Origin of the sequence: Streptomyces sp. NPDC047525 (assembly GCF_040643025.1) — a bacterium.
Taxonomy (GTDB): Bacteria; Actinomycetota; Actinomycetes; order Streptomycetales; family Streptomycetaceae; genus Streptomyces; species Streptomyces durmitorensis.
On the sequence record NZ_JBEYTL010000007.1, the window covers coordinates 381,333 to 439,003 of the forward strand.

The window sequence follows — 57,671 nt, forward strand, 5'->3', positions numbered from 1 at the left end:
GTGAGCCGGACCGCGTGCAGATCGGGTTCGGGTCGGAGGAGTTCGACGGCAGTGGGCGCTACGTCGAGGCCGATCTGCCCGGCGTCACGGTCGCGAGCCTCTACCTGCCCTCCGGTGAGGTCGGCACGGAGCGGCAGGACGAGAAGGTCCGCTTCATGGGGGAGTTCCTCACCTATCTGAAGGGGCTCAAGCAGCGGGCTGCCGCAGAGGGGCGCCAGGTCGTGGTCTGCGGCGACTGGAACATCGCCCACCAGGAGGCCGACCTCAAGAACTGGAAGGGCAACAAGAAGAACTCGGGCTTCCTGCCCGAGGAGCGTGCCTGGCTCAGTGAGGTCTTCGAGGGGGACGCCGGCTACGTCGACGTGGTGCGGGCGCTGCATCCCGACGTCGAGGGGCCCTACTCCTGGTGGTCCTACCGGGGGCGTGCCTTCGACAACGACACGGGATGGCGCATCGACTACCACGTGGCGACGCCGGGGCTCGCGGAGCGCGCGGTCAAGGGGTTCGTGGAGCGGGCGGCCAGTCATGACGAGCGGTGGTCGGACCACGCACCCGTCACGGTGGTCTACGACATGTGACGCCGCGCGGCGCCATGGCATGTTGCGGGCACGTACCTGACAATGACTCAACTGTCAGCCGTGTGGGGGAGACTTCATGTCCGGTATGTCATTGCCGTCCCGTCGGGGTGTGCTGCTCGGGGCTCTGGGCGCCGGGATCGGGGCGGGGCTGCCGCTGACCGCCGCGTCGTCCGCCGCCGCTTCGGACGGGGTGCCCCGCGGAACCCCGCCCGTGCTCCTCACCGAACAAGCGACCCAGCAGATCCTCGTGCTCGATCCGCGGCGCAGGGTCTGGGACACGCACAACGACCCGTCCGTCGTGCGGTGGGCGTTCTCGCCGCTGAGGCAGCCGGGGTACGAAGACCTTCGGCCCGAGGACAGTTGGGTGTATCCGAGCGAGTCGAAGGTGCGCAGACTCAAGGGGCGTACGTACGTCCTGACGACCGCGTCCTTCGGCTTCGTGGCCGTCGTCGACTACCCCTCGGGCAGGCGCTACTGGGGCACGGCGATCGGCCCCGGGGACGACCTCTTCAATCCGCACAGCGCGGAGATCCTGCCGGACGGCAATGTCGCGGTGGCGTGCAGCACGGGTGCGCTGGTCAGGCTGTACGCGGCGTCGCAGGGGCCGCATGCCTCGCGGTACGCCGAGGCGGAGCTCAAGGGCGCGCACGGGCTGCACTGGGACCGCGAGCGCGAGGTGCTGTGGGCCATCGGCGACGACGAGCTGGTCACGTATGACGTGGGCGGGACGCGGGCCAGGCCCGAGCTGACACGCCTCTCGTCGGTGGGCCTCCCGGTCGGGACGCCGGGCAAGACCCCCGGCGGACATGACCTCTTCCCCGTGGCCGGGCGTCGGGGGCGGCTCTGGGTGACGACGAACGCGTCCGTCTTCCAGTACGACATCCGGGGCGGGGTCTTCGTGCAGGACTTCGCGGGGGCCGCGGAGATCGCCCGGAAGTCGGTGAAGGGCGTCGGCGACGATCCGCGGACCGGGCAGGTCATCACCACCGTGCCGGAGACCGGCCTCGAGGAGACCTGGTGGACGACCAAGGTGAGCGTCCATCGGCCGCAGAGTGAGTACAAGCTGATCGACGGCGGGATCTACAAGGCGCGGTGGTTCCTGCCGAGGTAGGGGTGTGCCCGAGTCGCCGCGGGGCTACGTCTCCTCCGGCTTCTCCGAGGCGAGGCGGCGGTCCAGGGCCATCGAAAGCTCCGCCTCCACCACGCTCTTCGCCAGCGGGCGCAGGCGGTCGATGCTGACGTTGCCCTCATCGGCCGGCGTGTGGGCGCGGATGATCGTGATGAACAACTCCGCCAGCGCGTCCGCGTGTTCGCGCACGCGCTGGCCCGCCTCCAGGACCGCCGCCAGCGGTATGCCCTCGCGGACCAGGGCCGACGAGACGTCCAGGAGGCGGCGGCTGACGTGCACGATCTCCTCGCCGTCCGTGCCGAGGTAGCCGAGGTCAAGGGCCGCGGCGAGGTTCTCGGGGGTGACCTCGCCCGCGAAGTGGTCGGCCAGTTCCTCGGGGGTGAGGCGGACCGGGGTCTCCTCGGTGGGTTCGCCGATGCCGAGGAGCTCGCCGACGTCGCGGCCGTTCTCGAAGGCCTCCGCCAGTTCCGCGATGCCGCTCAGGGTGTGGCCACGGTCGAGGAGCGCGGCGATCGTCCGGAGTCTGGCCAGGTGGTGGTCGTCGTACCAGGCGATACGGCCCTCGCGGCGGGGCGGTGGGATCAGGCCGCGCTCACGGTAGAAGCGCACGGTGCGCACCGTGATGCCGGCCGCCTTGGCCAGCTCCTCCATGCGGTACTCGCGTGTCTCTGCCACGGCAGCAGCCTATGTGCTGCCGGATCGTGCGCGTGTTCTACCGGCGGTAACTCACGACGCCAGACCCCTACCCATCAGTACGCAGCTGTTCTACTCTCCCAATTGCGCCAGTGGTCACTGGCAGAGTCGTGAAGCAGTTCGGGAGGCGGCGGCATGGCCGAGGACGAGCGCCAGCAGGAGCGCGGGCAGGGGCCTGAGCGAGAGGGCGAACGCGAGCATGTGCGGGTGGCGGTGATCGGGTCCGGCTTCGGCGGGATCGGTGCCGCGGTCCGGCTGCGCCGGGAGGGCGTCACCGACTTCGTCGTCCTGGAGCGGGCCGGCGCGGTGGGCGGCACCTGGCGGGACAACAGCTACCCGGGCTGCGCGTGCGACGTGCCCTCGCATCTGTACTCGTTCTCCTTCGCGCCCAACCCCGACTGGCCGCGCACCTTCTCGGGCCAGGAGAAGATCCAGGAGTACCTGGAGCAGGTCGCCGACACCTTCCGGCTGCGCTCGCACATCCGCCTCAACACCGAGGTGACGCAGCTGCGTTGGGACGCGGACAAGTTGTGGTGGGAGGTCGAGACCAGCAGCGGCACCCTCACCGCCGACGTCGTCGTCTCCGCCACCGGGCCGCTCTCCGACCCCAAGCTCCCCGACATCCCGGGCCTCGACACCTTCGAGGGCAAGGTCTTCCACTCCGCGCGCTGGGACCACGACTACGACCTGCGCGGCAAGCGCGTCGCGATGATCGGCACCGGCGCGTCCGCCATCCAGATCGTGCCCGCGATCCAGCGCGAGGTCGGCAGGCTCACCCTCTTCCAGCGCACCCCGCCCTGGGTGATGCCGCGCATGGACCGCGCCATCAGCAAGGCCGAGCGCTGGGTGCACCGCCAGCTGCCGTTCACCACGCACGCCCGGCGCGGAATCCTGTGGGGCATAAGGGAGTTGCAGGTCCAGGCGTTCACCAAGCGGCCGAACGAGCTCGGCGCGGTCGAGCAGCTCGCCAAGCGGAACATCGCACGCGCCATCAAGGACCCGGCACTGCGGGCCAAGCTGACGCCCTCGTACCGCATCGGCTGCAAGCGGATCCTGCTCTCCAACACCTATTACCCGGCGCTCGCACAGCCCAATGTCGATGTCGTCGCCAGCGGGCTCAGCGAGGTGCGCGGGAACACCGTCGTCGCCGCGGACGGCACCGAGACCGAGGTCGACGTGATCATCTTCGGTACGGGATTCCATGTGACGGACATGCCGATCGCCAACCGTGTGGTGGGCGCCGACGGCGGGACGCTGATGGAGTCCTGGAAGGACGGGATGAAGTCCCTGCGCGGCGCGACCGCCGCAGGGTTCCCCAACTTCATGACGGTCATCGGCCCGAACACCGGCCTCGGCAACTCCTCGATGATCCTGATGATCGAGTCCCAGCTGAACTATCTCGCCGACTACATGCGGCAGTTGAACCTGCTCGCTCCCCCCGGGGGCGGCGACCGGGCCGCGCTCGCCGTGCGGACGAGCGCCGTGCATGCCTGGAACGACAAGGTCCAGGAGCGGATGAAGCGCACCGTGTGGAACACCGGCGGCTGCAACAGCTGGTACCTCGACGAGAACGGCGTGAACACGACGATCTGGCCGGGCACGACGACCGAGTTCAGGGGCGCCACGCGGCGGGTGGATCTCGCCGAGTACGAGGTGGTGCGGCCGCCGAAGGCGGACGTGGACGCGGGTACGAATGCGGTGGCGAAGTCCCCTACGGGGAAGAAGGCATCGCGTACGACGAAGAAGGTCGAGGCGGGGGCATGAGCAGGCTGACGCATGTGACGAGCGGACCCTTCGCCCCGCCCTCCGCCGCGCGGGAGCTGACCGTCGTGTCGGCGGACGGCGCGCGGCTGCACGCGGAGGTGCACGGTCCCGAGGGCGCGCCCGCGGTGGTGCTCGCGCACGGGTGGACGTGCTCGACCGCCTTCTGGGCGGCGCAGATACGTGACCTGGCCGTCGACCACCGGGTGATCGCGTACGACCAGCGGGGGCACGGGCGCAGTGCCGCGCCGGACGGCGTCGAGGGCTACAGCACGACCGCACTCGCCGACGACCTGGAGGCGGTGCTGGCGGCGACGCTGGAGCCCGGGGAGCGGGCTGTGCTCGCCGGGCACTCGATGGGCGGCATGACGATCATGGCCGCGAGTACGCGGCCCGGGTTCCGGGAGCACGCGGCGGCGGTTCTGCTGTGCAGCACGGGGAGTTCGCGGCTCGTCGCCGAGTCGCTCGTGGTGCCGATGCGGGCCGGTTGGCTGCGGACGCGGATCACGCGGTCGATCCTCGGCGCGAAGGCGCCGCTGGGGCCCGTGACGCCGATGGCGCGCAAGATCCTCAAGTACGCGACGATGGGCGCCGGTTCATCCCCGGAGCGGGTCGATGTGTGCGCGCGGATCGTGCACGGGTGCCCGAGGGTGGTGCGCTACCGCTGGTCGCATGTGCTCGACGAGCTCGAACTCGACGCGGGCGTCCTTGAGTTGACGGTGCCGACCGCGGTCGTCGCGGGCACGGCCGACCGGATGACGCCGGTCACGCTCGCGCGGCGCATCGCCTCGATGCTGCCGGACTCCCTCGGTCTCACCGAGCTGCCGGGGCTCGGTCACATGACGCCGGTCGAGGCGCCGGAGGCGATAACGGCGGGGATCAGGGATCTCGTGGAGTCGTACGTACGGGTGGACGAGTCACAGTCGCAGGTCCAGGGACTTGAGGGGAGCAGCGCATGAGCAAGGTCAGCCTGGAGGGTCAGGTCGCGGTCGTCACCGGGGCGGCGCGGGGCGTGGGTGAGTTGCTCGCGCGCAAGCTGTCGGCGCGGGGCGCGAAGATCGCGCTCGTCGGCCTGGAGCCGGACGAGCTGAAGCAGGTGGCGGGGCGGCTGCACACGGAGGCAGAGGCCTGGCACGCGGACGTGACGGACCATGTCGCGATGGCCCGGGTCGCCCAGGAGGTCAAGGAGCGGTTCGGGAAGGTCGACATCGTCGTCGCCAACGCGGGCGTCGCCAACGGGGGGCCGTTCGTCGAGTCCGACCCCGAGGCGTGGCGCCGGGTGATCGAGGTCAACCTCATCGGCAGCGCGGTGACGGGCCGGGCGTTCCTGCCGGTCCTTATGGAGAGCCGCGGCTATCTCCTCCAGATCGCCTCGCTGGCGGCGATCACGCCGGCGCCGATGATGACGGCGTACTGCGCTTCGAAGTCGGGCGTCGAGGCGTACGCGCACTGTCTGCGGGCCGAGGTCGGCTACAAGGGCGTGAAGGTGGGCGTCGGTTACCTGTCCTGGACGGACACGGACATGGTGCGGGGCGCGGACCAGGACGACGTGATGCGGGAGTTGCGGCAGCGCCTGCCGTGGCCGGCCAGCAAGACGTACCCGCTGGGTCCTGCGGTGGACCGGATCGTCGCCGGGATCGAGCGCCGGTCCAGCCATGTGTACGCGCAGTGGTGGCTGCGGGGGATGCAGGGCATCCGGGGATACCTGCCGGGGGTCATCGGCTCGGTGGGCCAGCGCGAGATGCGGAGGTTCGAGCCCCGGCTCGGGTCGGTCTCCACGGGGCTCGTGGGGGCGGGGGGCTCCGCCGATGAGCAGGGCCGTGCGGGGCGGTAGTTGATTCCTTGGGTCCTGCTGCCGGGCGGGCAGGAGGCGCACCGCGCCCCCACAGCGGTGGGGCCCACCCGGCGTCCCGGGTGGGCCCCACTGGTCAAAGCTCGGCGCAGCGTCAGGCGTCGTAGTCCTGGTTGAACTTGTCCTGCTGCTCCTGAGCCGCTTCCCGGGCCTGGTCCGGGGCGTTCGCGGAACGCTCACGCGCCTGCTCCTGGGCCTGCGAGCCGCGCTCCTGTGCGTCGTCGCGGGCCTGCGAGGCGCGCTCGCTCGCCTCGTCCTTCTCGCCGCCCATGGCGCCCTTCGCCTTGGCGGAGAGGTCGTTGGCCTTGTCCTGGAACTGGTCCTTGATGCCCATGCGGTTCACTCCTAGAGGGTGAGGTTGGAAGGGCCTCGACCAGACTTACATGGGGGAACATTCCTCGCATTTCGATCAATGACCGGCAGTGACGACCCGCGAAAAGCCCTGCCCGGGACGCCCCGCTACCCCCGCGGCGGAAGCTTCGGCCGCCGCCGGTCCGGCACGTCGTCCAGGCCCGGCGGAGTCGCCGCGGGCTGCCGTGCCAGGAGGTCGAGCGCCACCCCCACCGCGTCGTCGAGCTGGGCGTGCCGGCCCTCCGCCCAGTCCAGGGGCGTACGCAGGACCTCCAGGTCCGGGGTCACGCCGTGGTTCTCCACGGACCAGCCGTACGCGTCGAACCACCCCGCGTTCATCGGCACCGTGATGATCGTCCCGTCACCGAGCACGTGCCGCCCGGTCATCCCCACCACGCCGCCCCACGTGCGCTGGCCCACCACGGGGCCGAGGCCGAGCAGCTTGAAGGCCGCCGTGATCATGTCGCCGTCCGATGACGTCGCCTCGTCGGCCAGGGCCACCACAGGGCCTCGAGGCGCGTTCGACGCGTACGACACCGGCTGGGCGTTGCGTGTCAGGTCCCAGCCCAGGATCTTCCGCGTCAGCTTCTCGACCACCAGCTCGCTGATGTGGCCCCCCGCGTTGCCGCGCACGTCCACGATCAGGGCCGGACGCGAGACCTCCAGGCGCAGGTCCCGGTTGAACTGCGCCCAGCCGGAGCCGCCCATGTCGGGGATGTGCAGGTAGCCGCACTTGCCCGCGCTCAACTCCCGTACGACCTCACGGCGTTTGGCCACCCAGTCCTGGTAGCGCAGGGGGCGTTCGTTGATGAGGGGGACGATCGCCACCCGCCTGGCCCTGCCCTCCCGCTCCGCCGGCTGGAACGTCAGCTCCACCGTCGTGCCGCCCGCGGCCGCGAGCAGCGGGAAGGGGCCCGCCACCGGGTCCACCGGGCGGCCGTCGATGTGCGTGAGGACCGCGCCCTCGCGGATGCCCGCGCCCGCGAGCGGCGAGCGCGCCTTGGAGTCGGAGGAGTCGCCCGGCAGGATCCGCTTGATCATCCAACTGCCGTCCCTGCACACCAGGTTGGCGCCGAGCAGACCCATCGCCCGCTGGTAGTGGGGTGGCCCTTCGTTGCGGCGGGCCGCGGTCACGTACGCATGGGACGTGCCCAGCTCGCCCAGGACCTCGCGGAGCAGGTCCGCGAACTCGTCGGGGGACGCGACCCGTTCCACCAGCGGCCGGTACTGGTCCAGGATCGCGGGCCAGTCGATGCCGCACATGTGCGGCTCCCAGAAGTAGGCGCGGATGAGGCGGCCCGCCTCGTCGTAGGCCTGGCGCCACTCGGCCGCCGGGTCGACCTCGTGCAGGATGCGGCGCAGGTCGATCCAGACGGTCGTGTCGGCGTCACCGGCCTCCGTGGAGGGCACCGCGCGCAGATCGCCCTCGTCGACCACCACGAGCCGCGAGCCGTCGCCGCTGAGCGCGAACCAGTCGAGGTGGTCGACAAGCGCGGACTTCTTGCCCTTGGTGATGTTGAAGTACTCCAGGGTGGGGCGGCCCGAGGTGTCCGAGGGGTTGGCGAAGGTCTCGCCGAGCGCGCCCGAGATCGGCCAGCGCAGCCAGACGAGGCCGCCGCCGCTGACGGGGTGGAGCGCCGAGTATTTCGACGCCGAGACCGGGAACGGCGTCACCCTGCTCTCCAGGCCCTCCACCTCCACGATCACCGCGCCGTCCTCCGATCCGCCGTCGGCGGGGTCGAGCCCGCCCGCCGCAGGGCGGCCGTCGGGGGAGAGCGCGAAGGGGGAGGGGGTCGCCGACGAGAGGGGGACCAGGTAGGGGCGGCAGCCGAGCGGGAAGGACAGGTCGCCGGTGTGCACGTCGTAGACCGGGTCGAAGCCGCGCCAGGACAGGAACGCCAGATAGCGGCCGTCGCGGGTGAAGACCGGGTTCTCGTCCTCGAAGCGGCCGTTGGTCACGTCGACGATCGTCCGGGCGCCCGGACCGTGGATGCGGGCCATCTTGATCTGCCGGAGGGAGCGGCCGATGCCCGGGTGCGACCAGGTCAGCCAGGCCCCGTCCGGCGAGAACGCCAGGTCACGGACCGGGCCGTTGATGGAGCGGATCAGCTCCGTCACCTCGCCGTTCGACTCCTCTGTCGCGTCGACCAGGAGGAGCCTGCCGTCGTTCGAGGCGATCGCGAGCCGTTCGCCGTCCGGGTCGGAGAGCAGCTCGAGGACCCGGCCGAGCTCGCCCTGCGCCAGCCTGCGCGGCTCGCGCTCGCCGCTGGCGCGCGGCAGATAGGCGATCTCGACGGCGTCCTCGCCCTCCGCGTCGGTGACGTAGGCGACCTGCCCGCCCTTGCCGAGCATCTCCGGGAGCCGCACGCGCACGCCGGGGGTGTCCGTGATGGTGCGGGCGGGCCCGTCCCGGTGCGTGAGCCAGTACAGGCTGCCGCGTACGACGACGGCGCTGGCCCGGCCCGTCGTGTCCACGGAGAGCGAGTCGACGTGCTGCGCGGCCGGCACCTGATAGATCCGGCGTCCGGCGCGCGGCCCGCCCAGGCGTACGTCGAGGCGGCGCGGCACGGAGCCGGCGGACAGGTCGTCCACCAGCCAGACGTCGCCCGCGCACTGGTAGACGACGCGCGTGCCGTCGCTGGACGCGTGCCGGGCGTAGAACGCGTCGTGGTCGGTGTGCCGCCGCAGGTCGGAGCCGTCCGGCAGGCAGGAGTAGAGGTTGCCGACGCCCTCGTGGTCGGAGAGGAAGGCGATCCTGCCGTCCACGAACATCGGGGCGTCCAGATGACCGTCGAGGTCGGGCAGGAGCTGCTCGCCGTGCAGCCACAGGCGGCCCGTCGCCCCGCCCCGGTAGCGCTTCCAGGCGGCGGGCTCGTGCGGCGGCTTCCCGGTGAGCAGGAGTGTCTTGCGCTCCCCGTCGATGTCGTTGACCGCGATGTCGTACACCGGCCCCCAGGGCAGCGTTCCGCCGGGCGAGCCGTCGGTCGGCACGCTGTAGGCCCAGCAGAAGTAGGAGAAGGGCTGGTTGTGCGAGGAGACGGCGAGGATGTCGCCGTCGGGGGACCAGCCGCAGACCCGGGTGTCCGTGCTCCCCCAGTAGGTGAGCCGCCGGGAGGGGCCGCCGTCCACCGGGGCGAGATGGATCTCCGGGTCGAGGCTGCGCCATGTCGTGTACGCGATGTGGCGGCCGTCCGGCGAGAAGCGCGGGTGGCTCACCTTGGTCCGGTCGACGGTCACCCGCCAGGCCCGGCCCGCGGGCGCGCCGCCGGGGCTCAGCGGGGCCACCCAGAGATCGTCCTCGGCCGCGAAACAGAGACGGTCGCCGCTGAGGTGCGGAAATCGCAGGTAGGCGTGGTCAGCATGGGCTTCATCGCGCGCGTCGGTCACTTCACCATGCTTTTCCGGTGCGCAGGGCCCGGCAACTCGTACACGGGGGCGGAAGGGAGTGCGGAGCCGCGGAGCGCGTGACGCAGCACACGTACGAAACGGTTTCGTTTCGTTAAGGCCGCGGGTACAGTCATGGCGTACGGAACAGCCGACGAGGAGCGGAGGGATCATGGCTGAGGCGGCAACGGTGCGGCGCAGCCGGATCACGCCCGAGCGTGAGGCCGAGCTGTATGCGGCCGTGCTCGATCTGCTCCGCGAGGTCGGCTATGAAGCACTGACGATGGACGCCATCGCGGCCCGCACGAAATCCAGCAAGGCCACCCTCTACCGCCAGTGGGGGAGCAAGCCGGAGCTGATCGTCAGGGCGCTGCGGGCCAACAAGCCGGTGTCCATCGAGGACATCGACACCGGGTCCCTCCGCGGTGACCTCCTGGAGTCCGCGAACCGTTCGGACGACTGTCAGATGGAGCGGGACGCCGCGCTGATGCGGAGCCTGTTCCATGCCATTCACGAGAACCCCGAACTCCACCAGGCGCTCAGGCAGTTGCTCATCGAGCCGGAGATCACCGGCCTGAACGAACTGCTGCGCAGGGCCGTGGAGCGCGGCGAAGTGGCCGCGGACAACCCCGCGTTGGGCTACGTCATCCACATGATGGTCGGCGGCTTCGTCGCCCGTGACCTGATCGAGGACCGCACGGTCGACCGTGAGTTCCTCCGTTCCTACATCGACGCCGTGATCCTCCCCGCTCTCGGCGTCTGAACCGGCCCCCTCACGGGGCCACCCTCCCCACCCTCTCCACCTGACGCGACCGCTCACGTCGTCGGGCTGATCCCCCCTGCCCTGTAGACACCACGACCTGACCGGGAGTACGCCCTCGTGGCCACTTTCCTTTACAAACTGGGCCGACTCGCCTTCAGGCGACGGCACTTCGTCGCCCTGATCTGGGTGGCGCTCCTGACGCTCGCCGGAGTCGGCGCCGCGTCCGCGCCCACCGCAGCCTCCAGCTCCTTCTCCATTCCGGGGACGGAGGCCCAGAAGGCCTTCGACCTGCTCGACGAGCGTGTGCCCGAGGCCAAGGCCGACGGCGCGAGCGCCCGTGTCGTCTTCAAGGCGCCGGACGGCGAGAAGGTCACGGACCCGGCCAACAAGGCCGAGATCCAGAAGACCGTCGCCGCCCTCAAGTCCGGTTCGGACGAGGTGGCCAGGGCGGACAGCCCCTTCCGGACCAAGACGGTCAGCAAGGACGGCTCCACCGCGTACGCCTCGGTCTCGTACAAGGTCACCTCGATGGAGCTGACCGACGAGAGCCGTGACGCGCTGGAGAAGACGACCGACCAGGCGCGGGAGTCCGGGCTCACGGTCGAGGTCGGCGGCGACGCGCTGCAGGCCATGCCCGAGACCGGGGCCACCGAGATCATCGGCATCGCGGTCGCGGCCGTCGTCCTCGTCATCACCTTCGGCTCGCTGATCGCGGCGGGTCTTCCGCTGCTCACCGCGCTGATCGGCGTGGGCATCGGTGTCTCCTCGATCACCGCGCTCGCCAGCGCGCTCGACCTGGGGACGACCACCTCCACGCTCGCCATGATGATCGGCCTCGCGGTCGGCATCGACTACGCGCTCTTCATCGTCTCCCGCTACCGCGGCGAGCTCGCCGACGGCAGGGACCGCGAGGACGCGGCCGGCCGCGCCGTGGGGACGGCCGGTTCGGCCGTGGTCTTCGCCGGGCTCACCGTCGTCATCGCGCTGGTCGGCCTCGCCGTGGTGAACATCCCGATGCTCACCAAGATGGGCTTCGCGGCCGCCGGCACGGTGGTCATCGCCGTACTCATCGCCCTCACCCTGATCCCGGCGCTGCTCGGCTACGCGGGCAAGAAGGTCAAGCCCACGGGCGAGAAGAGCAAGGCGCTCGGCGGTGGCAGGAAGAAGGCCGCGGCAGCGGCGGTCGAGGGCGCCAAGCCGAAGGACAACCTCGGCACCCGCTGGGCGCGCTTCGTCGTCCGCCGTCCGCTCACCGTCCTGCTCGTCGGTGTCATCGGCCTGGGCGCCGCGGCGCTGCCCGTCTCCTCCCTCGAACTGGGCCTGCCGGACGACGGCGCACAGCCGACGTCCACGACCCAGCGCAAGGCGTACGACCTGGTCTCCGACGGATTCGGGCCCGGCTTCAACGGCCCGCTGATGACGGTCGCCGACCTCAAGGGTTCCGACGACCCGAAGGCCGCGGCCGGTGAGATCACCAAGACGATCTCCGGACTCGACGACGTCCTCTCGGTCGCCCCGCCGATGATCAACAAGGCGGGCGACACGGCGATCATCAGCGTCGTCCCGTCCTCCAAGCCCAGCGGCATCGAGACCGAGAACCTCGTCCACTCGATCCGCGACGCGGGCGCCGGCATCAAGTCCGACACCGGCGCGAGCGTCATGGTCACCGGCACGACGGCCATGAACATCGACGTCTCGCAGAAGCTGAACGACGCCCTGCTGCCCTACCTGGCACTGGTCGTCGGCCTCGCCTTCCTCCTCCTGATCGTCGTCTTCCGCTCGATCCTGGTCCCGCTCAAGGCGGCGCTCGGCTTCCTGCTCTCGGTCCTCGCGGCCCTGGGCGCGGTCGTCGCGGTCTTCCAGTGGGGCTGGCTCGGCTCGCTCTTCGGCGTCGAGCAGACCGGCCCGATCATGAGCATGATGCCGATCTTCATGGTGGGCGTCGTCTTCGGCCTCGCGATGGACTACGAGGTCTTCCTCGTGACGCGCATGCGCGAGGCGTACGTCCACGGGGAGCGGCCCGGCCAGGCGATCGTGACCGGCTTCCGGCACGGGGCACGCGTGGTCTCGGCGGCCGCCGTGATCATGATGGCCGTCTTCGCGGGGTTCATCGGGTCCAGCGAGCAGATGGTGAAGATGATCGGCTTCGGTCTCGCGATCGCCGTCTTCTTCGACGCGTTCATCGTGCGCATGGCGCTGGTCCCGGCCGTGCTCGCGCTGCTCGGCAAGAAGGCGTGGTGGCTGCCGAAGTGGCTGGACCGCGCGCTGCCGAACGTCGACGTCGAGGGCGAGGGGCTGCGTGACGCCGACGAGGCCGGCACGCAGGGCCCCTCGGACGAGGACCGGGAGCTCGCGCGCGTCTGACCCGCGCGTGTGACCCGCGCGTCAGTGGGGAACGGGGGCGGCCGCGTACGTGCGGCGCAGGAAGCGGATCAGCGCCGAAGCGTCGAACTGCACGACCGCCACCCCCTGCGCGGAGTGGAACTCCATGACCGTCTGGACCCGCCCACAGGGCCAGATGTGCACATCGCCGCTGGTGGTCGGGGCCCGCAGGCCCTGTTCGAGCAGCTGCCGGGCGAAGGTCCATTCATGGGAACCCTCGGGTGAACCAGGGAGGCCGATCCGCACCGCTTGCGGGTCGGCCTCCGGGTCGTACCGGAGGACGGCGGGGACGGTGAGCTGGTCGTCAGGGGAGTCCGTGACGACGTGGGCACGTGCGAACTGCTCTACTGCGGACATCGCGAACTCCTCACCATCACGTGCCTTCTGCCCTCTAATGTCCCATATATTCCGATTCCTGCTCCAAGTGTGACCGGGATAACTGGGTAAGCACCGCTCTTGCAAACCGTTCGCAACAAGGCACTATCATTGAACGGTTCACGAGCGATCCGCTCTGCCTTCCTCTTCCTGTCCTGCCCAGGAGCGCGCGCATGCATGTCCCCGACGGATTCATCAACGCACCCGTCTCCGCCGTCACCGGGGTCATCGCCGCCGGAGCGATAGCCGTCAGCCTCCGTGGCGCACGGCGCGAACTGGACGAACGGACGGCGCCGCTGGCCGGCCTCGTGGCCGCGTTCATCTTCGCGGTGCAGATGCTGAACTTCCCGGTCGCCGCGGGCACCAGCGGACACCTGCTCGGCGGGGCGCTCGCCGCGATACTCGTCGGCCCCTATACGGGCGTCCTGTGCGTGTCCGTCGTCCTGCTCATGCAGGGCGTCCTCTTCGCGGACGGCGGCCTGACCGCGCTCGGCGTGAACATCACGGACATGGCGATCGTCACGACCGTCGTGGCCTATCTCGTCTTCCGCGGCCTGGTGAAGGTGCTCCCGCGCACCCGCCGCTCGATCACCGCCTCCTCCTTCGTCGCCGCGCTGCTCTCCGTGCCCGCCGCCGCGGTCGCCTTCACGTTCCTCTACGCGCTCGGCGGCACCACCGACGTCTCCATCGGCAAGGTCGCCACGGCCATGATCGGCGTGCACGTCCTCATCGGCATCGGCGAGGCCGCCATCACCGCGCTCACCGTCGGCGCCGTCATCGCGGTCAGGCCCGACCTCGTGTACGGCGCCCGCGGCCTGACCCAGAAGCTCAAGCTCCGCGTCGACGGCGAACTGGTCGACGCCCCCGTGGCCGAGGCCCCCGCCCCCGTCGCCGCCCGGTCGCACCGCAAGGTGTGGATCGCGGGCCTGGTCACCTCCCTCGTCCTCGCGGGCTTCGTCAGCTTCTACGCCTCCGCGAACCCCGACGGCCTGGAGAAGGTCGCCCACGACAAGGGCATCGACAAGAAGGCCGAGGAGCACGCCACCTCGGACTCCCCGCTCGCCGACTACGGCGTCAAGGACATCACCGACAGCCGCCTCTCCGGCGGCCTCGCGGGCATCATCGGCGTCGGCGTCACCGTCGTCGCGGGCTCTGCGGTCTTCTGGGCGCTGCGCCGCCGCCGTACGACGGACACGGACCCGGCGTCGACGACGTCGGTCTCCGAGAACGCCTGACATGGGCGCGGGCCACGCCCACCGGCTCTACCGGCACGGCCACTCCCCGGTGCACGCGCTGCCCCCGCACACCAAGCTGGCGGCGGTCTTCTGCTTCGTGGTCGTGGTGGTCTCCACACCGCGCGAGGCGATGTGGGCGTTCGGTCTCTACGCGGTGCTGCTCGGCGCGGTGGCGTACGCGTCCCGCGTCCCGCCCCCCTTCCTCCTGAAGCGGCTGCTCATCGAGGTCCCGTTCGTGGCGTTCGCGGTGCTCATGCCGTTCGTGGCGGAGGGCGAGCGCGTCGACGTACTCGGCATGTCCCTGAGCGTGAACGGCCTCTGGGGCGCCTGGAACGTCCTCGCCAAGGGCACACTCGGCGTCGCGGCGTCCGTGCTGCTCGCCTCCACCACCGAACTGCGCTCGCTGCTGCTCGGCCTCCAGCGGCTGAAGCTGCCGCCGCTGCTCGTCCAGATCGCCTCGTTCATGATCCGGTACGGCGACGTGATCACGGACGAGATGCGCCGCATGAAGATCGCACGCGAGTCGCGCGGCTTCGAGGCGCGGGGCGTACAGCAGTGGGGCGTCCTCGCGAAGTCCGCGGGCGCGCTCTTCATCCGCTCGTACGAGAGGGGCGAGCGGGTGCATCTGGCCATGGTCAGCCGGGGTTACGCCGGTTCGATGCCGGTGATCGACGAGGTGACCGCCTCGCGTGCACAGTGGACGTACGCCTTCGCCCTGCCGGGTGCCGCCCTTGTCGTCTGCCTGCTGGGATGGATGTTGTGACCGCTCAAGCCCCTGTACCCGCCTCCCTGGAGGTCTCCGGCCTCGCCTTCGCCTACCCCGACGGGCACCAGGCGCTCTTCGGCGTCGACATGACGATCGGCCGGGGCGAGCGGGTCGCGCTGCTCGGCCCGAACGGCGCGGGCAAGACGACGCTCGTCCTGCACCTGAACGGCATCCTGACGGGCGGCGCGGGCACGGTCACCGTCGCGGGCCTCCCGGTGGGCAAGAAGCACATGGCGGAGATCAGGCGGAGGGTCGGCATCGTCTTCCAGGATCCCGACGACCAACTCTTCATGCCGACGGTGCGTGAGGACGTGGCGTTCGGCCCGGCGGCGGCAGGGATGCGCGGCCCCGAACTGGAGGCCAGGGTCCACAAGGCGCTGTCGCAGGTGGGCATGGCGGAGTTCGCCGACCGCCCGCCGCACCACCTCTCCTTCGGCCAGCGCAGGCGGGTCGCGGTGGCGACGGTCCTCGCGATGGAGCCGGAGATCCTGGTCCTGGACGAACCGTCCTCGAACCTGGACCCGGCATCGCGCCGCGAACTCGCCGACATCCTGCGGTCGTTGGACGTGACGGTCCTGATGGTCACGCACGACCTGCCGTACGCACTCGAACTCTGCCCCCGGGCCCTGATCCTGAGCGAGGGCGTGATCGCGGCGGACGGGCCGACGGGAGAGCTGCTCGGCGACGAGGACCTGATGGGGGCGCATCGGCTCGAGCTGCCGTTCGGCTTCGACCCGAAGACGGTCAAGGCCCGGACCCCCGGCTAGTCAGAAGCCCCACGGGTTGGGGTGCGGGGTGAGCGCCGGGTCCTCGGACCACACCAGGCGGGCCTCGACGTCGGAGGCGCGGTCACCGAGCAGTTCGGTCAGGCGGTCCACCGCCCAGCCGTTCCAATGGACGCCGCCCGGGAACTGGGGCAGGCGGAACGCGGGCAGATCGGAGGGCACGGCGTCGGGCAGGAAGACCGCCTGCTTGAACTCGCCCGTCGTCTTCTTCGGCTTCGACGACCTCCGCAGGTCCACACAGTCGACGACGCTCTCGACGAGGTAGAGCACGTACTCACCCGGATCGGATGCCTTGGGGTCCGCGCTCACGATGTCGACCGGCAGCAGACGTCCAGCCCTGAGCAGTTCGTCCCGCCACTGATCCGCGACCCGCCTGCTGAGCGCCGGTGCCCCGGGAGTCCCCGACGGGAATTCGGATGCCCGCTCCCGCGGATCCCCGACCCATTCACCGCTGATGGACGTCGGCGCGTCCGCGGGAACGGATCCGTTGATCTGCCAGCGGATCAGGCCGACCAGCGAGCGGTCGTACTGAAGATTCCGCACGGCGGTCATGCGGGGCATCAATCGGTATACGGAAAGCGGCTTCTGGGCGTTCGAAGAGTTCTCAGACATCACGGCGCCGTCGCCGTCCAGAAAGCCCCGCGACCGGGCTGTCCGGTCGCGAGCTCCGACGAGACCTCACGGCCGATGCTCCGGAGTTCGCGCCGCAGTTCCGTACGAATCGCGCGGTCACCGAATCCGCGGGCGAGGCGGTCCGCCTCCACCGCGTGCAGACGGTCGTTGAGACGGGTGAGGAAAGGCCCGCGGTGCGTGTAATTGTGCGGGCTCGGATGCCCGAGCGGGATGCCGTTGGCTGCGTCATTGATATTCACTCCGTATCTGTCCAGAAGGGCACGGCTGCGGACGCCCGGTGCCCAGTGGCCGTGCGTGCCACCCGATGGCACGAGGTGAGCCGCTGCCTCACCACGCGCCGGGCCGCGCCCTTCCCGCCGCATGTTCCTGCGCAGCCGCCGTGCGTTCTGCCGACAGGTCAGAAGACCCAAATAGTCTATCCAACCCAGCGGATTGAGCACATAAGCACGAGGGTTGGGCCCGGCGTCCATTCCGAGCGGGTCCGGGCTGATGTAAAGCGCGGTCGCGGGGTCGTAATGCCGGAAATAGTTGTAGTGGAGCTGGGTCTCGGGGTCGAAATACTGTCCGGGAAAGCGGAGCGGCGTGTAGGCGGCCGCCTCGTCGTTCCACGCGGTGATGCCCCACAGCGTGGCATCGCCGTGCCAGGCGATGTCACCGGATTCGGAGACGAGTTCCGTGGGCGTGCCGACGAGGTCGGTGACGATCGCGAAGAAGCGTTCGTCGATGACCTCCTGCGGGGCATCGGCCGACACCCGGCGTTCCGTCTGCGCCAGGGGGCGTACTCCGTCGCGGTCCCAGGTGAGCGTGACCGCTTCGGGGCCGCCGGCTCCGGTGGAGGCCGTGGTCTGCTCGACGAGGTGCGGCCCGTCCCAGGTGAAGAGCACCTCCTCGACGACCTCCAGGTCCGCCGCGCCCGGATCCGACCCGGCGGCCTGCCCCGCGGCCAGCCGCTGCTTCGCCGTGCGGCGCCCCACCGCGTCGTAGAGGTAACGCCAGACCGTCCCGTCCGGTGTGACCACGGAGGTGAGGCGGTCCTCGGCGTCCCAGCCGTAGCGCCAGATGTCCGGCTTGCGGGAGAGCCGCGTCTTGCGGCGCAGCACCACACGCCCCGCCGCGTCGTACTCGTAGTGCACGGAACCCGCGCCGGTCACGCGGTTGCCGCTGTAGGAGCGCTCGCCGCGCGCCTCCTCGTCCGGCATCCGGTCGGGCCACGAGGCCCGTGTCTGGTTGCCCGCGGCGTCGTAGGCGTAGGACTCCGTCCAGTCGGCGGCGCGGACCGCCGTGACGTGCCCGCTGGTGGCCAGGTCGAAGGTGCGGCGGCCGGTGTCCTGGTCGTCGAGGGCGGTCAGGTTGCCGTCGGGCCGGTAGGTGAAGGACTGCGCCTTCAGCGGCCGTGCGGCGCCCGGCGCCGTCAGGGTCTGCCCGGTGACCCGGTCGCCCGAGTCCCACGTCCGCCCGATCCTGGGTCCTTCGGCACCGAGCCGCCGCGAGGTCTCGCGGCCGAGGGCGTCGTACGAGGACGAGAAGGTGCGGCCCGACGAGGTGAGCGTGGTGCGGTTGCCGACCGCGTCGTACGTGTACGCCGTGGTGACACCCGACGGCGTGGTGCGCACCGTCGGGCGGCCCGCCGCGTCGTAGGCGATGCGCAGTGCGCGCTCGTCGACGGCCTCGCCCGTGATGCGCCCGCTGCGGTCGTACCGGTAGGTGAGCGTCGCGTCCGGGCCCGCGGCCCGCAGGAGGCGGCCCGCGGCGTCGTTGGAGTAGGTGGTCGTCCTGCCGTCGACGGTCTTCGAGAGCGGTGAGCCCACGCTGTCGTACGTCAGGGAGATGACCTGCCCGAGCGGGTTGGTCCGGCTCGTCAGGCGGCCGACCGCGTCATAGGTGTACGCGAGCGTACGTCCGTCGAAATCGGTCTCCGACGCGAGCCTGCCGGCGGCGTCGAACTCGTAGTCCCAGGTGAGGCCGTGGGGGTTGGTGACCCTGGTGAGCCGCAGCTCGGTGTCGTGCGTGAACTCGTGGCGCACGCCGTCCGCCGTGGTGCGCGACGCGAGCAGGCCGAAGGGGGCGTACGAGAAGCGGGTGACGCGGCCCACGGCGTCGGTGTGACTGAGCCGGTTGTCCTCGTCGTCGTACGTCCACGACTCGGTGGCGCCGTCCGGGTCCGTCCTGCTCGCGAGGTGGCCCTCGACCGTCCACGCCAGCGTCGTGGTGGCGTCCATCGGGTCGGTGGCCTCGACTGCCCGGCCGAACGGGTCGTAGACGACGCGGGTGACCGCGCCCAGCGGGTCCGTCTCCGAAACCGGCAGCCCTGCCGCGTTGTTGACGAATCGCTGGGTGGCGCCGGTCGCGTCGGTCACCGAGGTCACGGCGCCCGTCCCGTCGTGCGTGAACAGGGTGGTGGCCCCATCGGGCACGGTGACCGAGACGCAGTTGCCGCGCTCGTCGTACTCCTGCCGCCAGACCGCGCCGTCCTGGGCCGTCTCCTCCACCGGCAGGTTCAGGGAGTTGTAGCGGGCGGACGTGTGGGTGCCGTCCGGCAGGTGGACGGCCGTCCGGTTGCCGGAGGCGTCCCACTCCATGCGCGTGGTGTGGCCCAACGCGTCGGTGGCAGCCAGGAGTTGGTCGCGCCGGTCCCACTCCATGACCGAGGTGTTGCCCAGCGGGTCCGTCTCGGCGACGAGCTGGCAGGCGTCGTTGAACCGGTAGGCCGTGGCATGGCCAAGGGAGTTGACGGCAGTCGTCGTCCGTGTCCGGTCGGCTCCATCCGCGTAGGAGAAGGCGTAGTTGAGGACTCCTTCCATGCCGTACGTCGCGGTGCACCGACCTGCGGCGTCGAATTCGTAGCGGTACCAGGTGCCGTTCCGGTCCTCCCACCCGGTGACGCGGTGCGCGTCGTCGTAGGACAGCCGCTGCGGTCGCTCCGACGACGTGTAGATCTCCACGAGGTCGCCGTGCTCGTCGTATCCGTAGCGCATCAGCGTGGGCCGGTCCGGATGACTGGCCAGGGTGAGGGCGACGACGCGGCTGTTCTCGCAGGTCACCGCGATGCGGTAGCCGCCGTGGTGGGCGATCTCCTGCGGCAGGCCCGCGGCGTCGTACGTGAAGGCGATCGTGTTGCCGTTGCGGTCGCTGATCTCGGCGAGGGGCAGGGCGGTGGGCGGCTGCCCCGGCAACGGCCGGAAGCGCAGTGTCGTGCCGGTCTCCGGCTGGTGCACCGTGAGCTCGCCGCCCGGGGCTCCATCCCAGCTCAGGGGCCAGACCGGACCTTCGAGGGGCGGCTCGGCACCGGCTCCGGCCACCGGAACGGGGTAGTGCAGGATCATCCCGTCGTCCGTGGCGAACTGCACGCCTGTCTCATCGAGTGACAGCCGCTGATCGAGGGTGGAGGTCCAGCTGGGGCCCATGAAAAGGCCACTGCGCACGCTGCTGCGGTGACTGCGCTGGAAGACCAGCGGAAGTTCGCCGGGCAGCTCGATGTCGGTCGCGGCCATCACCATCTCACCGGTGGCCATGTCGACCGGGTCGCCGCAGGTGAAGAGCTTCTTCATCTGCCGCCCCATGGACTTGAGCCCGCCCTTGAGACCCATCCTCATGCCCTTGAGGCCCTTGGCGAGGCCGCGGAGGGAGGTGAGGCCCTTCATGCCGGGGATGCAGTCGAGGGCGGCGAAGGCGACGTCCCATAGGGAGGCTTCGCCGTTGGCGTATTTGTTGAGGGTGTCGGCGAGGACGACGAGGGCGGCGATGAGGACGATGGCGCCGAGGATGGGCCCGCCGATGATCATGGCGATGATGCCGAGTACGGCGACGACGACTTTGCAGACGGCGACGATGGTGTCCCAGTTGTCGGTGACCCAGTCCCCGACTTCCTCCCACCACTTGCGGTTCTGGATACCCGCGTCGGAGGCGTCTTCGAGTTTCTTCTTCGCGGTCCCGGCGGCGTCCTCGCGCATCTTGCGCGCGTCCTCGGCCATCTTCTTCGCGGCATCGAGGTTGCTCTTCGCCGCCGAGACGTCGGACTTGGCCGCCGTCTGGGCTTTTTCGGCGGAGTTGGCGTTGCGGGTGGCGGCCTTGACCTTGTCCGGGTCCGGCTTGGGGACGTCCTTGCCGGAGTCCTTGTCGTCCTTGTACTTGTCGGCTTCCTTGCCCGCCTTGTCCATCCACGAGTCCGCGGAGGTCAGCCGGGTCTGCGCGGAGGACAAGTCACCTTGTGCTTCGCGGCCCTTGACCAGGGCCTTGTCGGCGAGGGCCTGGGCGCGCTCCAGCTCGGGCCAGTAGGTGGAGAGGGCGTCGCCGGCCATCTCGTAGCTCTTCTTGAGCTTCTTCAGCTTGCCCGGCGCGTCCTCGAACTCCGCCGTGAAGGACTCCGCCGTCTTGCCCGCCCAGGTGAGGATCGCGTCCTCGCCCGCCATCCCCTTGATGTCGCGGAGGACTTTCGACACATCGTCGGCGAAGTCATGCAGATTCTTCGCCAGGTTCCGAACCCGGTCCGGATCACCGGGAGTCGGGTCCTTGTCCAAGTCAAGGACATGCCAATCCGCCGGACGATTGCCCCCCATGTATTGCCCCCCGACACCTTCGTGCGCCCCTGACTACGAGGGTGAGAGGTTACTGGCTGCGGTCAGAGCGAGGGAAGGGGCGTGTGGTTGCCCGGGGTGCGGAGGGGCTCCGTTTCGGTTTCGATCTGAAGGGCCGTTGGGGCGCTCGGTGGGGAATCGATGGGTGGGCGCGACTGTTCGCCTTGCTATGAGTGACGGTGTGGAGGCGGGTATGGGCGCGGACGTGGACGCGGAGTCGGGTGGTGCCGTGCAGGGCACGGTGGCTGCCGGATTCGAGCCGGTTCGTGATGCTTTCGTTCGCAACTTTGGTGAGCTGGGGGAGCGGGGAGCCGCTGTCACCGTCTATCGCGACGGGCGCAAGGTCGTGGATCTGTGGGGCGGCACCGAGTCGTTCGACGGGGGCGGGGCCTGGGAGCGCGGGACCGCGCAGGTCGTGCGCTCGGCCACCAAGGGTGTGGCCGCCGCTGTCCTGCTCCTCCTCCACCAGCGCGGAGAGCTGGACCTGGACGCGCCCGTCGGGTCCTACTGGCCGGAGTTCAAGGCGGCGGGCAAGGAGGGGGCGCTGGTCCGCGATGTGCTCGCGCACCGGGCGGGGGTGCCCGCCCTCGACCGTCCGCTGACGCCCGCGGAAGCGGCCGACGCCGACTTCGCCGCCGCGGCGGTCGCGGCCCAGGCCCCGTTCTGGGAGCCGGGCACGGACCACGGCTACCACGCGCAGACGTACAGCTGGCTGACCGGGGAGTTGGTGCGGCGCGTGACGGGGCGGTCCATCGGGGAGTGGGTGGCCTCGGAGATCGCCGGGCCGCTCGGCCTCGACCTGTGGATCGGGCTTCCGGAAGGGGAGGCGGGGCGGGTCGGGCGGATCGGGCGCATTTCGGCGCCGGTGGCTCCGGGCGGCCTCAAGATCCGTCCCCGGCGGAATGTCGCCGAGGCCTACGCGGACCCCGACTCCCTGACCCAGCGGGCCTTCGGGGCGATCACCCCGTCACCGGATGAGAACGACCCGGCGTACCGGGCCGCGGTTCTGCCCGCGTCCAACGGCATCGCGACGGCCTCGTCACTGGCGCGGTTCTACGCCTCGCTGATCGGTGAAGTCGACGGTGGGGTGCGGTTGTTCACTCCGGAGACGGTGGCGTTGGCGCGGGGTGAGGTGTCCGTGGGGGCGGATCGGGTTCTGGTGGTGAAGACGCGCTTCGGGCCCGGCTACATGTTGCACGGGGGTGCGTCGCCCCTGCTGGGCAGCGGGTCGTTCGGTCACCCCGGGCGCGGGGGTGCGCTGGGCTTCGCCGATCCGGAGTCGGGGGTGGGGTTCGGTTACGTGACCAACGGGATGAACAAGGGGGTTACGGCGGATCCGCGGGCTCAGGGGTTGGTGCGGGCCCTGCGGGGGCTGTTGTAGGGGCTTTGTCCCCAACCCCGCCCCTTCCCGGCGGAGCCGCCAACAGATGCAGCCGGGAAGGGGCGGGGTTGGGGAAAAGGGAAAATGCCCCTACCCCGCATGCAACATCAACCCGATCCCCGCCACCATCAACCCCGCAGCCACAAGCCTCGGCGCCCCGAACTTCTCCTTGAAGAAGATCGCCCCTATCGCCGCGCCCACGATGATCGAGGACTCCCGCAGCGCCGAGATCGGCGCCAGGTCCGCCTTCGTCTGGGCCCACAGGACCAGGCCGTACGCCGCCACGGAAAGCGCCGCCCCCAGCAGCCCCACCGCCGCGAACGGCCGCAACCGGCCCACCAGTTCGCCGCGCCAGCGGTACGCCGCGTACAGCGGGATGGCGAGGCCCTCCAGGATCATCAGCCACGCGATGTAGCCCATGGAGGAGCCGGAGGCTCGGACGCCGAGACCGTCCACCACCGTGTACGCCGCGATCGAGACACCCGTGGCCAGCGCCGCGCCGATCGCCGCCCAGTCGGGGCGGCGGCCCGATCCTCGTATGCCCCAGAGCGCCAGCCCCGTCAGGCCCGCGCAGGAGACCGCGACTCCCGCCGCCTGCCAGCCGTCCGGCACCTCGCCCGCGAAGACCGCGGCCAGGACGGTGACCACCAGGGGCGCCGTGCCGCGCGCGATCGGGTACGCCTGGCCGAAGTCGCCCAGCTTGAACGACTTCATGAGCAGGGCGTAGTAGCCGATGTGTATGAGTGCCGACACCACCAGGTACGGCCATGCCCCGGCCGCCGGTATCGCCGCGAACGGGGCGATCAGCAGGCCGATCAGCAGGCCGCCGCCGGAGATGAGGGTGAAGCCGACCAGCTTGTCGGTGATGTGGTGCGCGATCGCGTTCCAGCTCGCGTGCGTGACGGCGGCCAGCAGGACCGCCGCCGTGACCAGGGGCGTCACTTGGCGAGCTCGCGCACGTCCACCAGGGTGCCGTTCGCGTGGTGGATCAGGTCCTTGGGCGCCATGGGGAAGACCGCGTAGGGAGTGCCCGCCGCCGCCCACACCACGTCGTGGTCGAGCAGGGAGCGGTCCGCGAGGACCCGCGTCTTCGTCACGTGCCCGAAGGGAGGTACGCCGCCGATCGCGTAACCGGTGGTCTCCCGGACGACGTCCGCCTTCGCGCGCGTCACCTTTGCCGCGCACAGCTCCCACCGCACGAGCTCCAGATCGACCCGCGAGGCCCCGTCCATCAGGACCAGGACCGGCACCCCGTCCGCGGCGAAGATCAGCGACTTGCAGATCTGGCTCAGCTCGCAGCCGATGGCCGTCGCGGCCTCCTGGGCGGTGCGCGTCGCCTCCGGGAAGCGGCGGACCTCGCCGACGAGTCCGGCGAGGCCGAGCTCGCTCAGGGCGGCGGCGAAGCGGGGGTGGGCGGGGGACTCTGTAGCGCTCATGCCCGGCACGCTAGCGGTCCGTGTACCGGGCACGCGACCACGTATCCGCATACCGGACAGCAAGCCCCGGCGGGAGCGACTACTGCCCCGCCTGGAACATCGCCCGCACCAGCGGCCCCGCCGAGTCGCCGCCGTGTCCGCCCTCCTGCACCACCGCTCCCGCCGCCAGATCACCGCGGTACGCCGTGAACCAGCCGTTGGGCTTCTTCTGGCCGTCGACCTCCGCCGACCCCGTCTTCGCGCCCATGTCGGAGCCGAGCCCGGACATGGGCTTCACCGCGGTGCCCGCGACAGCGGTGTAGTGCATCAGGTCCCGCAGCGCCGAAGCCGTCGCGCCCGACATCTTCCGGGGCGCCGTCGCGAGCGTGCGCTTGTCGACGTCCGGGGAGACCAGGTACGGCTGCTTGAACGTGCCCGACTTCACCGTGGCCGCCACCGACGCCATGTTCAGCGGGTTCATGCGGACCCCGCCCTGACCGATCAGCGACGCCCCCATCTGCGCGTCGCTCTGCACGGGGATCGCGCCGTCGAAGGACGGGGCGCCGATCGACCAGTTGTCGCGGCCGAGACCGAAGACCTCCTGCGCCTGCTTGGTCAGGGAGTCGTTCTGAAGCTTCTTGGCCTGGCTGATGAAAGCCGTGTTGCAGGACCGGGCGAAACTCGCGCGGAACGTGCCGTCCTTGATCTGGAACTTGTCGTCGTTCTGGAACTTCCAGCCGCCGTACGTCACGTACTTCGGGCACGGGTGCTTCTTGTCGACGCCCGCGAGCTTCTTCTCCAGGAGGAGGGACGACGTGATGACCTTCATCGTCGAGCCGGGGGCCAGCGAGCCCTGGAACGCCGTGTTGAAGCCGCTGGGATTGGAGTTGGCGGCCGCCAGGATCTCGCCCGTGCTCGGCTTCACCAGGACCACCGACGCCTGCTTGCGCTTGCCCGTCTCCTTCTCCGCCGCCGCCTGGAGCGAGGCGTCGAAGGTCGTCTTCAGGGTGCCGGGAGTGCCGGGGGAGAGCGTGAGCAGCGTCTTGTCGGGCGTCGCCTTGGCGTCGTCCTTCGTCGTCGCCGACTTCTCGGCGTCCTTCGCGCTGTTCTTGCGTACGACGCGCAGCTCGACGCCCGCGGTGCCGCCGGCCTTCTCGCCGAACTTCTCGCGCATGCTGTCAAGGACCGTGCCGAGGGAGGGGTACTTCGCCTTGGTCAGCTCGCCGCCGTCCCGGTCGACCGCCTTGATCGGCGGGTCCCCGGCCTCGCCGGTGACCAGGCGGTCACCGTCCTTCAGGTCCGGGTGGACGACGGAGGGCTGCCAGCCGATCAGCGTCTTGCCGTCGTGCTTCCTGCGCACCACCGTGAGCTCGGACTCGTAGGCGAAGGGCTTGGTCTTTCCCTCGTACGAGACCGTCGACGAGACCGAGAACGGCACCTTGGCGCCCGCCCGCTTGCCCGGCGCCATCTTCACCCGCGTGAGGTGGGAGTCCTTGGCGTACGCGGTGAGCGCGGTCTTCGCCGCCGTCCGGTCGTCCGTGAACGCCGCGGCCTTCGCCACGTCGCCCTTCTCCCACGCGGCGAGGAAGTCGTTCGTGGTGGCACGGACCTCGGCGGCCGTCGGCGGGCCCGCGGCCACCGGCTTCTCGTCGACCGTCGGGTCTCCGTCGTCGCCGGACGAGCCGCCGATCAGGCTGTACGCGGCGATGCCCACGCCGCACACGACCACGGCGGCGGCGCCGCCGAGCACACCGGGGTGCACCTTGGCGCTCTTCGCACCAGGTGTGCCAGGTGTGCCCGGCGTACCGGGATTACCCGGTCTGCCCGTGATGTTCTTGATGCCCTTGCGCTCGCTGGCGCGCCCTCGCTTGCCCACTGACCCTCCGCAGATCCCAGAGCCCCCAAGCTCTGCACCGGAAGGCCCCACACTAGGGGGCTTTCATGAAGCCCCCGACCAATCACCTCAACTGCCTGCGGCAAGCACCGCCGCCACGATAGGACCCGCCGTATCCCCTCCGTGGCCGCCCTCCTGGGCCACCGCGGCGGCCGCCACGTCCCCTCGGTAGCCCGTGAACCAGCTGTTGGGCGTCTCCTGGCCGTCGACCTCCGCCGAGCCGGTCTTCGCGCCGATGCTGCCGCTGAGCCCGGCCATGGCGCGGGCGCCGGTGCCGCTGACCGCCGTGCGGTTCATCATCTGGCGCAGCTGCTGGACCGTGGACGCGGGCAGGCCGTCCGCCTGGGCCAGTTCACGGTCGTCCAGGCCCTGGGCGACGATGACCGGCTGCCGGAAGGCTCCCGTCATCGCGGTCGCCGTGACCGACGCCATGTTGAGGGGGTTCATCTGCACCTCGCCCTGGCCGATCATGTTCATCGCGCGGTCGCCGCCACCGGACGCGGGGACCGAGCCGTCCACCGTCCGGATGCCCACCTTCCAGTCGAGGCCGAGGCCGAACCGGTTCTGCGCCTCCTCGGTGAGGGTCCCGTCCGTGATGCCGTCCTCGTCGACCAGCTTCACGAACGCGGTGTTGCAGGAGCGCGCGAAGCTGTCCGCCAGGCTCGCGTTCTCGTCCGGGGCCAGCCCCGGCAGGTTGCTGACGGTGCGGCTCTGCCAGGTCGCGCTGTCCGGGCAGGGCGCGGGACCGCTCGCCTTCGTCACGCCCTTGTCGATGAGCGTCGCCGCCGAGACGATCTTCATCGTCGAGCCGGGGGCCATCTTGCCCTCGAAGGCCGCGTTGAACTCGTCCTCCCGGTGGTTGGCCACCGCCAGGACCTCGCCGGAGCTCGGCCGCACGGCGACCACCGAGGAGTTCGCGTGCTGCGCCACCGCCTTCTCCGCGGCTCGCTGCGCGGGCGCGCTCAGCGTCGTCTTCAACTGGCCTGCCTTGCCCTTGGCGAGCGTGAGGAGCGTCTCGGTTCCCGCGTCCTCGTCGGCGTGCTGGACGTAGAGCTCGACGCCGGGGGTGCCGCCCGCCTTGTCGCCGTACTTCGCGCGCAGTTGGTCAAGGACCGGGCCGAGCGACGGGTAGTCCTTCTTGTCCAGGACCGTGCCGTGCCGGTCGACGGCCTGGATGGGAGGCGCCGCGGCCTCGCCGGTCTGCAGGGTGTCGTCCCTCTTCAGGTCCGGGTGGACGACCGAGGGGTCCCAGTCGACGAGCGCGCGGCCGGTGGTCTCGCCGCGGACGACGGTCAGTTCGGAGTCGTAGGCGAGCGGCTTGGTCTTCCCCTTGTACGACACCGTGGCCCGGACGGAGAACGGCACGATCGTGCCGGTCGCCCTGCCCGGTGTGAGCTTCACCTTCGTCAGGTGGGCGTCCTCGCGGTAGCCGGTCAGGATCTTCGAGGCCACTTCGGCGTTGTTCGTGTACGAAGCGGCTTCCTCCGCGTCGCCCTTGGCCCACGCGGTGAAGAACTTCTCCGTCGCCTCGCCGATCTCGCCGCTCGTCGGCGGCCCCGTCTTCACGGCCGCCGGGCCCGCGGCCGGCGAACCGCCGCCCCCGGTCACGCCGTTCACCAGGTTGTACGCGCCGTACCCGGCGCCCCCCACCATGACGGCGAACACCCCGCCGACCAGAGTGACCTTTACCCCTTTGCGCATCGCGCGCCCCCTCCCCAGGAGCCCTCCCGAATGCGTCCGGGAGGGTGGTTCGCCCCGAACCCTAAGCGGAGGAGGTGACGTACGAGGGAGCTGTTATCCGAAGGTGTCCAAGGTGCCCACTACATGGACATCGCTGGACCCGCATGCTCCTAGACCCACGTGTCCAGGAGCATGCGGGCCCGCCAGGAGTCGATGGGAATGGCCTGGCCGGTGTAAATGGGCCAGAACCAGATGAAGTTCCAGAGGATCAGGAGCACCAGGACGCCCGATGCCGCGGCGCCCACGACCCGCCGCCGTTCGCCGGAACCGGGCGGGCCCAGGATCGCGCCGATCATCATCGACACCGCGAGGCAGAGGAACGGCACGAAGACGACGGCGTAGAAGAAGAAGATCGTCCGCTCCTGGTACATGAACCACGGCAGATAACCCGCCGCGATCCCGCACACGATCGCCCCCGCGCGCCAGTCACGGCGGAACACCCACCGCCACAGCACGTAGAGCAGCGCGAACGCCCCCGCCCACCACAGCATCGGAGTGCCGAGCGCGAGGACCTCGCGGGCGCACTTCTCGGCGGTGCCGGAGGGGCAGCCGTCCTTGCCGGGCAGCGGCGACTCGTAGAAGTACGAGACGGGGCGGCCGTCGACGATCCAGCTCCACGGGTTGGACTGGTAGGTGTGCGGCGAGGAGAGCCCCACGTGGAAGTCGTACACCGCGTGTTCGTAGTGCCACAGGCTGCGCAGCCAGTCCGGCAGGATCGTCCAGGAGCCGCCCTTGCCGTCCGTGGCCGCCCAGTTGCGGTAGTAGCCGCCCGTGCCGTCGGTCGGGGAGAGGATCCAGCCGAGCCAGGACAGGACGTACGTGCCGATGGCGACCGGCACCGTCGAGACGAACGCCGGGAACACGTCCCGCTTCAAGGCCGCGCGGTAGGGGCGCACGGCGCCGGCGACGCGGCGGCCGCCCACGTCCCACAGGACGGTCATCAAGCAGAAGAAGACCATGATGTACAGGCCGTTCCACTTGGTCCCGAAGGCGAGCCCCAGGCAGAGACCGGCAGCCCAGCGCCAGGGCCGCCACCCCAGGCGCAGGTTCTCGGCGACGTACGCGTCCGGGCGCACGATCCCGTCCTCGTCCTTGGGCAGCGCGGCCGCGAGTTTCTCGCGCGCCTTGTCCCGGTCGATCAGGAAGCAGCCGAACGCGGCGAGCACGAAGAACATCAGGACCTGGTCGAGCAGCGCGGTGCGGCTCATCACGAAGTGCAGACCGTCCACCGCGAGCAGCGCGCCCGCCAGACAGCCCAGGAACGTCGAGCGGAAGAGCCGCCGCCCGATCCTGCACAGCATCAGGACCGACAGGGTGCCGAGCACCGCCGTCATGAAGCGCCAGCCGAAGGGATCGAAGCCGAAGATCCACTCACCGATGCCGATGACGTACTTGCCGACCGGCGGATGCACCACGTACGCGGCGTCCGTGGGGATCGTGACGTTCGAACCCTGCTCCAGGACGGTGTCGTTGACCTTCTCGGGCCAGTTGACCTCGAAGCCCCGGTGGATCAGCGCCCAGGCGTCCTTCGCGTAATACGTCTCGTCGAATATCACGGCCTTCGGGTTGCCGAGATTCCAGAACCGGGTGATCCCCGCGACGAGCGTGATCAGCAGCGGGCCGATCCAGCCGGACCACCGGACCAGTTGATCGGCGTAACTCCTGGGCATGCCGATCGACGCCCACAGCCGGGGGCTCGGTTCGGTGTACGCGGGCACGAGCCGGGCCCGGACATCGGCGGTGGGCCCCGTGGTGCGCGCCACGTAGCCGAAGCGGCGCAGCCTGTGCTGCCACGACGGCTGCTGCTCCTCGGCTGCCTGGCTTTGGCGGGTGTCCGGGGAAGACGCGGTACTGGTCACCGCGCCATCGTAGGGAACCCGACTGTGTGAGTCCCGTCCCCTGGCCCCTGCGAGGATGGAACCGTGACAGGAAGCGCTGATTCCCCCGGAAACCCGTCCCCCGGAACCCTCGTCCTCGCGGGCACGCCCATCGGCGACGTCGCGGACGCCCCGCCGCGGCTCGCCGCCGAGCTGGAGTCGGCCGACGTGGTGGCCGCCGAGGACACCCGGCGGCTCCGCAGGCTCACCCAGGCGCTCGGCGTGCAGGTGGGCGGGCGGGTCGTCTCGTACTTCGAGGGCAACGAGACCGCGCGCACGCCCGAGCTGGTCGAGGCCCTGGTCGGCGGTGCGCGGGTGCTGCTCGTGACCGACGCGGGGATGCCCTCGGTGTCCGACCCCGGGTACCGGCTCGTCGCCGCAGCCGTGGAGAAGGACATCCGGGTCACCGCCGTGCCCGGCCCGTCCGCCGTGCTCACCGCGCTCGCGCTCTCGGGGCTTCCGGTGGACCGCTTCTGCTTCGAGGGCTTCCTGCCGCGCAAGGCGGGCGAGCGGCTCTCGCGGCTGCGCGAGGTGGCCGAGGACCGTCGCACTCTCGTCTACTTCGAGGCACCGCACCGTATCGACGACACCCTCGTCGCGATGGCCGAGGCGTTCGGCGACGAGCGCAGGGCCGCGGTCTGCCGCGAGCTGACCAAGACCTACGAAGAGGTCAAGCGCGGTTCGCTGAAGGATCTCGCTCAGTGGGCGGCCGACGGCGTACGCGGTGAGATCACCGTCGTCGTCGAGGGCGCACCCGAGAAAAGCCCAGGTGACCTGGGTCCGGAGGAGCTGGTGCGCAGGGTGCGGGTGCGCGAGGAGGCGGGGGAGCGACGCAAGGAGGCGATCGCCGCCGTCGCGGCCGATGCGGGGGTACCCAAGCGCGACGTGTTCGATGCGGTCGTGGCGGCAAAGAATGCGGCTCAGGCCGCCCCATCGGACGGCAAAGGACTATCGTAAAAAGCAAAGTGAGGGCCGCGCACCGGGCCTGAAGGCTATGGAAAGGCCAAATCGCCTTCAACTGTCGACAGGTCTGATGCGCTCGCTCCGGGAAAGGCGTCCACTGGTCAAAGGGGACGCACCCGTCCCCACGCTTCCGGCCGGGAGGAATCCCCGGCCCGGCAGCGCTTGTCCAGCGGACAAGAGGAGCTGGCATGAGTGAGATCGCCGACACCGGTCACGACACCACGGCGTCCAACGCGATATCCAGGACAAACACCGTTCACGAGTCGTACGCCTTCGCCTGTATGCGGTGCGGGCACGGCTGGGAACAGTCGTACGAGATCGAGCATCACGTGGACGGCCAGGGCAAGGAATTCGTGGTGTACGTGGCGAACGGCCAGCGTGTGCCGTCGCCCCTGACCCGGCCGACGTGCCTGAACTGCGACGGGCATGTCGTACGGATCATGAGGGCCGGGCAGGTGTCGTCGGTGCTCGATCTGATGCAGCGGCATCACGCGCCGCGCGCGGCGGCGGGGGACAAGTCCGGGGCCGGGGCCGATGCGGCCGAGACCCACGAGTCCAAGCATCACCACTGGCATCTGTCGGCGCTGCTGCATCCCTTCCACCACCGCAAGGCGGGATGACGGCTCTTTGGGCGGGCTGACGTCCCCTTCGTAGGATCGGGGGCATGCCTTCCGACGCCAAGAACGCCGCGCCGCCGCTGCCCGAACCCCTGCGGGTTCCGGTCGCCGACTCCCACACCCACCTCGACATGCAGTCGGGGACGGTGGACGAGGGGCTCGCCAAGGCCGCGGCGGTGGGCGTGACGACGGTCGTCCAGGTGGGCTGCGACGTGCGGGGCTCGCGCTGGGCCGCCCAGACGGCCGCCGCGTACGAGAGCGTGCACGCCACCGTCGCCCTGCATCCCAATGAAGCGCCGCGCATCGTGCTCGGCGACCCCGACGGCTGGTCCCGGCAGGGGGCGCGCGAGGCGGGCGGCGAGGGCGCGCTCGACGCCGCGCTCGCCGAGATCGACAGGCTCGCCGCGCTGCCGCAGGTCAAGGGCGTGGGCGAGACCGGGCTCGACTACTTCCGCACAGGACCCGAGGGCAAGGCGGCCCAGGAGCGGTCCTTCCGCGCCCACATCGAGATCGCCAAGCGGCACGGCAAGGCCCTGGTCATCCACGATCGCGAGGCGCACGAGGATGTGCTGCGGGTCCTGAAGGAGGAGGGGGCTCCGGAGCGCACCGTCTTCCACTGCTACTCGGGCGACGCGGCGATGGCCCAAGTGTGCGCGGAGAACGGCTACTTCATGTCCTTCGCGGGCAACATGACGTTCAAGAACGCGCAGGGGCTGCGGGACGCGCTGGCTGTCGCCCCGCTGGAACTCGTGCTCGTGGAGACGGACGCGCCCTTCCTCACGCCCGCTCCCTACCGCGGACGGCCTAACGCGCCGTATCTCATTCCGGTCACATTGCGGGCCATGGCCGAGGTGCGCGGTATCGGCGAGGACGCCATGGCCGAGGCGATCTCGGTCAATACGGCGCGCGCATTTGATTACTGACCGATAACGCCCGCGGCCCCCTGGTTCAGGGCAATGCCGCGACACTGCGTAGTCGTGCTGCTTTGGAGAGTGACGATTGCTCCGCTAGGTTCTGGTCCGCCTCGCCCGATCCGGACCAGAACGAGAACGCTGGAGCGTCGTCGTGAGTCATGCGCCGCAGTACGAGACGTCTTATGGGGGCGGCACGACCTATGAGCCGGAGCCGGAGCCTGGGCTGTGGCCTGAGCCGGAGCTTGGGCCGGAGCTCGGGCCGGAGCCTGAGCTTGATGCCGGGGACTACTTCCCCCGGCAGGCCAACGGGGCCGTGCCCGACGGAGGGCGGGCCGGGGCGCGGCGGGCCGCCCGGCGGAAGAAGACGAAGCCGCGGTCGTCGAGCCCGCGGTCGAGCGGGCGGTCGAAGGGTTCGTCTCCTGCCGCCGGGCGGCCCGATTCGTTCCGGCGGCTGCTGCCGCAGGCGCTGGTCGTCGCCTTCCTGGCAGGCGGCACCTCCGCCTTCGTCGCCAACGACAAGGCCGTGCAGCTGAGTGTCGACGGCGAGTCGCGGACCCTGCACACCTTCGCGGACGACGTGGGGGAGCTGCTCGAGGACGAAGGCGTGGACTTCGGTACGCACGACATCGTGGCGCCGACCGCGAGCACGGCCCTGGCCAGCGGCGACGAGATCGCCGTCCGCTACGGCCGGCCGGTCAAGCTCACCCTCGACGGGCAGCGGCGCGAGGTGTGGACGACGGCGCGCACGGTGGACGGCGCGCTGCGGCAGCTCGGGGTGCGGGCCGAGGGCGCCTACCTGTCGGCCTCGCGGAGCAAGCGGATCGAGCGCGGTGGCCTTGATCTCGACGTACGGACCGAGCGCACCGTGACGATCATGGCGGACGGGCGTGAGCGGACCATCCGTACGAACGCGGCGACGGTGCGGGAGGCGGTCGCGGAGTCCGGGATCACCCTGAACGGCCAGGACACGACGTCCGTCGCGCCCGGCAGCTTCCCGCGCGACGGACAGACGGTCACCGTCATGCGGATCTCCGGGCGTAAGGAGGTGCGGGAGGAGCCGATCCCGTTCGACGTGCGGCGGACGGACGATGCGTCGCTGTTCGCCGGTACGGAGGTCGTGGAGCGGCAGGGGCACCAGGGGACCCGGCGGGTCACGTACGCGCTGCGGACGGTCAACGGCGTCAAGCAGAAGCCGCGGCGGGTGCGGTCGGAGGTGGTGCGGGAGCCGCAGACGCAGATCGTGAAGGTGGGGACGAAGCAGCTGCCGAATTCGGTGTCGGGGGCGGACGGCCTGAACTGGGGCTCGCTGGCGCACTGCGAGTCGGGCGGCCGCCCGAACGCGGTGGACGCGTCGGGGACGTACGGGGGCCTGTACCAGTTCGATACGCGGACGTGGCAGGGGCTGGGCGGGTCGGGTCGCCCGCAGGACGCTCCGGCGGAGGAACAGACGTTCCGCGCGAAGAAGCTGTACGTGCAGCGGGGGGCCAGTCCGTGGCCGCACTGTGGGGGGCGGTTGTAGGGGCGCGGTTGTACGGGGCTGCTTCGGCTGCGGGTTCGTGGGGGCTGCTGCGGTGGGGCTGCTTCAGTGGGGGAGTCCTGCGTGCCGTGCGTGGCGGGCTGCTGGTTCGTGGGGGCTGCTGCGGGGCTGGTCCGTCTTGGGGGCGGGGCCGCGCCGGTATGTCCGTCCTCGCTATCGTCCGGTGGCCGCGGGGCTGCTGCGGCGGGGGAGCGCCGCGAACCGTGCTCCGGGCGGACATACCGGCACGTCCCCTCACGTGCGCTGCCGACTACGGGCGCGTGAGGGCCGATCGCCCACCCAACGCTCGTCACCGCGGGGCAATCGGGCGGGTGGGTGGGAAAGGCTTGTTCGGCGAGGGTCGGATGCGGGGTCGCGGGCGGGTGGGTGGGAGAGGTCTGGTCGGGGCCCAGGGGCCAGGGCCCGTAACCTGGGGTGGTGAGTAACAGTGAGCCCGGGGCCCTTTTCGGCGCCGCCGACATCCGCGAGCTGGCCGCTGCCCTGGGCGTACGCCCGACCAAGCAGCGCGGCCAGAATTTCGTCATCGACGCCAACACCGTCCGCCGCATCGTCCGCACCGCGGAAGTCGGCCCGCAGGACGTGGTCGTCGAGGTCGGGCCGGGGCTCGGCTCGCTGACCCTCGCGCTGCTCGACACCGCGGACAGCGTCATCGCGGTCGAGATCGACGACGTGCTCGCCGGGGCCCTTCCGGCGACCGTCGAGGCCCGGCTCCCGGCGAAGGCCGCATCCTTCGCGCTCGTGCACAGCGACGCGATGCTCGTGCGCGAGCTGCCGGGCCCCGCCCCGACCGCGCTGGTCGCCAACCTTCCGTACAACGTGGCCGTGCCCGTGCTGCTGCACATGCTCGACACCTTCCCCAGCATCGAGCGCACGCTCGTGATGGTGCAGGCCGAGGTCGCCGACCGCCTCGCCGCCGACCCGGGCTCGAAGGTGTACGGCGTGCCCTCGGTGAAGGCGAACTGGTACGCCGACGTGAAGCGCGCCGGTTCCATCGGGCGGAACGTCTTCTGGCCCGCCCCGAACGTCGACTCCGGTCTGGTGTCGCTGGTGCGGCGCGCCGAGCCGGTCAAGACCACCGCGTCGAAGCGCGAGGTCTTCGCCGTCGTCGACGCCGCTTTCGCCCAGCGCCGCAAGACCCTGCGGGCCGCGCTCGCCGGATGGGCGGGCTCGGCCGCCGCGGCGGAGGCGGCGCTCGTCGCCGCCGGAGTCTCGCCGCAGGCGCGCGGCGAAGCCCTGACGGTGGAGGAGTTCGCGCGGATCGCCGAGCACAAGGGGGCGGGCGCGTGAGCGTGACCGTACGCGTTCCCGCGAAGGTCAACGTCCAGCTCGCGGTGGGGGCCGCGCGCGCGGACGGTTTCCATGACCTCGCCAATGTCTTTCTCGCCGTAGGGCTGTACGACGAGGTCACCGTGACCCCCGCCGAGCAGCTGCGCGTGACCTGCTCCGGTCCCGATGCCGCCCAAGTGCCCCTGGACCGTACGAACTTGGCGGCCAGGGCTGCTGAGATGCTCGCCGCACGTCATGGACGCAGCGCCGATGTGCACATCCACATGGCCAAGGACATCCCCGTCGCGGGCGGCATGGCCGGTGGCAGCGCGGACGGCGCGGGCGCGCTCGTGGCGTGCGACGCGCTGTGGGGGACCGGCGCGTCGCGGGGCGAACTGCTCGACATCTGCGCCGAGTTGGGCAGCGATGTGCCGTTCAGCCTGGTGGGCGGGGCCGCGCTGGGCACAGGGCGTGGCGAGCAGCTGGAGGTGCTCGAGGTCGGCGGGGCCTTTCACTGGGTGTTCGCCGTGGCCGACGGCGGGCTGTCCACGCCCGCGGTCTACCGCGAGTTCGACCGGCTGACCCCGCAAGCCCCCGCACCAAAGGCATCGGCTGCCCTGCTCGACGCCCTGCGCAAGGGGGATGTCGAGGCTCTCGCCGGTGCCGTCGCCAATGACCTGCAGCCCGCGGCTCTTTCGCTCTTCCCCTCGCTCGCCGACACCCTCGCCGCCGGTACCGACGCGGGCGCCCTGGCCGCGCTGGTCTCCGGATCCGGGCCCACGACGGCGTTCCTCGCCGCGGACGCCGCGTCCGCGCGGCGGATCGCCGCGGCGCTTTCGGCCTCCGGCACCTGCCGCACGGCCCGCGTCGCGGACTCACCGGCGCCGGGCGCGACGCTGCTCTAGCTGCTTCAGCTGCTCCAGGCGTGCAGGTACTCAGGCGCGGATCTGAGTACCTGCACGCTGACGCGCGGTCCGCGGTGCGCGCGACCGTACGTACATGGGATCAAGCGTTCGCGAACTGGCCGAGAAGACGCCCACCGGGCGCGACCGGTACATCGACCTGCTGCGGGTCGCCTCGCTCGGCACGGTCGTCGTCGGGCACTGGCTGATGGCGGCGGTGACCGTCGGGGACGACGGCCGCACCGAGGTCGGCAACCTCCTCGCCGTCGTGCCCGAGCTGCAACTCCTCACCTGGGTCCTGCAGATCATGCCGGTGTTCTTCTTCGTCGGCGGCTTCTCGCACGCGCTGTCGTACCGCTCCCTGAGCCGGAAGGCCGAGGCGGGCGCGTCCGTCTACTCGGTGTTCCTGCGGGCCCGCCTCCAGCGGCTGCTGCGGCCGACGATGGTCTTCATAGGGGTGTGGGGTCTCGCCGCCCTGGTGGTCCAACTCCTCGGCCAGGGCGGTGCGTTGCTCGACGTGACACTTCGGCTGGTCGCCCAGCCGCTGTGGTTCATCGGCATCTATCTGGCGATGGTCGCCTTCACGCCGCTGCTGCTCGGTCTGCACGAGCGGTACGGGTGGGGCGCGTTCGGCGGTCTCGTCCTCGCGGCGGGCGCGGTGGACGTGGCGCGCTTCGCCTTCGGCGTGCCGTACGTGGAGTTCCTGAACTTCGCCTTCGTGTGGCTCGCCGTGCATCAGCTCGGCTTCCTGCGGGCGGACGGCAGGCTGCGGATGCCCGCCGCCCTGGCCGTGACGGGGCTCGCGGGCGCGGCGGCCCTGGTGGCCTTCGGGCCCTATCCGCTCTCCATGGTCGGGATGCCCGGCGAGCGCGTGTCGAACATGGCACCGCCGACCTTCGCGCTGCTCTGCCACGGGATGTGGCTGGTGGGCGCGGTGGAGCTGCTGCGGGGGCCCGCGGTGCGGTGGCTGGCGCGCCCTCGGGTGTGGCGGGGCGTGGTGGCGGCGAACGGGGTCTCGATGACGGCGTTCCTGTGGCACCTGACGGCGATGCTCGGGGTGTACGGGGCGCTGATCGCGGCGGACGTGCGGCTGCCCGAGCCCGCCACCGCCCAGTGGTGGACGCAGGTGCCCTTGCGCATGGCGGCCGCGGTGGTGGTCACCGGGCTGCTGGTCGCGGCGTTCCGTCGCTTCGAGAAGCCGGGTGCGGTGCGGGAGCCGGGCGGCACATCGGGCGCGGCCTCGGGGCCCGCGGCCGCGGTGGGGGTCGTGCTCTGCCTCTTCGGGGTGCTCGGGCTCTCCATGGTCGGCTTCGGAGGCCTGCTCGAAGGGCGTACGGCGATGGTGGTGGCCGTGCGGATGACGGCGCCCGTGGCGGTGGGGATGGCGTTGGCGGGTTGGCTCCTCGTGGAGCGGGCCGGGAGTCCGTCGCTCCCTGGCTCCGCCCGCCGGACCGGCTGATCGTCTCCGGAACGGCCGCCGGGCCCGTGGTCGCCGCCTCCGACTACGCTGGAGGTCGATCGATCCCCTTCCCTGGAGCGTTAATGGCCGTCAACCTGGTCAATGTCGAGGCAGTCAGCAAGGTGTACGGCACGCGTGCCCTGCTCGACGGTGTCTCCCTCGGCGTGTCCGAGGGGGACCGGATCGGCGTCGTGGGGCGCAACGGCGACGGCAAGACGACCCTCATCCGGATGCTCGCCAAGCTGGAGGAGACGGACTCCGGGCGCGTCACGCACAACGGCGGTCTGCAGCTCGGCGTGCTGACCCAGCACGACTCGCTCGACCCCGGGGCCACCGTGCGGCACGAGGTCATCGGGGACCTCGCCGACCACGAGTGGGCGGGCAGCGCCAAGATCCGTGACGTCCTCACCGGGCTCTTCGGCGGCCTGGACATGCCGGGCTTCCCGCAGGGCCTCGACACCGTCATCGGGCCGCTCTCCGGCGGCGAGCGGCGGCGTATCGCGCTCGCGAAGCTGCTCATCGGCGAGCCCGACCTGATCGTGCTCGACGAGCCGACCAACCACCTCGACGTCGAGGGCATCGCCTGGCTCGCCGAGCACCTGCGGACGCGGCGCTCGGCGCTCGTCTGCGTCACGCACGACCGCTGGTTCCTCGACCAGGTGTGCACGCGCATGTGGGACGTACAGAGCGGGGACGTCTTCGAGTACGAGGGCGGGTACTCCGACTACGTCTTCGCGCGTGCCGAGCGCGAGCGCATCGCGGCCACCGAGGAGACCAAGCGCAAGAACCTGATGCGCAAGGAGCTGGCCTGGCTGCGGCGCGGCGCCCCCGCCCGCACCAGCAAGCCGCGGTACCGCATCGAGGCCGCGAACGAACTCATCGCCGATGTGCCGCCGCCGCGTGACAGCAGCGAGCTGATGAAGTTCGCGACGACGCGGCTCGGCAAGACCGTCTTCGATCTTGAGGACGTGACCGTCCAGGCCGGGCCGAAGCTGCTCCTGAAGCACCTGACCTGGCAGCTCGGCCCCGGCGACCGCATCGGCCTCGTGGGTGTCAACGGCGCGGGCAAGACCTCGCTCCTGCGGGCGATGGCCGAGGCCCAGCGCTCCGACGGCGACGTACAGCCCGAGGCGGGGCGTGTGGTGGTCGGCAAGACCGTGAAGCTCGCCTATCTCTCGCAGGAAGTGGCCGAACTCTCGCCGACGCTGCGGGTGTTGCAGGCCGTGCAGCAGGTGCGCGAGCGGGTCGACCTCGGCAAGGGCCGGGAGATGACCGCGGGGCAGCTCTGCGAGACGTTCGGCTTCAACAAGGAGAAGCAGTGGACGCCCGTCGGTGATCTGTCCGGTGGTGAGCGGCGGCGGCTCCAGCTCCTTCGGCTCCTCATGGACGAGCCGAACGTCCTCTTCCTCGACGAGCCGACGAACGACCTCGACATCGAGACGCTGACGCAGCTCGAAGACGTTCTTGATGGCTGGCCGGGGTCCATGGTCGTGATCTCCCACGACCGGTTCTTCCTGGAGCGCACCACCGACAAGGTCTTCGCGCTGCTCGGCGACGCCACGATGCGGATGCTGCCGCGCGGCATCGACGAGTACCTGGAGCGGCGCAAGCGGATGGCGGACGCGGGCACCCCCGCGGCCCCCCTCGCCGCGTCATCGTCCGCCGAGTCCGCCGCACCCGCCGCCCCGCAGAAGACCGTCTCCTCCGCCGACGCCCGCGCCGCGAAGAAGGAACTCCAGAAGATCGAGCGGCAGCTGGACAAGATGTCGACAAAGGAAACATGGCTGCACGCCCAAATCGCCGATAACGCCACCGACTTCGGAAAGGTGGCCAAATTGGACGCGGAGCTGCGTGAACTCGTCAGCGAGCGCGACGAGTTGGAGATGCGCTGGCTGGAGCTCGCGGAGAGCGCGTAGAGGTCTCGTAACGGACGCATCACGGGCCGGTCCTCCCTTGGGAACAGGGGACGGACCGGTCAGTTGTGCTAGGCGGTCAGGGTGATAGAAAGGTCGGCCTGAGCACCACTTGGCGTGCCGAAAAATCAGTGAAGGGGGAAGCGCTGATGACTCAGCCGCCCAACCAACCGCCCTCCGGCGGTTTCGGAGCTCCGCAGGATCCGCAGCAGGGAGCCGCGCCGCAGCCACCGGGCCAGCCACCGCAGATGCCCGGCCAGCCACCGCAGGCCCCGCCGTCGGGGGCCCCGCAGACTCCGCCCGCGCCCCAGCCCGGCTACGGCTACCCGCAGACCCCGCCGCCGGCCCAGCCGGGTTACGGCTACCCGCAGCAGCCCGGCCAGCCCGGACCGTACAACCAGCCCGGACCTTACGGCCAGCCCACGCAGCCCGGTCAGCCGGGTCCCTACGGCCAGCCCACGCAGCCGGGCCCCTACGCCCAGCCCCAGTACGGCTACCCGCAGCAGCAGGCGCAGTTCCCCGGCGGCCCCGGCATGCCCGGAACCCCGCCCGGCGGCGGGAGCAAGAACCCCTTCAAGGGCAAGCCCGGTCTGATCGTGGCCGCCGTCGCGGCCGGTGCGCTCGTCATCGGCGGCGTCGCCTGGGCGGTCGTCGGCGGTGACGACGGCGGCAAGAAGAAGCCGGCCGCCGGCAAGAGCGACGACCCCAAGGCCAGCGGCTCCGCGCCGGTCAACCCGGGCGACGGCAGCGGCGACGGGGACGAGAAGCAGGAAGACCTCAACGCGGGCCGCAAGACCGGCGAGTCGAAGGTGCTCTGGTACAAGGAGGCGCCCAAGGTGCCCGGTTCCGGCGCCGACGCCAAGGGCATGTGGGTCAAGGACGACATCGCCGTCAAGGCCGCGTACAAGGAGATCACCGCCTACAACGTCAAGACGGGCGACACCGCCTGGCCGACGATCAAGTTCCCGCAGAAGATCTGTGGCACGACGCCGCAGATCACGAAGGACAACAAGATCGTCGTCGCGTACAAGGACGGCCAGAAGGACAACGCCAAGTGCAGCCAGATCCAGGTCGTCGACCTGAAGACGGGCGGCAAGGGCTGGGCGAAGCCGGTCAAGGAGGAAGGTCTCTTCGACTTTTCCACCAACGTGGACCTGTCCCTCACCGGCGACACCCTGATGGTCGGCCGCTCCCAGTCCGGCACGGCGCTGCGGATGAGCGACGGCAAGGAGCTCTTCGTCGCCGACAAGAAGGACCCGGGGACCTGCTTCCCCAGCGGCTTCGCCGGCGGCAAGAAGCTGCTCGTCGCCTACTCGTGCGGGGCGAGCTCGCCCACCGAGCACGACGAGCTGCAGCAGATCGACCCGAAGACCGGCGACGCCGTGTGGACGAAGAAGTTCCCCAAGGGCTGGAAGATCGGCCGGATCTACTCCGAGAGCCCGACGATCATCTACCTCACCAACGAGGACAAGAAGAAGTGGAACATCACCACGCTGAAGCCCAACAGCAGTGACACCCGCTCCGAGGTCGGCGTCGACGAGGACTTCGCACCCGAGTGCGACGGCTCGACGTTCCTCGGCGGGAGTCTGCAGGGCTGCCTGGGCGCGACGACCGACGACAAGAACCTCTACCTGCCGACCAAGGCGACGTCCGGCGCCAACGAGGTCGTGGCGATCAGCCTCGCCACCGGCAAGGAGGCCTGGCGCACGAAGTCCCCGATTGAGGAATCGATGCTGCCGATGAAGGTCGACGGCGGTTCGCTCATCGCCTACGTCAACCCCTCGTACGACTCCGGCGGCCAGGTCGTGTCGATCCCGCTCTCGGGCTCGCACCAGCCGAAGACGCTCCTGAAGAACCCCGAGGGGACCTCGGAGATCGAGAGCGGCTTCTACTCGAAGGCGGTCGACTACGTGGACGGTCGCTTCTACATCTCCACCACGCGGCTCTCGGGCAGCGCAAAGGGCCAGGAGAAGCTGATGCTGGCCTACGGCAAGTGATCTTCTCCGCGGGCAAGTCGCCCTCGTCGTCGCTCAGTTCAACTCTCGTCCCCAAGGAATCGACGTCATGACCCAGCCGCCCCAGCCGCCCAACGAGCCCCCGCAGGGCGGGTTCGGCGCCCCCCAGGACCCCCCGCCGGGTGGTTTCGGCGCTCCCCAGGACCCGCCGCCCGTGGGCTTCGGCAAGGCTCCCGAGCCGGCCCCGAACCCGTCGTACGGCTACCCGCAGACCCCGCCGCCGGCCCAGCCGCCGACGCCGCCCGCGGGCCAGCCCCCGGCCGGGCCGCCGCCGCAGACGCCGCCCCCGCCGCCGCAGGGCCAGCCCAACTACGGCTACCCCCAGGCGCCGCAGGCCCCCGGCACCCCGCCTCCCGGCCAGCCCCAGGGCTACGGCTACCCGGGTCAGCCGACCCAGCCGTACGGCCAGCAGGCCCCGTACGGGCAGCAGCCTCCCTACGGCGCCTACCAGCAGCAGCCCCCGACGATGCCGATGTCGCCGCAGCCGGGCGCCCCGGCCGGGGGCGGTTCGAAGCTCAGCAGCCAGATGAAGATCATCACCGGTGCGGTCGTCGCGATCGCCCTGATCGTCGGCGGCGGTGTCTTCTACGCCACGACGTCGGGCAAGGACGACACCGAGGCGAGCTCCGAGGGCTCCACCGGCGGCAAGGACGGCAAGGGCGGCGAGGGGAAGGGCGGCAACGAGCAGGGGCCGAGCGGCCCCGGCACGGAGAAGGTCCCGTCCAACACCAGCGCCACGGTCTCCATGCAGCTCCCGCAGCCGGAGGTCCCCAAGGACGACGTCTGGAGCATCAAGGGCTCCTGGCTCACCGATGACGTCTACGCCAAGGCGGGCGTCAACAAGATCGTCGGCTACAACCCGACCGACGGCAAGGAACTGTGGACCCTGCCGCTCGCGGGCCAGACCTGCGCGGGGTCGCGCGAGGTCACCAAGGACGGCATCGCCGCGGTCGCGTACGAAGAGGGCAAGCGGAGCAAGAAGGGCGACCACGAGACCTGCTCGCAGATCTCCGCGATCGACCTGAAGAACGGCAAGCGGCTCTGGACGGAGACCATCGACGAGGGCAGCGCCGCCGCCCGGGTCGAGGAGCTCACCATCAGCGGCAGCACCGTCGCGGTCGGATCCAGCGCGGGCGGCGCCGCCTTCGAGATCACCAAGGGCAAGCACCTGTGGGAGCCCACCCCCGGCGACGAGTGCCAGGACGAGGGCTACGCCGGCGGCGAGCAGCTCGTCGCCGTCCAGAAGTGCGGTGACTACGGCGACGAGAAGCTCAAGGTCCAGCTCATCGACTCCAAGACCGGCGACGAGAAGTGGACCTACCCGGTGACGCCGGGCGTCGACAACGCCAAGATCATCTCGACCCGTCCCGTCGTCTTCGGCCAGGACACCCAGGAGATCACCGCGAGCGGCGTCACGGACGTCTTCTCGATCGACGACAAGGGCGAGCTCCGCGCCAAGATCTCGCTGCCCGACGGCAAGTACGACCACGACTGCGAGGTCAACGTGGTCTACGCCTGCTCCTCGCTGGCGGTCGGCAACGACAAGCTCTACGTCCCCACCCGCCAGCACGACGGCGGCGGTGACGGCTACAGCCAGACGAACGAGATCATCTCGTTCTCGCTGGCCACCGGGAAGACCACCGGTGACCGTGCCGACGCGGGCGAGAACGGCGAGATGTTCCCGATCCGCATGGACGGCGGCAACATCCTGGCGTACAAGGACGCGGGCTACGACAAGGGCGCCCAGGTCATCTCCCTCAACGGCAAGACGATGAAGGAGACCAAGCTCCTGGAGACCCCCGCCGCCCAGTCCGTCGGCAGCGCGATCAGCAGCATGGTCCCGAAATCGAACGAACTCCTTTACGGCGACGGCAAGCTGTACCTCGGCAAGGAGCTGATCAGCAAGCCGTACTCGAAGGACGAGAAGGAGTACACGGCCCTGGGATTCGTCGCCCAGTAGGCCCTGTGACCTCCGTGTACGCACCGGACGGCCCCGTTCCTGATGAGGAGCGGGGCCGTTCCGCGCTGTTCCGCTTTCCCCGCGGACCATTCCGTACGCACGTACTCCCCCTCACTCCTCCATGGCCGGGATTTAGGCATTCCGGGCCGCTTATCGCCGGTAGGGGGCGCGCGACGTCGAACAAGCGTGTAGCTTCCGGGGGATGAGTGGGTGCAGGGCCGGGGGGCCCTCGATCCGTGGGGGATTCGTGGGGGAAAGTGGGGGGTTGCTCGATGGGTGTGCGACTCATGGTGGTCGACGACCACCGACTGCTCGCCGAGGCACTCGCCTCGGCGTTAAAGCTGCGCGGGCACCGGGTGCTCGCCGCGGCCGCACCCGCGGCCGGGGCGGCGGAGCTGGTGATCAGCCGCGCTCCCGAGGTCTGCCTGCTCGGTACGGCGACGCCCGCCGAGCCCGGAATGTTCGATCCGGTCGTGAAGATCAAGCGGGAGCGCCCGCAGGTCGCCGTGGTCGTGCTCGGCCCGGTGCCCAGCCCGCGCGGCATCGCCGCGGCCTTCGCCGCGGGGGCGTCGGGGTACGTACGCCATGACGAGCGCATCGAGGGCGTCGAGCGCGCGATCATGAAGGCGAGAGCCGGGGAGGCCGCCGTCGCACCGCAGCTGCTCCAGGGCGCCTTCAGCGAGCTGCTCAATCCCGCAGCCCAGCCCGACGACGAGGGGCAGCGCCTCCTTCAGATGCTGACGCCGCGCGAGGTCGAGGTCCTGGTGCGGGTCGCGGACGGCGAGGACACCCGGCTGATCGCCGCCGGGATGGGGATCGCGCCCAGCACGGCGCGCACGCACGTGCAGCGCGTCCTGATGAAGCTGGGCGTCGGATCCCGGCTTGAGGCCGCGGCGCTCGCCGCCCGCACCGGCCTGCTCGACCGCGCGGAACGGCCCGCCGCGGGCTACGCGAACGACTCGGAGACGCCGACGGGGCCCGAGTCACCAGCGCAGTGAACTCGGGCCCCGGCCGGGGGTGTCGGGTGTTACTCGTCTTCCGGTGCCTCGGTGGGCGGCGTGGGACGCAGCCACAGCCAGCCGAGGAAGAAGAGCCCGAGCGCCAGCATGGCCAGGCCCGTCCACAGGTTGATGTTGATGTCCTCCGCCTTCTTCATGTCGGCGTCGGACGGTGAGATTCCGGCGATCGTCACGATGATTCCGTAGACGACGAACAGACCACCGATGATCCGCCGGATGTCGAAGAGGCGGGCCGCCGTGGCGGACTTGCTCTCCAGCTCGGAGACTTCGCGTCGCAGTTCAGACATGTTCTTCCAGACCTCCGATCGGGGTTAGAGCGAGTACGGCAGGTAGCAGAGCGCGGCGAGCACGATCGCTCCCCAGCCGAGCAGCGCGGGCTTGCGGTACCAGGCGTCGTCGCCCTCCGCGGGCGGCTCGTCCAGGTCCGGCGAGCTCGTCCCGTAGACCAGACCGGCCAGTTCGGCCTCCGGCTTGGGCGCGGTGAAGAGCGTGACCACGACCATCACCACGGCGCCCGCGACGAAGCCGACGATCGCCGAGACGAAGTTGGCGCCCTGGTCGGTCGGGATGTCGATGACGCCCTGCTTGTAGATGTAGAAGTAGTTGATCATCGCGGCGGTCGTGCCCGCGACCAGGCCCCACACACCGGACTTCATCGACGCGCGCTTCCAGAACATGCCGATGATGAAGACCACGAACATCGGGACGTTGAAGAAGGAGAACAGCGTCTGCAGGTACCCCATGATGTTCGAGAACGACGAGGCGATGAAGGCCGTTCCGACCGAGGCGAGGACGCCGATCGCGGTGATCACGCGGCCGAACTTCAGGTAGTAGCCGTCGGGCTTGCCCGTCTTCACGTACTTGCCCCAGATGTCGTACGTGAAGACGGTGTTGAAGGACGACACGTTCGCCGCCATGCCCGCCATGAACGCCGCGAGCAGACCGGTCACCGCGATGCCGAGCACGCCGTTGGGCAGCAGCTCCTGCATCAGGTACGGGATCGCGTCGTTGTACGTCAGATCCGAACCCGCCGTGCCGATCTTCGGGACGAGTACGGCCGCGACCAGGCCCGGGATCATCACGAGGAAGACGATGAAGATCTTCGGGAAGGCGGCGATCAGCGGCGTGCGCTGGGCGGCGGAGAGGTTCTTCGCGGACAGGGCGCGCTGCACCTCGGCGAAGTTGGTCGTCCAGTAGCCGAACGAGAGCACGAAGCCGAGGCCGAGGATGATCGTCAGCCAGTTCGCGCCCAGCGGGTTGGCGTCACCGATGCCGGTGCCGCCCCACGCGCTCATGAAGTCCTCGCCGTGCGCCTTCACGAGTGAGTCGGACATGCCGTCCCAGCCGCCGACCTTCTTGAGGCCGATGACGCAGATCGGGATGAGCGCGGCCAGGATCACGAAGAACTGGAGTACTTCGTTGTAGATCGCCGAGGAGAGCCCGCCGATCGTGATGTACGCGAGGACGAAGAAGCCGGCGACCACGATCGCCACCCACTGCGGCCAGCCGAGGAGCGCCTCGACGACGATCGAGAGGGCGTAGAGGTTGACGCCCGCGATGAGGATCGCGGCGAACGCGAAGAGCACCGAACTCAGCAGGTGAGCCGATTTGTCGAAGCGCTGGAGCAGGTACTCGGGGACCGAGCGGACCTTGCTGCGGTAGTAGAACGGCATCATCACGAGGCCGAGGAAGACCATCGCGGGGATGGCGCCGATCCAGTACCAGTGGACGACCGCGACGCCGTACTGGGCGCCGGTCGCGGCCATGCCGAGGATCTCGGTGGCGCCGAGGTTCGCGGCGACGAACGCGAGACCGGTGACCCAGGCGGGCAGCGAACGGCCCGAGAGGAAGAAGTCGAGGCTGGTCTTCACGGAGCGCCGGGCGGCGAAGCCGATGCCGAGGACCACGATGAAGTAGATCGCGAGGATCGCGTAGTCGAGGCCGTTGGTGGGCAGCCGAAGCCCCTCGGCCAGGGTCTGTGTGGGGGACTGCATGCGTGAACTCGCTTCGTTGCGCGAACTGATCAGACCGGAACCTACGCTCCTCACTTCAATAACTGAAGACTTCTGTTGGTGTTCTTTGTTGGATTGTGATCGAACGCAGGGCTCCGACCGCATTGACGATGCTGTTGCCTTGTGATTTGTTATGTTCGGTTATGTTGGGTGGGTGTTGGTGAGGAGCCCCGGACGTGAAGAAGACCTCGACCCGTCTCGCAGACGGTCGTGAGCTCATCTACTACGACTCGCGCGACGACGCGGTGCGCGACGCCATCGACCGGAGGCCCCTGGACCCCATCGCCACCACCTCGGAGATCCGCAGGGACCCGCTCCTGGGCGACGCGGTCGCCATCGCCTCGCACCGCCAGGGCCGCACCTACCACCCGCCGGCCGACGAGTGCCCGCTGTGCCCCTCCGAGAAAGAGCGGCTGAGCGAGGTCCCCGACTCCTCGTACGACGTGGTGGTCTTCGAGAATCGCTTCCCCTCGCTGGCCGGGGACGCCGGACGGTGCGAGGTCGTCTGCTTCACCTCCGACCACGACTCGTCCTTCGCCGACCTCACGGAGGACCAGGCGGGCCTGGTCCTCGACGCGTGGACGGACAGGACCGCCGAGCTCTCGCACCTGCCCTCCGTGCAGCAGGTGTTCTGCTTCGAGAACCGCGGTGCCGAGATCGGCGTGACCCTGGGCCACCCGCACGGGCAGATCTACGCGTATCCCTTCGTCACTCCGCGCACGTCCCTGATGCTGCGGTCCCTTGCCGCGCACAAGGAGGCGACGGGGCGCAATCTCTTCGACGACGTCGTCGCCGAGGAGTCGGCCGCCGAGCGCGTGGTCCTGGAGACCGAGCAGTGGGTGGCGTTCGTCCCCCACGCCGCGCACTGGCCCTACGAGGTGCACCTCTACCCCAAGCGCCGGGTGCCGGACCTGCTCGGGCTCGACGAAGCGGCACGCACAGAGTTTCCCCAGGTCTATCTGGAACTGTTGAGGCGCTTCGACCGGATCTTCGGTGACGGTGGAACCGAGGGCGAGGCGCTCACTCCGTACATCGCGGCGTGGCACCAGGCGCCCTTCGGCGCCCTGGAGGAGCACGAAGGGGTCAATCGGGACGACTTCGCGCTCCACCTCGAGCTTTTCACCATTCGCCGCACTTCGGGCAAGCTGAAGTTCCTCGCGGGTTCCGAATCCGGCATGAGCGTGTTCATCAACGACGTGCCGCCGGAAGCCGCGGCCCAGCGACTGCGAGAGGTAGCGAGTTCATGAGCGGTAAGTACCTGGTCACCGGCGGGGCGGGCTATGTGGGAAGCGTGGTGGCCCAGCATCTGATCGAGGCCGGGCACGAGGTGACCGTCCTCGACAACCTCTCCACCGGGTTCCGCGAGGGCGTCCCGTCCGGCGCGACCTTCGTCGAGGGCGACATCCGCGATGCCGCCAAGTGGCTGGACTCCTCCTTCGACGCGGTGTTGCACTTCGCCGCCTTCTCGCAGGTCGGCGAGTCCGTCGTGAAGCCCGAGAAGTACTGGGACAACAACGTCGGCGGCACGATGGCGCTGCTCGCGGCGATGCGCGACGCCGGGGTCCGCAGGCTCGTCTTCTCCTCGACGGCGGCGACGTACGGCGAGCCGGTCAGCACCCCCATCACCGAGACGGACCCGACCGCCCCGACCTCTCCGTACGGCGCGTCGAAGCTCGCCGTCGACCACATGATCACCGGTGAGGCCGCGGCCCACGGCCTGGCCGCGGTGTCCCTTCGCTACTTCAACGTGGCGGGCGCCTACGGTCAGTACGGCGAGCGCCACGACCCCGAGTCGCACCTCATCCCGCTGGTCCTCCAGGTCGCGCAGGGCCGCCGCGAGGCGATCAACGTCTTCGGCGACGACTACCCGACCCCGGACGGCACCTGCGTCCGTGACTACATCCACGTCGCGGACCTGGCGCAGGCCCACCTCCTCGCCGTCGAGGCGGCCACCTCCGGCGAGCACCTCATCTGCAACCTCGGCAACGGCAACGGCTTCTCCGTGCGCGAGGTCATCGAGACCGTCCGCCAGGTCACCGGACACCCGATCCCCGAGGTCATGGCCCCGCGCCGCGGCGGCGACCCGGCGGTCCTCGTCGCGTCCGCGGCCACCGCGCGGGAACGGCTCGGCTGGAATCCGTCCCGCGCGGACCTCGCGGGCATCGTCGCCGACGCATGGGCGTTCGCCCAGCGTTAACAGGGGTTAAGGGGTAACTGATGGACGTAGCGGGGCAGTTCGCCGAGCTGTACGGGTACGAGGCGCAGGGGGTGTGGTCGGCCCCGGGCCGGGTCAACCTCATCGGCGAGTACACCGACTTCAACGAGGGCTTCGTGATGCCGCTCGCGCTGCCGCACACCGCGGTGGCGGCGGTGGCGCGCCGCACCGACGGCGTCCTGCGGCTCCACTCGGCGGACATCGACGCTCCGGTCGCCGAACTGCGCGTCGACGAGCTGACGCCCCTGTCGAAGTACGGGCAGGGCGGCTGGGCCGCCTACCCGGCGGGCGTGGTGTGGGCGCTGCGGGACGCGGGCCACGCGGTCTCCGGCGGCGCCGACATCCACCTCGCGTCGACCGTGCCGACCGGGGCGGGCCTTTCCTCGTCGGCCGCCCTGGAGGTCGTCACGGCACTCGCCCTGAACGACCTGTACGAACTGGGCCTGGACGCACCCCGGTTGGCGGTCCTCGCCCAGCGCGCCGAGAACGCCTTCGTCGGCGTGCCGTGCGGCGTGATGGACCAGATGGCCTCCGCGTGCGCCACCGAGGGCCACGCCCTGCACCTGGACTGCCGCGACCTGTCGATACGCCAGGTCCCCTTCGACCTCGCGGCACAGGGCCTCCAGCTCCTGGTGGTCGACACCCGGGTCAAGCACGAGCTGGGCGACGGGGCGTACGCCGAGCGGCGGGCCGGGTGCGAGGAGGGCGCGCGCATCCTGGGCGTCTCCCACCTGCGGGACGTCGAGTACGCGCAACTCCCGGACGCCCTGGCGAAGCTGACGGACGAGAAGATCCGCCGCTACGTCCGCCACATCGTCTCGGACGACCACCGGGTGGAGCAGGTCATCGGCCTGCTCGACGCGGGCGAGGTGCGGGCGATCGGCCCCGTCCTGACCGAGGGGCACGCCTCGCTGCGGGACGATCTCCGTATCTCCTGCGAGGAGTTGGACCTGGTGGTGTCCACCGCGAACGCGGCGGGCGCGATCGGCGCGCGCATGACGGGCGGCGGCTTCGGCGGCTCGGCGATCGTCCTCGTGGACGAGGTGGACGCGGCGCCGGTCACGAAGTCGGTCCTGGAGGCGTTCACCTCGGCGGGCTTCACGCCGCCGCGGGTGTTCCCCGCGGTGCCTTCGGCGGGGGCGCGCCGCCTGGTGTGATCTTCCCGGGATCCCCGCCTACCCGAGCCGCTTCGTCAAGGTGAACTCCTTGGCCCCTTCCGGGTAGTCGGGGATCACCGACACCACGTCGTACCCCTGACCGCGGTAGAACCCGGGCGCCTGGAAGTCCCATGTCTCCACACGGGAGTTGAGGCAGTCCCGCTCGTCCCGCGCGATCCGCTCCGCCTCGGCCAGGAGCCGTGCGCCCAGGCCCGCGCCCTGGTGCTGCTCGCTGACCCAGAGGTGGTTCACGTGGAGCCAGCGGCCCCAGGTGTGCCCCGCGAGGCCGCCGACCAGGCCCTCCGTGCGTTCCATCAGCCAGACGGCCAGCGGTGTTTCACGGTCCTGAGGGGTGCCGCGCAGCGCGCGGATCACGGGTGAAGCGGCGGTGTTCGCTTCCTGGAGCCGGGCGAGGAGCAGAGCGGACCGCTCTTTGTCGACTCCTGTCTCAATACGAAACATACGGCTCACCATAAACGCGCTGGCCAGTCAGTTCTGTAAATTACCTTCCGCTCCTGCCGTGCGGCCCTACTCTGAGTGGCAGTGCCGGTGGGGGCCGGCACTGATCAGGGGGCGAGACAGTCGGGTACGACGCCCGGCGTGGGGGTAGCAGTCACAGCACGGCGGCGGCCGTGCGGCTGCGGCGACCCCCGTTCCGGGTGTCGTACCCGCACCGTATGTCCTCCGACGATGGGGTATCCCCTGCTCTCTGAGGAGAGCTTGGGGGAGGGGGTTTCAGTGGTCCGGATCCGAGTCCTGGTCGTCGACGACCATCGCATCTTCGCCGAGTCGCTCGCGGCGGCACTGGCGGCGGAGCCCGACGTCGACGTGTCCGCGGCGGGCAGCGGCCCCGCCGCGCTGCGCTGCCTGGAGCGGGCGATAGCCGAGGGGCGCAGATACGACGTGCTGCTCGTCGACGCCGACCTGGGCGCGTCCGCGAGTGCCATGCAGGGTGTCCGCCCCGCGCCTTCGGTCCAGGAGGGCAACGCGGACTCCCTGGTGGACGGCATCTCCCTGGTGGCCGGGGTCCGTTCGGGCCAGCCGATGGTCCGCACGGTCGTGCTCGCCGAGAAGGACGACCCCCGCAGGGCCGCCCTCGCGCTGCAGGCAGGCGCCTCGGGATGGGTCGCCAAGGACTGCTCCCTGTCCCGGCTCCTGACGGTCATACGGGGCGTGCTGCGGGAGGAGACCCATCTGCCGCCCGCGCTGCTCACCGGCGTTCTGCGTGAGTTGACCGCGGCGCGCAAGCACCGCACGGAATCCGAGCGCCTGGTGGAGTCCCTGACGCCGCGCGAGCGCGAGGTCCTTCGCTGCATGGTGGCGGGCCTGGGCAGGAAGGCCGTGGCCGAGCGCCTCTTCCTCTCCCCGCACACGGTGCGCACGCACATGCAGAACGTCCTGGGAAAGCTGGGCGTCCACTCCACGCTCGCGGCCGTCGCGCTGGCGCGCAGGGCCGGGGTGGGGCCGGTCGACCTAGCCGGGGATGTTGTCGAACGGGGCGGTCAACTGGCGTAGCAGCCCGGCCAGTTCGCCCCGCTGTCCGCGCGAGAGCTCGGCGAGGATCGCCCGCTCCTGCTTGAGGAGGCCGGCGAGAGCCTGGTCGGCGCGGTCCTGCCCTTCCTCCGTCAGCCGCACGAGCACGCCCCGCCGGTCACTGGGATCCGGCAGTCGCTCGACGAGGCCCTTCTTCGCGAGGCGGTCGATGCGGTTGGTCATCGTGCCGGACGTCACCAGGGTCTGGGTGAGGAGCTGTCCGGGGGAGAGCTGATAGGGGGCGCCCGCGCGCCGCAGCGACGTCAGTACGTCGAACTCCCACGGCTCCAGATTGTGCTCGGAGAACGCGAGCCGACGGGCCCTGTCGAGATGCCGCGCGAGCCTGCTGACGCGGCTGAGCACCTCGAGTGGTTCCACGTCGAGGTCAGGGCGCTCCCGGCGCCACGCTGCGACCAGACGGTCGACCTCGTCCTCCATGACGATCAGTGTAGGGGGTCTGTCGACATGAAGTCTCTTGACGTCAAGATACTTCGGGTCGAGGATGGCAGTACGACGCGTCCGTGGCGCCGGTACGACGCTGATGTGACGCCGGTACGAAGTCGAGCCGAAGTGTCCACGACGCCCGAGGTCCGAGGTCCTTGCCCAGAGGAGGCCCACCCATGTCCGCCGCCCCCAGCAGCAGCAACCGCACCCCCACGTGGGACCCGGGCCAGTACCTGCGCCACTCCGGGCACCGCGCCCGGCCCTTCGTCGACCTGCTGGCCCGCATCCCCGAGCTCCCCGCCACCGCCGACGGCCGCGCGCCGCGCATCGCGGACCTGGGCTGCGGCCCCGGCAACGTCACCCGCCTCCTCGCCGAGCGCTGGCCCACGGCGTACGTCACGGGCTTCGACAACTCCCCTCAGATGCTGGACCGGGCCGAGGAGCTCGCGGGACCCACGGCAGGGGGCGGCCGCCTGGACTTCGCGGAGGCGGACGCGTCGGACTGGGCGCCGCCCGAGGGGACGTACGACCTGATCCTGTCCAACGCGACACTCCAATGGGTGCCGGGACACCCGGACTCCTTCCCCGCCTGGATCGCGGCGCTGGCCCCCGGCGGCACGTTCGCCTTCCAGGTCCCCGGCAACTTCGACGCCCCCAGCCACGTCCTGATGCGCGAGCTGAGCGAGTCGGAGCGTTGGCGCGACCGGCTCGGCGGGCGGCTGCGCCACGCGGACGCGGTGCTCTCGCCGACGGCCTACCTGGAGCGGCTTGTCTCGCTGGGGTGCGAGGTGGACGCGTGGGAGACGACGTATCTGCACCTCCTCGAGGGGGAGGACCCGGTCCTCGACTGGGTCAAGGGGACGGGCCTGCGGCCGGTGCTCACGGCGCTCGCGGGGGACGCGGGGGACGCGGAGGCGAGGGAGGAGTTCCTCGCCGAGTACGGGGAGCTGTTGCGGAAGGCGTACCCGGCGGGGGCAGGGGGCACGGTCTTTCCCTTCCGCAGGGTGTTCGCGGTGGCCCGCAGGGAGGGTTGATCCCGATGCTGACCGGCATCGACCACGTCCAGCTGGCGGCTCCGCCGGGGAGCGAGCCGGAGCTGCGGGCGTTCTACTGCGGGGTGCTGGGCATGCGGGAGATCGCCAAGCCGGGGGCGTTGGCTGCGCGGGGCGGGTGCTGGTTCCTGGCGGGGGCCGGGGCTGTCCAGCTGCACCTGGGCATCGAGGCCGACTTCCGCCCGGCGAGGAAGGCGCACCCCGGGCTGCGGGTGCGGGACATCTCCGCGTACGCGGAAGGGCTGGCCTCGCGGGGCGTTCCCGTCACCTGGGACCACGCCCTGCCGGGCCACCGGCGCTTCTACGCGGATGACCCGGTGGGCAACCGCCTGGAATTCCTGGAACCAAAGCCGCGGTCCGCCCCGGACTGAACCGCCGCTTCGCGGCGGATGCCTCTCACGCAGCGGGGGAGGGGCGTGTGGTGCTGGGCGCCTGGGTCGCTGGTCCTGGGGTCTGCCCCGCTCCAGACTGAACCGCCGCTTCGCGGCGGATGCTTCCCGCCCACCCACCCGATTGCCCCGCAGCGACCCCGCCCCGCCCTGAACCGCCGCTTCGCGGCGGATCTTCCCCGCCCACCCACCCGTTCACCCCGCGGGCAATCGGGTGGGTGGGCGGGAGACATTCGCCGCGAAGCGGCGGGCCGGGGCGGTGGGGGCACCCCGCGGTGCCCCGCCCAGCCGCGGCGGGCCCAGAGGCCAGGGAAGGCACCCCGCGGTGCACAGGTGTCCGCTCTGGGGCGCCGGCGCTAGCTCTTGCGGTGGCCTATCAGGCGCGGCTTCGGTTCCAGGCCGTCCAGGCCGTGCCACGCCAGGTTCACCAGGTGCGCCGCCACCTCCGCCTTCTTCGGCTTGCGCACGTCCAGCCACCACTGGCCCGTCAGCGCGACCATGCCGACCAGCGCCTGGGCGTACAGCGGCGCCAGTTTCTGGTCGAAGCCCCGCGTCTTGAACTCCTGGCCCAGGATGTCCTCCACCTGCGTCGCGATGTCCGAGATGAGCGACGCGAACGTGCCCGTCGACTGCGCCACCGGCGAGTCGCGGACCAGGATGCGGAAGCCGTCCGTGTACGTCTCGATGTAGTCGAGGAGGGCGAACGCCGCCTGCTCGAGCAGCTCGCGCGGATGCCCCGCCGTCAGCGCTCCCGTCACACCGTCGAGCAGCGCCCGCATCTCGCGGTCCACCACCACCGCGTACAGCCCCTCCTTGCCGCCGAAGTGCTCGTACACGACGGGCTTGGAGACGCCGGCCTTCGCCGCGATCTCCTCCACCGACGTGCCCTCGAACCCCTTGGCGGCGAAGAGGGTGCGGCCGATGTCCAGCAACTGCTCCCGGCGCTCGGCACCCGTCATCCGGGTCCGGCGCGCACGCCGGGGCTGCTTCTCTTTGCTGGAGGGGCTGGTACTGCTGGAGTCGGTCGGCACGTCGTCAATCATGCCGGGCCGACGGTCTTCGGCTTCCGGCGGGAGTCGATACGGGACTCCGACGGCCAGCGGACGTCGCTCGCCCAGCCCAGCTGCTCGCACCAGCGGATGATCCGCGCCGACGAGTCGACCTGGCCCTTCAGCACACCGTGCCGCGCCGACGTCGGGTCGGCGTGGTGGAGGTTGTGCCAGGACTCACCGCAGGACAGGACCGCGAGCCACCACACGTTGCCCGAGCGGTCGCGCGACTTGAAGGGGCGCTTGCCCACCGCGTGGCAGATCGAGTTGATCGACCACGTGACGTGGTGCAGCAGGGCGACCCGGACCAGCGAGCCCCAGAAGAACGCCGTGAAGGCGCCCCACCACGACATCGTCACCAGGCCGCCGACCAGCGGCGGAATCGCCAGCGAAACGATTGTCCAGAACAGGAACTGGCGGGAGATCGCACGGATCGCCGGATCCTTGATCAGGTCCGGTGCGTACTTCTCCTGCGACGTCTGCTCCTCGTCGAACATCCAGCCGATGTGCGCCCACCACAGGCCCTTCATCAGGGCCGGGACCGTCTCGCCGAAGCGCCACGGGGAGTGCGGGTCGCCCTCCGCGTCCGAGAACTTGTGATGCTTGCGGTGGTCCGCCACCCAGCGGACCAGCGGCCCCTCCACCGCCATCGACCCCGCCACGGCCAGCGCGATCCGCAGCGGACGCTTCGCCTTGAAGGAGCCATGCGTGAAGTAGCGGTGGAAACCGATCGTGATGCCGTGGCAGCCCAGGTAGTACATGAACACCAGCAGGCCGAGGTCCAGCCAGCTCACCCCCCAGCCCCAGGCCAGCGGCACCGCCGCGACCAGGGCCAGGAACGGGAGGGTGATGAACAGAAGCAGCGTGATCTGCTCCAGCGAGCGCTTCTGCTCACCGCCCAGCGTCGCGGAAGGGACGGAATGCGGGGAGGGGGCGTCGGTCGTCGATCGCGAAGCGTCTTCGATCACATCGGTGTCGGAATACGCATCGGAAGATGTGGTCATGGGCACGTCCCCTGTGGGGTCGAGGGTTGAGGGTCACGGCGCGAGTGCGGCGGGCGCACGGTCACGGGGTCCCGCGTTATCTACGGTCCCGTAACCTACGGCGTCGTAAGTATGGCAGCGCGGAACCTCGCGGCAAGAGGCTGCGAGTCCGTGCCGCGATGTGACACCTATCCTTGGAAACGGAAACGGTCGGACAGCGCGGTCCGCTCTCTATCTCCCTGTCTCCCCGGAATACGGATTCCTATCCGGCCGGGGACCCCTCCCAGACCTGACGTGCTTCAACACTGCAAGGAGCCGCACCTGTGAGCAGTGCCGACGACCAGACCACCACAGCCAGCACCGAGCTGCGCGCCGACATCCGCCGCCTCGGCGACCTGCTGGGCGAGACCCTCGTACGTCAGGAGGGCTCAGAGCTCCTCGAACTGGTCGAGAAGGTCCGCCGCCTGACGCGCGAGGACGGCGAGGCCGCGGCCCGCCTGCTCGGTGGCACCGAACTGGAGACCGCGGCCAAGCTGGTCCGCGCCTTCTCCACGTACTTCCACCTGGCGAACGTGACCGAGCAGGTCCACCGCGGTCGCGAGCTGCGCGCCCGGCGCGCCGCCGAGGGCGGGCTCCTGGCCCGCACCGCGGACCGGCTCAAGGACGCCGACCCCGAGCACCTGCGCCAGACCGTGGAGCACCTGAACGTGCGCCCCGTCTTCACCGCGCACCCCACCGAGGCGGCACGCCGCTCCGTCCTCAACAAGCTGCGCCGCGTCGCCGAGCTCCTGGAGACCCCGGTCATCGAGGCCGACCGGCGCCGTCACGACACCCGCCTCGCCGAGAACATCGACCTGGTGTGGCAGACCGACGAGCTGCGCGTCGTCCGTCCCGAACCCGCGGACGAGGCGCGCAACGCCATCTACTACCTGGACGAGCTGCACGCCGGCGCCGTCGGGGACGTACTGGAAGACCTCACCGCCGAGCTGGAGCGCGTCGGCGTCCAGCTGCCGGAAGGCACCCGGCCGCTCACCTTCGGCACCTGGATCGGCGGCGACCGCGACGGCAACCCGAACGTGACGCCCGAGGTCACCTGGGACGTCCTGATCCTCCAGCACGAGCACGGCATCAACGACGCGCTCGCCCTCGTCGACGAGCTGCGCGGCTTCCTCTCCAACTCCATCCGCTACACCGGAGCCACCGAGGAGCTGAAGGCCTCCCTCCAGCTCGACCTGGAGCGGCTGCCCGAGATCAGCCCGCGCTACAAGCGGCTGAACTCCGAGGAGCCCTACCGCCTCAAGGCCACCTGCATCCGGCAGAAGCTGGAGAACACCAAGGAGCGCCTGGCCCGCGGCACGGCCCACGAGGACGGGCGCGACTACCTCGGCACCGGTGAGCTCCTGCACGACCTCACCCTCGTCCAGACGTCGCTGCGCGAGCACAAGGGCGCCCTGTTCGCCGACGGCCGGATGAACCGCACGATCCGCACGCTCGCGGCGTTCGGTCTGCAGCTGGCCACCATGGACGTACGTGAGCACGCCGACGCCCACCACCACGCGCTCGGTCAGCTCTTCGACCGCCTGGGCGAGGAGTCCTGGCGGTACGTGGACATGCCGCGCGAGTACCGCCAGAAGCTGCTCGCCAAGGAGCTGCGTTCGCGCAGGCCGCTCGGCCCGTCCCCGGCCCCGCTGGACGCCGCGGGGGAGAAGACCCTCGGGGTCTTCCTCACCATCAAGAAGGCCTTGCAGGTCTTCGGGCCCGAGGTCATCGAGTCGTACATCATCTCCATGTGCCAGGGCGCGGACGACGTCTTCGCGGCGGCCGTCCTGGCCCGCGAGGCCGGGCTCATCGACCTGCACGCGGGCTGGGCGAAGATCGGCATCGTGCCGCTCCTGGAGACGACGGACGAGCTGCGCGCCGCCGACGTCATCCTGGACGAGATGCTCGCCGACCCGTCCTACCGCAGGCTGGTGGCGCTCCGGGGCGACGTCCAGGAGGTCATGCTCGGCTACTCGGACTCGTCCAAGTTCGGCGGCATCACGACCTCGCAGTGGGAGATCCACCGTGCGCAGCGTCGCCTGCGTGACGTCGCGCACCGCTACGGCGTGCGGCTGCGGCTGTTCCACGGCCGCGGCGGCACCGTCGGCCGTGGCGGCGGCCCCTCGCACGACGCGATCCTGGCCCAGCCCTGGGGCACCCTCGAGGGCGAGATCAAGGTGACGGAGCAGGGCGAGGTCATCTCCGACAAGTACCTCGTGCCTTCGCTGGCCCGGGAGAACCTCGAGCTGACGGTCGCGGCGACGCTGCAGGCCTCGGCCCTGCACACGGCTCCCCGCCAGTCGGACGAAGCGCTGGCCCGCTGGGACGCGGCGATGGACGTCGTCTCGGACGCCGCGCACTCCGCCTACCGGCGGCTCGTCGAGGACCCGGACCTGCCGACGTACTTCCTCGCGTCGACGCCGGTCGACCAGCTCGCCGACCTGCACCTCGGCTCCCGGCCCTCCCGCCGCCCCGGCTCGGGCGTCTCGCTCGACGGCCTGCGCGCCATCCCGTGGGTCTTCGGCTGGACGCAGTCGCGGCAGATCGTGCCGGGCTGGTTCGGTGTCGGCTCGGGCCTGAAGGCGCTGCGTGAGGCCGGTCTGGACACCGTGCTCGGCGAGATGCAGGAGCACTGGCACTTCTTCCGGAACTTCATCTCGAACGT

General features: G+C 70.5%; 46 protein-coding genes (2 of these 46 cut by a window edge). 29 read left to right on the forward strand and 17 right to left on the reverse strand.

Annotation, left to right across the window (positions count from 1 at the left end):
• Positions 1–578 carry the 3' portion of an exodeoxyribonuclease III gene (locus ABZ833_RS22670; RefSeq protein ID WP_361049342.1) on the forward strand. Its footprint begins 223 nt before the window's first position, so 578 of the gene's 801 nt are visible here — the last part of the coding sequence; the start codon falls outside the window, past its left edge; it ends in the stop codon at positions 576–578.
• A 76-nt stretch (positions 579–654) separates the two neighbouring features.
• On the forward strand, positions 655–1,689 hold the full coding sequence (locus ABZ833_RS22675) for a DUF6528 family protein (protein WP_361049344.1): 1,035 nt from the start codon (positions 655–657) through the stop codon (positions 1,687–1,689).
• Positions 1,690–1,713: 24 nt separating this feature from the next.
• Here ABZ833_RS22675 and ABZ833_RS22680 read toward each other — a convergent pair whose 3' ends face one another.
• Positions 1,714–2,358, reverse strand: coding sequence for a MerR family transcriptional regulator (locus ABZ833_RS22680; RefSeq protein WP_361049676.1), 645 nt, complete (start codon positions 2,356–2,358; stop codon positions 1,714–1,716).
• 177 nt (positions 2,359–2,535) lie between these two features.
• Here ABZ833_RS22680 and ABZ833_RS22685 point away from each other — a divergent pair, with 177 nt between their 5' ends.
• Genes ABZ833_RS22685 through ABZ833_RS22695 form a run of 3 tightly spaced genes read left to right on the forward strand, consistent with a single transcriptional unit; the run spans position 2,536 to position 5,995 of the window.
• Positions 2,536–4,164 carry an NAD(P)/FAD-dependent oxidoreductase gene (locus tag ABZ833_RS22685; protein ID WP_361049346.1) on the forward strand — a complete coding sequence of 543 codons (1,629 nt, stop codon included), beginning with the start codon at positions 2,536–2,538 and terminating at the stop codon, positions 4,162–4,164.
• On the forward strand, positions 4,161–5,120 hold the full coding sequence (locus ABZ833_RS22690; protein ID WP_361049348.1) for an alpha/beta hydrolase: 960 nt from the start codon (positions 4,161–4,163) through the stop codon (positions 5,118–5,120). Before ABZ833_RS22685 ends, ABZ833_RS22690 begins: the two co-directional genes overlap by 4 nt.
• The gene (locus ABZ833_RS22695; protein ID WP_249589406.1) at positions 5,117–5,995 is read left to right on the forward strand and encodes an SDR family oxidoreductase; all 879 of its coding nucleotides are present in this window, start codon (positions 5,117–5,119) and stop codon (positions 5,993–5,995) included. The genes ABZ833_RS22690 and ABZ833_RS22695 overlap by 4 nt, the downstream gene beginning before the upstream one ends.
• A gap of 112 nt (positions 5,996–6,107) precedes the next feature.
• On the opposite strand, the gene ABZ833_RS22700 is transcribed toward ABZ833_RS22695, so the two are convergent.
• Both ABZ833_RS22700 and ABZ833_RS22705 read right to left on the reverse strand, forming a co-directional pair.
• Positions 6,108–6,347, reverse strand: coding sequence for a hypothetical protein (locus tag ABZ833_RS22700; protein WP_361049350.1), 240 nt, complete (start codon positions 6,345–6,347; stop codon positions 6,108–6,110).
• A 125-nt stretch (positions 6,348–6,472) separates the two neighbouring features.
• The gene (locus ABZ833_RS22705) at positions 6,473–9,751 is read right to left on the reverse strand and encodes a S41 family peptidase (protein WP_361049352.1); all 3,279 of its coding nucleotides are present in this window, start codon (positions 9,749–9,751) and stop codon (positions 6,473–6,475) included.
• A gap of 187 nt (positions 9,752–9,938) precedes the next feature.
• On the opposite strand from ABZ833_RS22705, the gene ABZ833_RS22710 reads away from it, so the two are divergent.
• Complete coding sequence (locus ABZ833_RS22710; protein ID WP_361049678.1) at positions 9,939–10,511, forward strand: TetR/AcrR family transcriptional regulator; 573 nt, start codon at positions 9,939–9,941, stop codon at positions 10,509–10,511.
• A 117-nt stretch (positions 10,512–10,628) separates the two neighbouring features.
• Positions 10,629–12,875, forward strand: a complete 2,247-nt coding sequence (locus ABZ833_RS22715; protein WP_361049354.1) for an MMPL family transporter — start codon at positions 10,629–10,631, stop codon at positions 12,873–12,875.
• 21 nt (positions 12,876–12,896) lie between these two features.
• Here the strand turns inward: ABZ833_RS22715 and ABZ833_RS22720 are convergent, their stop codons facing one another.
• Positions 12,897–13,250 (reverse strand): SsgA family sporulation/cell division regulator, encoded by a 354-nt coding sequence (locus ABZ833_RS22720; RefSeq protein WP_361049356.1) that lies wholly within the window; start codon positions 13,248–13,250, stop codon positions 12,897–12,899.
• 191 nt (positions 13,251–13,441) lie between these two features.
• Here ABZ833_RS22720 and ABZ833_RS22725 point away from each other — a divergent pair, with 191 nt between their 5' ends.
• Genes ABZ833_RS22725 through ABZ833_RS22735 form a run of 3 tightly spaced genes read left to right on the forward strand, consistent with a single transcriptional unit; the run spans position 13,442 to position 16,036 of the window.
• A complete protein-coding gene (locus ABZ833_RS22725) occupies positions 13,442–14,503 on the forward strand; it encodes an energy-coupling factor ABC transporter permease (RefSeq protein ID WP_361049358.1) in 1,062 nt (353 codons plus the stop codon).
• 1 nt (position 14,504) lies between these two features.
• Positions 14,505–15,266: a cobalt ECF transporter T component CbiQ gene (gene cbiQ / locus ABZ833_RS22730; RefSeq protein WP_361049360.1), complete on the forward strand. Its 762-nt coding sequence runs from the start codon at positions 14,505–14,507 to the stop codon at positions 15,264–15,266.
• Positions 15,254–16,036, forward strand: coding sequence for an ABC transporter ATP-binding protein (locus ABZ833_RS22735; protein WP_361049362.1), 783 nt, complete (start codon positions 15,254–15,256; stop codon positions 16,034–16,036). The genes cbiQ and ABZ833_RS22735 overlap by 13 nt, the downstream gene beginning before the upstream one ends.
• Here ABZ833_RS22735 and ABZ833_RS22740 read toward each other — a convergent pair whose 3' ends face one another.
• Both ABZ833_RS22740 and ABZ833_RS22745 read right to left on the reverse strand, forming a co-directional pair.
• Positions 16,037–16,606, reverse strand: a complete 570-nt coding sequence (locus tag ABZ833_RS22740) for a hypothetical protein (protein ID WP_361049364.1) — start codon at positions 16,604–16,606, stop codon at positions 16,037–16,039. It lies immediately after the preceding gene.
• A 59-nt stretch (positions 16,607–16,665) separates the two neighbouring features.
• Entirely contained in the window at positions 16,666–21,243 is a 4,578-nt protein-coding gene (locus tag ABZ833_RS22745) for a DUF6531 domain-containing protein (RefSeq protein ID WP_361049366.1), read from the reverse strand.
• Between the two features lie 187 nt (positions 21,244–21,430).
• On the opposite strand from ABZ833_RS22745, the gene ABZ833_RS22750 reads away from it, so the two are divergent.
• Complete coding sequence (locus tag ABZ833_RS22750) at positions 21,431–22,642, forward strand: serine hydrolase domain-containing protein (RefSeq protein WP_361049368.1); 1,212 nt, start codon at positions 21,431–21,433, stop codon at positions 22,640–22,642.
• A 90-nt stretch (positions 22,643–22,732) separates the two neighbouring features.
• Here ABZ833_RS22750 and ABZ833_RS22755 read toward each other — a convergent pair whose 3' ends face one another.
• The 5 genes from ABZ833_RS22755 to ABZ833_RS22775 form a co-directional block, all read right to left on the reverse strand.
• Positions 22,733–23,584 carry a DMT family transporter gene (locus ABZ833_RS22755; protein WP_361049370.1) on the reverse strand — a complete coding sequence of 284 codons (852 nt, stop codon included), beginning with the start codon at positions 23,582–23,584 and terminating at the stop codon, positions 22,733–22,735.
• Positions 23,581–24,078, reverse strand: coding sequence for a YbaK/EbsC family protein (locus ABZ833_RS22760; protein ID WP_361049372.1), 498 nt, complete (start codon positions 24,076–24,078; stop codon positions 23,581–23,583). Before ABZ833_RS22760 ends, ABZ833_RS22755 begins: the two co-directional genes overlap by 4 nt.
• A gap of 79 nt (positions 24,079–24,157) precedes the next feature.
• Positions 24,158–25,807, reverse strand: a complete 1,650-nt coding sequence (locus ABZ833_RS22765; RefSeq protein WP_361049680.1) for a penicillin-binding transpeptidase domain-containing protein — start codon at positions 25,805–25,807, stop codon at positions 24,158–24,160.
• Positions 25,808–26,020: 213 nt separating this feature from the next.
• Positions 26,021–27,652: a penicillin-binding transpeptidase domain-containing protein gene (locus ABZ833_RS22770; protein ID WP_361049374.1), complete on the reverse strand. Its 1,632-nt coding sequence runs from the start codon at positions 27,650–27,652 to the stop codon at positions 26,021–26,023.
• Between the two features lie 149 nt (positions 27,653–27,801).
• Positions 27,802–29,550 carry a phospholipid carrier-dependent glycosyltransferase gene (locus ABZ833_RS22775; protein ID WP_361049376.1) on the reverse strand — a complete coding sequence of 583 codons (1,749 nt, stop codon included), beginning with the start codon at positions 29,548–29,550 and terminating at the stop codon, positions 27,802–27,804.
• 63 nt (positions 29,551–29,613) lie between these two features.
• On the opposite strand from ABZ833_RS22775, the gene rsmI reads away from it, so the two are divergent.
• The 11 genes from rsmI (at position 29,614) to ABZ833_RS22830 (ending at position 44,112) form a co-directional block, all read left to right on the forward strand.
• Positions 29,614–30,525 (forward strand): 16S rRNA (cytidine(1402)-2'-O)-methyltransferase, encoded by a 912-nt coding sequence (rsmI, locus tag ABZ833_RS22780; RefSeq protein ID WP_361049378.1) that lies wholly within the window; start codon positions 29,614–29,616, stop codon positions 30,523–30,525.
• A gap of 194 nt (positions 30,526–30,719) precedes the next feature.
• On the forward strand, positions 30,720–31,151 hold the full coding sequence (locus ABZ833_RS22785) for a hypothetical protein (protein ID WP_361049380.1): 432 nt from the start codon (positions 30,720–30,722) through the stop codon (positions 31,149–31,151).
• 44 nt (positions 31,152–31,195) lie between these two features.
• Positions 31,196–32,071: a TatD family hydrolase gene (locus tag ABZ833_RS22790; protein WP_361049382.1), complete on the forward strand. Its 876-nt coding sequence runs from the start codon at positions 31,196–31,198 to the stop codon at positions 32,069–32,071.
• A 142-nt stretch (positions 32,072–32,213) separates the two neighbouring features.
• Complete coding sequence (locus ABZ833_RS22795) at positions 32,214–33,581, forward strand: ubiquitin-like domain-containing protein (RefSeq protein ID WP_361049384.1); 1,368 nt, start codon at positions 32,214–32,216, stop codon at positions 33,579–33,581.
• A 435-nt stretch (positions 33,582–34,016) separates the two neighbouring features.
• A complete protein-coding gene (rsmA, locus tag ABZ833_RS22800; protein ID WP_361049386.1) occupies positions 34,017–34,886 on the forward strand; it encodes a 16S rRNA (adenine(1518)-N(6)/adenine(1519)-N(6))-dimethyltransferase RsmA in 870 nt (289 codons plus the stop codon).
• Positions 34,883–35,770, forward strand: a complete 888-nt coding sequence (locus ABZ833_RS22805) for a 4-(cytidine 5'-diphospho)-2-C-methyl-D-erythritol kinase (protein ID WP_361049388.1) — start codon at positions 34,883–34,885, stop codon at positions 35,768–35,770. The genes rsmA and ABZ833_RS22805 overlap by 4 nt, the downstream gene beginning before the upstream one ends.
• Positions 35,771–35,864: 94 nt before the next feature.
• On the forward strand, positions 35,865–37,226 hold the full coding sequence (locus ABZ833_RS22810) for an acyltransferase (RefSeq protein WP_361049390.1): 1,362 nt from the start codon (positions 35,865–35,867) through the stop codon (positions 37,224–37,226).
• Positions 37,227–37,309: 83 nt separating this feature from the next.
• Positions 37,310–39,142 (forward strand): ABC-F family ATP-binding cassette domain-containing protein, encoded by a 1,833-nt coding sequence (locus ABZ833_RS22815; protein ID WP_361049392.1) that lies wholly within the window; start codon positions 37,310–37,312, stop codon positions 39,140–39,142.
• Between the two features lie 146 nt (positions 39,143–39,288).
• Positions 39,289–41,136: a PQQ-binding-like beta-propeller repeat protein gene (locus tag ABZ833_RS22820; protein WP_361049394.1), complete on the forward strand. Its 1,848-nt coding sequence runs from the start codon at positions 39,289–39,291 to the stop codon at positions 41,134–41,136.
• A 67-nt stretch (positions 41,137–41,203) separates the two neighbouring features.
• Positions 41,204–43,114, forward strand: coding sequence for a PQQ-binding-like beta-propeller repeat protein (locus ABZ833_RS22825; protein WP_361049396.1), 1,911 nt, complete (start codon positions 41,204–41,206; stop codon positions 43,112–43,114).
• A 272-nt stretch (positions 43,115–43,386) separates the two neighbouring features.
• Positions 43,387–44,112 (forward strand): response regulator transcription factor, encoded by a 726-nt coding sequence (locus ABZ833_RS22830; protein WP_361049398.1) that lies wholly within the window; start codon positions 43,387–43,389, stop codon positions 44,110–44,112.
• Between the two features lie 29 nt (positions 44,113–44,141).
• Here the strand turns inward: ABZ833_RS22830 and ABZ833_RS22835 are convergent, their stop codons facing one another.
• Together ABZ833_RS22835 and ABZ833_RS22840 are read right to left on the reverse strand one after the other, a co-directional pair.
• Complete coding sequence (locus tag ABZ833_RS22835; RefSeq protein WP_361049400.1) at positions 44,142–44,420, reverse strand: hypothetical protein; 279 nt, start codon at positions 44,418–44,420, stop codon at positions 44,142–44,144.
• A gap of 24 nt (positions 44,421–44,444) precedes the next feature.
• Positions 44,445–46,127, reverse strand: coding sequence for a sodium:solute symporter family protein (locus ABZ833_RS22840; RefSeq protein WP_361049402.1), 1,683 nt, complete (start codon positions 46,125–46,127; stop codon positions 44,445–44,447).
• 194 nt (positions 46,128–46,321) lie between these two features.
• Between ABZ833_RS22840 and galT the strand changes: the two genes are divergently transcribed.
• From galT to galK, 3 genes are read left to right on the forward strand one after another with little or no spacing between them, the layout of a single operon-like run.
• Entirely contained in the window at positions 46,322–47,392 is a 1,071-nt protein-coding gene (gene galT, locus ABZ833_RS22845) for a galactose-1-phosphate uridylyltransferase (protein WP_361049404.1), read from the forward strand.
• On the forward strand, positions 47,389–48,342 hold the full coding sequence (gene galE / locus ABZ833_RS22850) for a UDP-glucose 4-epimerase GalE (protein ID WP_361049406.1): 954 nt from the start codon (positions 47,389–47,391) through the stop codon (positions 48,340–48,342). The genes galT and galE overlap by 4 nt, the downstream gene beginning before the upstream one ends.
• A 20-nt stretch (positions 48,343–48,362) precedes the next feature.
• Entirely contained in the window at positions 48,363–49,517 is a 1,155-nt protein-coding gene (galK, locus tag ABZ833_RS22855) for a galactokinase (RefSeq protein ID WP_361049408.1), read from the forward strand.
• 18 nt (positions 49,518–49,535) lie between these two features.
• Here galK and ABZ833_RS22860 read toward each other — a convergent pair whose 3' ends face one another.
• The gene (locus ABZ833_RS22860; RefSeq protein WP_361049410.1) at positions 49,536–49,991 is read right to left on the reverse strand and encodes a GNAT family N-acetyltransferase; all 456 of its coding nucleotides are present in this window, start codon (positions 49,989–49,991) and stop codon (positions 49,536–49,538) included.
• A gap of 264 nt (positions 49,992–50,255) precedes the next feature.
• On the opposite strand from ABZ833_RS22860, the gene ABZ833_RS22865 reads away from it, so the two are divergent.
• Positions 50,256–51,032: a response regulator transcription factor gene (locus ABZ833_RS22865; protein ID WP_361049412.1), complete on the forward strand. Its 777-nt coding sequence runs from the start codon at positions 50,256–50,258 to the stop codon at positions 51,030–51,032.
• Here ABZ833_RS22865 and ABZ833_RS22870 read toward each other — a convergent pair.
• Positions 50,991–51,488: a MarR family transcriptional regulator gene (locus ABZ833_RS22870; protein WP_160505514.1), complete on the reverse strand. Its 498-nt coding sequence runs from the start codon at positions 51,486–51,488 to the stop codon at positions 50,991–50,993. The two genes, ABZ833_RS22865 and ABZ833_RS22870, sit on opposite strands and share 42 nt — an antisense overlap.
• Positions 51,489–51,670: 182 nt before the next feature.
• Here ABZ833_RS22870 and ABZ833_RS22875 point away from each other — a divergent pair, with 182 nt between their 5' ends.
• Complete coding sequence (locus ABZ833_RS22875) at positions 51,671–52,528, forward strand: trans-aconitate 2-methyltransferase (protein WP_361049414.1); 858 nt, start codon at positions 51,671–51,673, stop codon at positions 52,526–52,528.
• 5 nt (positions 52,529–52,533) lie between these two features.
• Positions 52,534–52,917, forward strand: a complete 384-nt coding sequence (locus tag ABZ833_RS22880; RefSeq protein ID WP_361049416.1) for a VOC family protein — start codon at positions 52,534–52,536, stop codon at positions 52,915–52,917.
• A 374-nt stretch (positions 52,918–53,291) separates the two neighbouring features.
• Here the strand turns inward: ABZ833_RS22880 and ABZ833_RS22885 are convergent, their stop codons facing one another.
• Both ABZ833_RS22885 and ABZ833_RS22890 read right to left on the reverse strand, forming a co-directional pair.
• Positions 53,292–53,978: a TetR/AcrR family transcriptional regulator gene (locus tag ABZ833_RS22885; RefSeq protein WP_361049418.1), complete on the reverse strand. Its 687-nt coding sequence runs from the start codon at positions 53,976–53,978 to the stop codon at positions 53,292–53,294.
• Positions 53,975–54,988: a fatty acid desaturase gene (locus ABZ833_RS22890; RefSeq protein ID WP_361049420.1), complete on the reverse strand. Its 1,014-nt coding sequence runs from the start codon at positions 54,986–54,988 to the stop codon at positions 53,975–53,977. Before ABZ833_RS22890 ends, ABZ833_RS22885 begins: the two co-directional genes overlap by 4 nt.
• A 302-nt stretch (positions 54,989–55,290) precedes the next feature.
• On the opposite strand from ABZ833_RS22890, the gene ppc reads away from it, so the two are divergent.
• Positions 55,291–57,671, forward strand: the 5' portion of a protein-coding gene (ppc, locus tag ABZ833_RS22895; protein ID WP_361049422.1) for a phosphoenolpyruvate carboxylase. Its footprint extends 352 nt past the window's final position; the window shows 2,381 of its 2,733 coding nt (coding positions 1–2,381); the start codon lies at positions 55,291–55,293; its stop codon lies beyond the right edge, outside the window.

What these genes read in the sequence shown, in the direction of transcription:
- ABZ833_RS22675 (WP_361049344.1), top strand. Translation starts at nt 655, where the DNA reads ATGTCCGGTATGTCATTGCCGTCCCGTCGGGGTGTGCTGCTCGGGGCT.
- ABZ833_RS22680 (WP_361049676.1), bottom strand. Translation starts at nt 2,358, where the DNA reads ATGGAGGAGCTGGCCAAGGCGGCCGGCATCACGGTGCGCACCGTGCGC.
- ABZ833_RS22685 (WP_361049346.1), top strand. Translation starts at nt 2,536, where the DNA reads ATGGCCGAGGACGAGCGCCAGCAGGAGCGCGGGCAGGGGCCTGAGCGA.
- ABZ833_RS22690 (WP_361049348.1), top strand. Translation starts at nt 4,161, where the DNA reads ATGAGCAGGCTGACGCATGTGACGAGCGGACCCTTCGCCCCGCCCTCC.
- ABZ833_RS22695 (WP_249589406.1), top strand. Translation starts at nt 5,117, where the DNA reads ATGAGCAAGGTCAGCCTGGAGGGTCAGGTCGCGGTCGTCACCGGGGCG.
- ABZ833_RS22700 (WP_361049350.1), bottom strand. Translation starts at nt 6,347, where the DNA reads ATGGGCATCAAGGACCAGTTCCAGGACAAGGCCAACGACCTCTCCGCC.
- ABZ833_RS22720 (WP_361049356.1), bottom strand. Translation starts at nt 13,250, where the DNA reads ATGTCCGCAGTAGAGCAGTTCGCACGTGCCCACGTCGTCACGGACTCC.
- ABZ833_RS22725 (WP_361049358.1), top strand. Translation starts at nt 13,442, where the DNA reads ATGCATGTCCCCGACGGATTCATCAACGCACCCGTCTCCGCCGTCACC.
- cbiQ (WP_361049360.1), top strand. Translation starts at nt 14,505, where the DNA reads ATGGGCGCGGGCCACGCCCACCGGCTCTACCGGCACGGCCACTCCCCG.
- ABZ833_RS22735 (WP_361049362.1), top strand. Translation starts at nt 15,254, where the DNA reads ATGGATGTTGTGACCGCTCAAGCCCCTGTACCCGCCTCCCTGGAGGTC.
- ABZ833_RS22740 (WP_361049364.1), bottom strand. Translation starts at nt 16,606, where the DNA reads ATGACCGCCGTGCGGAATCTTCAGTACGACCGCTCGCTGGTCGGCCTG.
- ABZ833_RS22745 (WP_361049366.1), bottom strand. Translation starts at nt 21,243, where the DNA reads ATGGGGGGCAATCGTCCGGCGGATTGGCATGTCCTTGACTTGGACAAG.
- ABZ833_RS22750 (WP_361049368.1), top strand. Translation starts at nt 21,431, where the DNA reads ATGAGTGACGGTGTGGAGGCGGGTATGGGCGCGGACGTGGACGCGGAG.
- ABZ833_RS22760 (WP_361049372.1), bottom strand. Translation starts at nt 24,078, where the DNA reads ATGAGCGCTACAGAGTCCCCCGCCCACCCCCGCTTCGCCGCCGCCCTG.
- ABZ833_RS22770 (WP_361049374.1), bottom strand. Translation starts at nt 27,652, where the DNA reads ATGCGCAAAGGGGTAAAGGTCACTCTGGTCGGCGGGGTGTTCGCCGTC.
- ABZ833_RS22785 (WP_361049380.1), top strand. Translation starts at nt 30,720, where the DNA reads ATGAGTGAGATCGCCGACACCGGTCACGACACCACGGCGTCCAACGCG.
- ABZ833_RS22790 (WP_361049382.1), top strand. Translation starts at nt 31,196, where the DNA reads ATGCCTTCCGACGCCAAGAACGCCGCGCCGCCGCTGCCCGAACCCCTG.
- ABZ833_RS22810 (WP_361049390.1), top strand. Translation starts at nt 35,865, where the DNA reads ATGGGATCAAGCGTTCGCGAACTGGCCGAGAAGACGCCCACCGGGCGC.
- ABZ833_RS22815 (WP_361049392.1), top strand. Translation starts at nt 37,310, where the DNA reads ATGGCCGTCAACCTGGTCAATGTCGAGGCAGTCAGCAAGGTGTACGGC.
- ABZ833_RS22820 (WP_361049394.1), top strand. Translation starts at nt 39,289, where the DNA reads ATGACTCAGCCGCCCAACCAACCGCCCTCCGGCGGTTTCGGAGCTCCG.
- ABZ833_RS22825 (WP_361049396.1), top strand. Translation starts at nt 41,204, where the DNA reads ATGACCCAGCCGCCCCAGCCGCCCAACGAGCCCCCGCAGGGCGGGTTC.
- ABZ833_RS22830 (WP_361049398.1), top strand. Translation starts at nt 43,387, where the DNA reads ATGGGTGTGCGACTCATGGTGGTCGACGACCACCGACTGCTCGCCGAG.
- ABZ833_RS22835 (WP_361049400.1), bottom strand. Translation starts at nt 44,420, where the DNA reads ATGTCTGAACTGCGACGCGAAGTCTCCGAGCTGGAGAGCAAGTCCGCC.
- ABZ833_RS22840 (WP_361049402.1), bottom strand. Translation starts at nt 46,127, where the DNA reads ATGCAGTCCCCCACACAGACCCTGGCCGAGGGGCTTCGGCTGCCCACC.
- galE (WP_361049406.1), top strand. Translation starts at nt 47,389, where the DNA reads ATGAGCGGTAAGTACCTGGTCACCGGCGGGGCGGGCTATGTGGGAAGC.
- galK (WP_361049408.1), top strand. Translation starts at nt 48,363, where the DNA reads ATGGACGTAGCGGGGCAGTTCGCCGAGCTGTACGGGTACGAGGCGCAG.
- ABZ833_RS22860 (WP_361049410.1), bottom strand. Translation starts at nt 49,991, where the DNA reads ATGGTGAGCCGTATGTTTCGTATTGAGACAGGAGTCGACAAAGAGCGG.
- ABZ833_RS22870 (WP_160505514.1), bottom strand. Translation starts at nt 51,488, where the DNA reads ATGGAGGACGAGGTCGACCGTCTGGTCGCAGCGTGGCGCCGGGAGCGC.
- ABZ833_RS22875 (WP_361049414.1), top strand. Translation starts at nt 51,671, where the DNA reads ATGTCCGCCGCCCCCAGCAGCAGCAACCGCACCCCCACGTGGGACCCG.
- ABZ833_RS22880 (WP_361049416.1), top strand. Translation starts at nt 52,534, where the DNA reads ATGCTGACCGGCATCGACCACGTCCAGCTGGCGGCTCCGCCGGGGAGC.
- ABZ833_RS22885 (WP_361049418.1), bottom strand. Translation starts at nt 53,978, where the DNA reads ATGATTGACGACGTGCCGACCGACTCCAGCAGTACCAGCCCCTCCAGC.
- ABZ833_RS22890 (WP_361049420.1), bottom strand. Translation starts at nt 54,988, where the DNA reads ATGACCACATCTTCCGATGCGTATTCCGACACCGATGTGATCGAAGAC.